Annotated in this window: 60 protein-coding genes and 1 pseudogene (2 of these 61 cut by a window edge); 22 read left to right on the top strand and 39 right to left on the bottom strand. The window is 59.1% G+C overall.

Annotated features, from left to right (window positions below):
* The 7 genes and pseudogenes from nuoG to lrhA form a co-directional block, all read right to left on the bottom strand.
* Positions 1–433, bottom strand: partial view of an NADH-quinone oxidoreductase subunit NuoG gene (gene nuoG / locus ASF13_RS18080; RefSeq protein ID WP_056239518.1) — the start only. It extends 2,294 nt beyond the left edge of the window; 433 of the gene's 2,727 nt are visible here — the first part of the coding sequence; it begins with the start codon at positions 431–433; its stop codon lies beyond the left edge, outside the window.
* A 49-nt stretch (positions 434–482) separates the two neighbouring features.
* Positions 483–1,823: an NADH-quinone oxidoreductase subunit NuoF gene (gene nuoF, locus ASF13_RS18075; RefSeq protein WP_056239514.1), complete on the bottom strand. Its 1,341-nt coding sequence runs from the start codon at positions 1,821–1,823 to the stop codon at positions 483–485.
* Positions 1,820–2,335 (bottom strand): NADH-quinone oxidoreductase subunit NuoE, encoded by a 516-nt coding sequence (gene nuoE / locus ASF13_RS18070; RefSeq protein ID WP_056239511.1) that lies wholly within the window; start codon positions 2,333–2,335, stop codon positions 1,820–1,822. The genes nuoF and nuoE overlap by 4 nt, the downstream gene beginning before the upstream one ends.
* A 2-nt stretch (positions 2,336–2,337) precedes the next feature.
* Positions 2,338–4,151 (bottom strand): annotated as a pseudogene (gene nuoC / locus ASF13_RS18065) (NADH-quinone oxidoreductase subunit C/D).
* 104 nt (positions 4,152–4,255) lie between these two features.
* Entirely contained in the window at positions 4,256–4,930 is a 675-nt protein-coding gene (locus tag ASF13_RS18060) for an NADH-quinone oxidoreductase subunit B family protein (RefSeq protein ID WP_056239505.1), read from the bottom strand.
* Between the two features lie 16 nt (positions 4,931–4,946).
* Positions 4,947–5,384 carry an NADH-quinone oxidoreductase subunit A gene (locus tag ASF13_RS18055; RefSeq protein ID WP_056239504.1) on the bottom strand — a complete coding sequence of 146 codons (438 nt, stop codon included), beginning with the start codon at positions 5,382–5,384 and terminating at the stop codon, positions 4,947–4,949.
* Between the two features lie 665 nt (positions 5,385–6,049).
* Positions 6,050–6,979: a transcriptional regulator LrhA gene (gene lrhA / locus ASF13_RS18050; RefSeq protein ID WP_056239501.1), complete on the bottom strand. Its 930-nt coding sequence runs from the start codon at positions 6,977–6,979 to the stop codon at positions 6,050–6,052.
* A 1,030-nt stretch (positions 6,980–8,009) separates the two neighbouring features.
* On the opposite strand from lrhA, the gene ASF13_RS18045 reads away from it, so the two are divergent.
* Positions 8,010–9,227: a pyridoxal phosphate-dependent aminotransferase gene (locus ASF13_RS18045; protein WP_056239498.1), complete on the top strand. Its 1,218-nt coding sequence runs from the start codon at positions 8,010–8,012 to the stop codon at positions 9,225–9,227.
* 80 nt (positions 9,228–9,307) lie between these two features.
* Positions 9,308–9,904, top strand: a complete 597-nt coding sequence (gene yfbR / locus ASF13_RS18040; protein ID WP_056239495.1) for a 5'-deoxynucleotidase — start codon at positions 9,308–9,310, stop codon at positions 9,902–9,904.
* A gap of 87 nt (positions 9,905–9,991) precedes the next feature.
* On the opposite strand, the gene ASF13_RS18035 is transcribed toward yfbR, so the two are convergent.
* Both ASF13_RS18035 and yfbV read right to left on the bottom strand, forming a co-directional pair.
* A complete protein-coding gene (locus ASF13_RS18035) occupies positions 9,992–10,651 on the bottom strand; it encodes a sugar phosphatase (protein WP_056239492.1) in 660 nt (219 codons plus the stop codon).
* A 21-nt stretch (positions 10,652–10,672) separates the two neighbouring features.
* The gene (gene yfbV / locus ASF13_RS18030) at positions 10,673–11,125 is read right to left on the bottom strand and encodes a terminus macrodomain insulation protein YfbV (protein WP_056239488.1); all 453 of its coding nucleotides are present in this window, start codon (positions 11,123–11,125) and stop codon (positions 10,673–10,675) included.
* 332 nt (positions 11,126–11,457) lie between these two features.
* On the opposite strand from yfbV, the gene ackA reads away from it, so the two are divergent.
* The 4 genes from ackA to ASF13_RS18010 all read left to right on the top strand — a co-directional run bounded on the left by ackA (position 11,458) and on the right by ASF13_RS18010 (position 16,327).
* Positions 11,458–12,660, top strand: a complete 1,203-nt coding sequence (gene ackA / locus ASF13_RS18025; protein ID WP_056239486.1) for an acetate kinase — start codon at positions 11,458–11,460, stop codon at positions 12,658–12,660.
* A gap of 108 nt (positions 12,661–12,768) precedes the next feature.
* The gene (gene pta / locus ASF13_RS18020; RefSeq protein ID WP_101505249.1) at positions 12,769–14,913 is read left to right on the top strand and encodes a phosphate acetyltransferase; all 2,145 of its coding nucleotides are present in this window, start codon (positions 12,769–12,771) and stop codon (positions 14,911–14,913) included.
* 687 nt (positions 14,914–15,600) lie between these two features.
* Entirely contained in the window at positions 15,601–15,873 is a 273-nt protein-coding gene (locus ASF13_RS18015) for a hypothetical protein (protein WP_156365618.1), read from the top strand.
* 61 nt (positions 15,874–15,934) lie between these two features.
* The gene (locus ASF13_RS18010) at positions 15,935–16,327 is read left to right on the top strand and encodes a cupin domain-containing protein (RefSeq protein ID WP_056239477.1); all 393 of its coding nucleotides are present in this window, start codon (positions 15,935–15,937) and stop codon (positions 16,325–16,327) included.
* 69 nt (positions 16,328–16,396) lie between these two features.
* Here the strand turns inward: ASF13_RS18010 and ASF13_RS18005 are convergent, their stop codons facing one another.
* Positions 16,397–17,092, bottom strand: coding sequence for a helix-turn-helix transcriptional regulator (locus ASF13_RS18005; protein ID WP_369814394.1), 696 nt, complete (start codon positions 17,090–17,092; stop codon positions 16,397–16,399).
* Between the two features lie 147 nt (positions 17,093–17,239).
* Positions 17,240–17,533, bottom strand: coding sequence for a helix-turn-helix transcriptional regulator (locus ASF13_RS18000; protein ID WP_056239475.1), 294 nt, complete (start codon positions 17,531–17,533; stop codon positions 17,240–17,242).
* Positions 17,534–17,766: 233 nt separating this feature from the next.
* Between ASF13_RS18000 and ASF13_RS17995 the strand changes: the two genes are divergently transcribed.
* Positions 17,767–19,029 (top strand): 4-aminobutyrate--2-oxoglutarate transaminase, encoded by a 1,263-nt coding sequence (locus tag ASF13_RS17995; protein ID WP_056239471.1) that lies wholly within the window; start codon positions 17,767–17,769, stop codon positions 19,027–19,029.
* 167 nt (positions 19,030–19,196) lie between these two features.
* On the opposite strand, the gene yfcD is transcribed toward ASF13_RS17995, so the two are convergent.
* Both yfcD and yfcF read right to left on the bottom strand, forming a co-directional pair.
* Entirely contained in the window at positions 19,197–19,730 is a 534-nt protein-coding gene (yfcD, locus tag ASF13_RS17990; protein ID WP_056239470.1) for an NUDIX hydrolase YfcD, read from the bottom strand.
* A 126-nt stretch (positions 19,731–19,856) separates the two neighbouring features.
* Positions 19,857–20,498: a glutathione transferase gene (gene yfcF / locus ASF13_RS17985; RefSeq protein ID WP_056239467.1), complete on the bottom strand. Its 642-nt coding sequence runs from the start codon at positions 20,496–20,498 to the stop codon at positions 19,857–19,859.
* 188 nt (positions 20,499–20,686) lie between these two features.
* Between yfcF and ASF13_RS17980 the strand changes: the two genes are divergently transcribed.
* Complete coding sequence (locus ASF13_RS17980; RefSeq protein ID WP_056239462.1) at positions 20,687–21,580, top strand: TIGR01777 family oxidoreductase; 894 nt, start codon at positions 20,687–20,689, stop codon at positions 21,578–21,580.
* A 194-nt stretch (positions 21,581–21,774) separates the two neighbouring features.
* Here the strand turns inward: ASF13_RS17980 and ASF13_RS17975 are convergent, their stop codons facing one another.
* The gene (locus ASF13_RS17975; protein ID WP_056239460.1) at positions 21,775–22,098 is read right to left on the bottom strand and encodes a hypothetical protein; all 324 of its coding nucleotides are present in this window, start codon (positions 22,096–22,098) and stop codon (positions 21,775–21,777) included.
* Positions 22,099–22,390: 292 nt separating this feature from the next.
* On the opposite strand from ASF13_RS17975, the gene ASF13_RS24495 reads away from it, so the two are divergent.
* Positions 22,391–22,585 (top strand): hypothetical protein, encoded by a 195-nt coding sequence (locus ASF13_RS24495; RefSeq protein ID WP_146005435.1) that lies wholly within the window; start codon positions 22,391–22,393, stop codon positions 22,583–22,585.
* A gap of 130 nt (positions 22,586–22,715) precedes the next feature.
* On the opposite strand, the gene ASF13_RS17970 is transcribed toward ASF13_RS24495, so the two are convergent.
* The 17 genes from ASF13_RS17970 to ASF13_RS17895 all read right to left on the bottom strand — a co-directional run bounded on the left by ASF13_RS17970 (position 22,716) and on the right by ASF13_RS17895 (position 37,493).
* Positions 22,716–23,048, bottom strand: coding sequence for a hypothetical protein (locus ASF13_RS17970; RefSeq protein ID WP_056239457.1), 333 nt, complete (start codon positions 23,046–23,048; stop codon positions 22,716–22,718).
* Positions 23,049–23,374: 326 nt separating this feature from the next.
* Entirely contained in the window at positions 23,375–24,148 is a 774-nt protein-coding gene (gene hisP / locus ASF13_RS17965; protein ID WP_056239454.1) for a histidine ABC transporter ATP-binding protein HisP, read from the bottom strand.
* Between the two features lie 8 nt (positions 24,149–24,156).
* A complete protein-coding gene (locus tag ASF13_RS17960) occupies positions 24,157–24,873 on the bottom strand; it encodes an ABC transporter permease (protein WP_056239451.1) in 717 nt (238 codons plus the stop codon).
* Positions 24,870–25,556, bottom strand: coding sequence for a histidine ABC transporter permease HisQ (locus ASF13_RS17955; protein ID WP_056239445.1), 687 nt, complete (start codon positions 25,554–25,556; stop codon positions 24,870–24,872). Before ASF13_RS17955 ends, ASF13_RS17960 begins: the two co-directional genes overlap by 4 nt.
* Before the next feature lie 74 nt (positions 25,557–25,630).
* Positions 25,631–26,413: a lysine/arginine/ornithine ABC transporter substrate-binding protein ArgT gene (argT, locus tag ASF13_RS17950; protein ID WP_056239442.1), complete on the bottom strand. Its 783-nt coding sequence runs from the start codon at positions 26,411–26,413 to the stop codon at positions 25,631–25,633.
* A gap of 253 nt (positions 26,414–26,666) precedes the next feature.
* Positions 26,667–27,236, bottom strand: a complete 570-nt coding sequence (locus ASF13_RS17945; RefSeq protein ID WP_056239440.1) for a UbiX family flavin prenyltransferase — start codon at positions 27,234–27,236, stop codon at positions 26,667–26,669.
* A 69-nt stretch (positions 27,237–27,305) separates the two neighbouring features.
* Positions 27,306–28,823, bottom strand: coding sequence for an amidophosphoribosyltransferase (purF, locus tag ASF13_RS17940; protein WP_056239437.1), 1,518 nt, complete (start codon positions 28,821–28,823; stop codon positions 27,306–27,308).
* Positions 28,824–28,857: 34 nt separating this feature from the next.
* On the bottom strand, positions 28,858–29,343 hold the full coding sequence (gene cvpA, locus ASF13_RS17935; protein WP_056239434.1) for a colicin V production protein: 486 nt from the start codon (positions 29,341–29,343) through the stop codon (positions 28,858–28,860).
* Positions 29,327–29,518 (bottom strand): hypothetical protein, encoded by a 192-nt coding sequence (locus tag ASF13_RS25050; protein WP_146005434.1) that lies wholly within the window; start codon positions 29,516–29,518, stop codon positions 29,327–29,329. The genes cvpA and ASF13_RS25050 overlap by 17 nt, the downstream gene beginning before the upstream one ends.
* Positions 29,519–29,622: 104 nt before the next feature.
* Entirely contained in the window at positions 29,623–30,402 is a 780-nt protein-coding gene (dedD, locus tag ASF13_RS17930; protein ID WP_056239430.1) for a cell division protein DedD, read from the bottom strand.
* Positions 30,392–31,654, bottom strand: a complete 1,263-nt coding sequence (folC, locus tag ASF13_RS17925) for a bifunctional tetrahydrofolate synthase/dihydrofolate synthase (protein WP_056239424.1) — start codon at positions 31,652–31,654, stop codon at positions 30,392–30,394. The genes dedD and folC overlap by 11 nt, the downstream gene beginning before the upstream one ends.
* A 69-nt stretch (positions 31,655–31,723) precedes the next feature.
* Entirely contained in the window at positions 31,724–32,632 is a 909-nt protein-coding gene (gene accD / locus ASF13_RS17920) for an acetyl-CoA carboxylase, carboxyltransferase subunit beta (protein WP_056239421.1), read from the bottom strand.
* Positions 32,633–32,804: 172 nt separating this feature from the next.
* Positions 32,805–33,467 carry a DedA family protein gene (locus ASF13_RS17915; RefSeq protein ID WP_056239418.1) on the bottom strand — a complete coding sequence of 221 codons (663 nt, stop codon included), beginning with the start codon at positions 33,465–33,467 and terminating at the stop codon, positions 32,805–32,807.
* Positions 33,468–33,497: 30 nt separating this feature from the next.
* The gene (gene truA / locus ASF13_RS17910; protein ID WP_056239415.1) at positions 33,498–34,313 is read right to left on the bottom strand and encodes a tRNA pseudouridine(38-40) synthase TruA; all 816 of its coding nucleotides are present in this window, start codon (positions 34,311–34,313) and stop codon (positions 33,498–33,500) included.
* Positions 34,313–35,323, bottom strand: a complete 1,011-nt coding sequence (locus ASF13_RS17905; RefSeq protein ID WP_056239413.1) for an aspartate-semialdehyde dehydrogenase — start codon at positions 35,321–35,323, stop codon at positions 34,313–34,315. Before ASF13_RS17905 ends, truA begins: the two co-directional genes overlap by 1 nt.
* Positions 35,324–35,469: 146 nt before the next feature.
* Complete coding sequence (gene pdxB / locus ASF13_RS17900) at positions 35,470–36,597, bottom strand: 4-phosphoerythronate dehydrogenase PdxB (protein ID WP_056239410.1); 1,128 nt, start codon at positions 36,595–36,597, stop codon at positions 35,470–35,472.
* A gap of 122 nt (positions 36,598–36,719) precedes the next feature.
* A complete protein-coding gene (locus ASF13_RS17895) occupies positions 36,720–37,493 on the bottom strand; it encodes an AraC family transcriptional regulator (RefSeq protein ID WP_056239407.1) in 774 nt (257 codons plus the stop codon).
* A 99-nt stretch (positions 37,494–37,592) separates the two neighbouring features.
* Between ASF13_RS17895 and ASF13_RS17890 the strand changes: the two genes are divergently transcribed.
* The 7 genes from ASF13_RS17890 to ASF13_RS25205 all read left to right on the top strand — a co-directional run bounded on the left by ASF13_RS17890 (position 37,593) and on the right by ASF13_RS25205 (position 45,296).
* Positions 37,593–38,504 (top strand): DMT family transporter, encoded by a 912-nt coding sequence (locus tag ASF13_RS17890; protein WP_056239404.1) that lies wholly within the window; start codon positions 37,593–37,595, stop codon positions 38,502–38,504.
* A 389-nt stretch (positions 38,505–38,893) separates the two neighbouring features.
* A complete protein-coding gene (locus ASF13_RS17885) occupies positions 38,894–39,421 on the top strand; it encodes a fimbrial protein (protein WP_056239401.1) in 528 nt (175 codons plus the stop codon).
* Positions 39,422–39,473: 52 nt separating this feature from the next.
* Positions 39,474–40,220 carry a molecular chaperone gene (locus tag ASF13_RS17880; RefSeq protein WP_056239398.1) on the top strand — a complete coding sequence of 249 codons (747 nt, stop codon included), beginning with the start codon at positions 39,474–39,476 and terminating at the stop codon, positions 40,218–40,220.
* A gap of 6 nt (positions 40,221–40,226) precedes the next feature.
* Positions 40,227–42,806, top strand: a complete 2,580-nt coding sequence (locus ASF13_RS17875) for a fimbria/pilus outer membrane usher protein (protein WP_056239395.1) — start codon at positions 40,227–40,229, stop codon at positions 42,804–42,806.
* Positions 42,806–43,819, top strand: coding sequence for a fimbrial protein (locus tag ASF13_RS17870; protein ID WP_056239392.1), 1,014 nt, complete (start codon positions 42,806–42,808; stop codon positions 43,817–43,819). Before ASF13_RS17875 ends, ASF13_RS17870 begins: the two co-directional genes overlap by 1 nt.
* A gap of 246 nt (positions 43,820–44,065) precedes the next feature.
* The gene (gene flk, locus ASF13_RS17865) at positions 44,066–45,097 is read left to right on the top strand and encodes a flagella biosynthesis regulator Flk (RefSeq protein WP_056239391.1); all 1,032 of its coding nucleotides are present in this window, start codon (positions 44,066–44,068) and stop codon (positions 45,095–45,097) included.
* 64 nt (positions 45,098–45,161) lie between these two features.
* Positions 45,162–45,296 carry a hypothetical protein gene (locus ASF13_RS25205; protein ID WP_255354464.1) on the top strand — a complete coding sequence of 45 codons (135 nt, stop codon included), beginning with the start codon at positions 45,162–45,164 and terminating at the stop codon, positions 45,294–45,296.
* On the opposite strand, the gene ASF13_RS17860 is transcribed toward ASF13_RS25205, so the two are convergent.
* Positions 45,293–45,724, bottom strand: coding sequence for a rhodanese-like domain-containing protein (locus ASF13_RS17860; RefSeq protein WP_056239747.1), 432 nt, complete (start codon positions 45,722–45,724; stop codon positions 45,293–45,295). The genes ASF13_RS25205 and ASF13_RS17860 overlap by 4 nt on opposite strands.
* Positions 45,725–45,738: 14 nt before the next feature.
* On the opposite strand from ASF13_RS17860, the gene ASF13_RS25045 reads away from it, so the two are divergent.
* Both ASF13_RS25045 and ASF13_RS24485 read left to right on the top strand, forming a co-directional pair.
* Positions 45,739–46,005 (top strand): hypothetical protein, encoded by a 267-nt coding sequence (locus ASF13_RS25045; protein WP_235515047.1) that lies wholly within the window; start codon positions 45,739–45,741, stop codon positions 46,003–46,005.
* An 8-nt stretch (positions 46,006–46,013) separates the two neighbouring features.
* A complete protein-coding gene (locus ASF13_RS24485; protein WP_156365617.1) occupies positions 46,014–46,175 on the top strand; it encodes a hypothetical protein in 162 nt (53 codons plus the stop codon).
* A gap of 139 nt (positions 46,176–46,314) precedes the next feature.
* Here ASF13_RS24485 and ASF13_RS17850 read toward each other — a convergent pair whose 3' ends face one another.
* From ASF13_RS17850 to yafN, 3 genes are all read right to left on the bottom strand, one after another.
* A complete protein-coding gene (locus ASF13_RS17850; RefSeq protein WP_056239385.1) occupies positions 46,315–47,493 on the bottom strand; it encodes an MFS transporter in 1,179 nt (392 codons plus the stop codon).
* Positions 47,494–47,803: 310 nt separating this feature from the next.
* Positions 47,804–48,202 (bottom strand): type II toxin-antitoxin system YafO family toxin, encoded by a 399-nt coding sequence (locus ASF13_RS17845; protein ID WP_199177613.1) that lies wholly within the window; start codon positions 48,200–48,202, stop codon positions 47,804–47,806.
* A gap of 2 nt (positions 48,203–48,204) precedes the next feature.
* Positions 48,205–48,498: a type I toxin-antitoxin system antitoxin YafN gene (gene yafN, locus ASF13_RS17840; RefSeq protein ID WP_056239744.1), complete on the bottom strand. Its 294-nt coding sequence runs from the start codon at positions 48,496–48,498 to the stop codon at positions 48,205–48,207.
* A gap of 25 nt (positions 48,499–48,523) precedes the next feature.
* On the opposite strand from yafN, the gene ASF13_RS24095 reads away from it, so the two are divergent.
* The gene (locus ASF13_RS24095) at positions 48,524–48,895 is read left to right on the top strand and encodes a YceK/YidQ family lipoprotein (protein ID WP_162237203.1); all 372 of its coding nucleotides are present in this window, start codon (positions 48,524–48,526) and stop codon (positions 48,893–48,895) included.
* Between the two features lie 237 nt (positions 48,896–49,132).
* Here ASF13_RS24095 and fabB read toward each other — a convergent pair whose 3' ends face one another.
* Positions 49,133–50,353, bottom strand: a complete 1,221-nt coding sequence (gene fabB / locus ASF13_RS17830; protein ID WP_056239376.1) for a beta-ketoacyl-ACP synthase I — start codon at positions 50,351–50,353, stop codon at positions 49,133–49,135.
* Between the two features lie 155 nt (positions 50,354–50,508).
* On the opposite strand from fabB, the gene mnmC reads away from it, so the two are divergent.
* Positions 50,509–52,518, top strand: coding sequence for a bifunctional tRNA (5-methylaminomethyl-2-thiouridine)(34)-methyltransferase MnmD/FAD-dependent 5-carboxymethylaminomethyl-2-thiouridine(34) oxidoreductase MnmC (mnmC, locus tag ASF13_RS17825; protein WP_056239373.1), 2,010 nt, complete (start codon positions 50,509–50,511; stop codon positions 52,516–52,518).
* 217 nt (positions 52,519–52,735) lie between these two features.
* Here mnmC and ASF13_RS17820 read toward each other — a convergent pair whose 3' ends face one another.
* The 3 genes from ASF13_RS17820 to ASF13_RS17810 all read right to left on the bottom strand — a co-directional run bounded on the left by ASF13_RS17820 (position 52,736) and on the right by ASF13_RS17810 (position 54,475).
* Positions 52,736–53,017, bottom strand: a complete 282-nt coding sequence (locus ASF13_RS17820) for a YfcL family protein (RefSeq protein ID WP_056239369.1) — start codon at positions 53,015–53,017, stop codon at positions 52,736–52,738.
* A gap of 33 nt (positions 53,018–53,050) precedes the next feature.
* Positions 53,051–53,596 (bottom strand): elongation factor P hydroxylase, encoded by a 546-nt coding sequence (locus ASF13_RS17815; protein ID WP_056239364.1) that lies wholly within the window; start codon positions 53,594–53,596, stop codon positions 53,051–53,053.
* Positions 53,597–53,665: 69 nt separating this feature from the next.
* On the bottom strand, positions 53,666–54,475 hold the full coding sequence (locus tag ASF13_RS17810) for a helix-turn-helix domain-containing protein (protein ID WP_056239361.1): 810 nt from the start codon (positions 54,473–54,475) through the stop codon (positions 53,666–53,668).
* Between the two features lie 154 nt (positions 54,476–54,629).
* Here ASF13_RS17810 and iolE point away from each other — a divergent pair, with 154 nt between their 5' ends.
* Complete coding sequence (gene iolE / locus ASF13_RS17805; protein ID WP_056239359.1) at positions 54,630–55,523, top strand: myo-inosose-2 dehydratase; 894 nt, start codon at positions 54,630–54,632, stop codon at positions 55,521–55,523.
* Between the two features lie 9 nt (positions 55,524–55,532).
* Positions 55,533–55,618, top strand: partial view of a Gfo/Idh/MocA family protein gene (locus ASF13_RS17800; protein ID WP_056239356.1) — the 5' end (the start) only. Its footprint extends 1,087 nt past the window's final position; the window shows 86 of its 1,173 coding nt (coding positions 1–86); its start codon is at positions 55,533–55,535; its stop codon lies off the right edge, out of view.

The raw sequence follows: 55,618 nt of genomic DNA, 5'->3' as shown, positions 1-55,618 counted from the left end.
AGATAAACGGACCGAGATCCTGATTGCGGTGGGTACGCTTGGTGAAGCGGTAACGGCGGAAGCTGTGGCCGGTCATCACCGTCATATCCTGCAGGTGACAGTTGCCGCCCTCTTCACACACCGGACAGTCGTGCGGGTGGTTGGTCATCAGCCACTCGACCACGCTTTCGCGAAACTCTTTCGCTTCACCATCGTCGATTGAAATAAAGGTGCCGTCAGACGCTGGCGTCATACAGGACATCACCAGACGACCGCGGGTATCTTCGGCGTTAGCGTACTGTTTTACCGCGCACTGGCGGCAGGCGCCAACGCTACCGAGCGCCGGGTGCCAGCAAAAATAGGGAATATCGAGGCCGAGGGAGAGACACGCCTGTAGCAGGTTGTCTCCGCCATCCACATCATATTCTTTACCGTCTACATGAATTGTAGCCATAGTGAACATGCTTCCGTAAGGCCCGTCATAAACGGGCGTTAAACTTTGCTTACCAGCGCGCCTTTAACAGGTTGGGCTGGATGCCGCTAATTGCGTGAGCGTTGCTGTAAACCTGAGGCGCCATCCCCGCTTCGAACTCTTCGCGGAAGTATTTAATGGCGCTCTGCAGCGGCTCTACCGCACCAGGCGCATGCGCACAGAAGGTTTTACCCGGGCCGAGCTGGCGGCAGAGTTGCAGCAGGGTTTCAATATCCCCAGGCTGCCCCTGCTTACGCTCCAGCGCGCGCAGAATTTTGACGCTCCACGGCAGGCCATCGCGGCAGGGCGTACACCAGCCGCAGGATTCGCGGGCGAAGAACTCTTCCAGGTTACGCACCAGCGACACCATATTGATCTCGTGGTCCACCGCCATCGCCAGCGCGGTACCCAGACGGCTGCCGGCTTTGCCAATGGTGGCAAACTCCATCGGCAGGTCGAGGTGCTGCTCGGTGAGGAAGTCGGTCCCGGCACCGCCCGGCTGCCAGGCTTTAAACTTCAGCCCGTCACGCATGCCGCCGGCGTACTCTTCGAGGATCTCGCGCGCGGTGGTGCCAAACGGCAGTTCCCAGACGCCCGGGTTTTTCACCCGGCCAGAGAAGCCCATCATTTTGGTACCGGCGTCGTCGCTGGTAGAGATGTTCTTGTACCACTCCACGCCGTTGGCAAGGATCGCCGGCACGTTGGAGAGGGTTTCCACGTTATTTACGCAGGTCGGCTTGCCCCAGGCACCGGCCGAGGCCGGGAACGGCGGCTTGGAGCGCGGGTTGGCGCGGCGGCCTTCCAGCGAGTTAATCAGCGCCGTCTCTTCACCGCAGATGTAGCGGCCGGCACCGGTGTGGACCATCAGCTCGAAGTCAAAGCCGGTGCCGAGGATATTTTTACCCAGCAGGCCCGCTTCGGTGGCTTCGGCAATCGCGCGGCGCAGGTTTTCCGCCGCCTCGATATACTCGCCGCGCAGGAAGATGTAGCCGCGGTAGGTTTTCAGCGCGAAGGCGCTGATCAGCATGCCTTCCACCAGCTGGTGTGGCATCTGCTCCATCAGCAGACGGTCTTTATAGGTGCCCGGTTCCATCTCATCGGCGTTACACAGCAGGTAACGGATGTTCATGGACTCGTCTTTCGGCATCAGGCTCCACTTCAGGCCGGTGGAGAAGCCGGCACCGCCGCGCCCTTTCAGGCCGGAGTCTTTAACCGCATTGACGATCTCTTCCGGTGACATGCTTTTCAGCGCTTTTTCCGCGCCGGCATAACCGTTTTTGCTGCGGTATTCGTCAAAAAATACCGGTGCCTTATCCTCACGCATCCGCCAGGTCAGCGGATGGGTTTCGGCAGTACGCACGATCTGTCTCATTGATACTGCTCCAGTAATTTGACGATACCTTCCGGGGTCAGATGCACGTGGGTATCATCACCCACCATCATTACCGGCCCTTTGTCGCAGTTACCGAGGCAGCAGGTTGGCAGCAGGGTAAAACGCCCGTCCGCGGTAGTCTGGCCTGGCTTGATATGCAGATTCTCTTCCAGCGCCGTCTGGATCCCCTGATAGCCGGTGATATGGCACACCACGCTGTCACAGTAACGGATCACATGGCGACCCACCGGCGTGCGGTAGATCTGGCTGTAAAAGGTGGCAACGCCTTCAACGTCGCTGGCCGGGATGCCCAGTACGTCGGCAATGGCACCGATCGCGCCGTCCGGCACCCAGCCGCGCTGCTTCTGTACGATTTTCAGCGCTTCAATAGAGGCGGCACGGGCATCTTCGTAGTGGTGCTTCTCATGCTCGATGGCGTCGCGCTCTGTCGCACTCAGCATGAAAGCTTCAGTAACTTCGATCGTTTCGATCGCAATTCGTTGATCGTGCATAATTAGCGGTCCACGTCTGACATAACAAAATCAATACTACCGAGGTATACGATCAGGTCGGATACCAGGCTGCCGTTGATCACCGAAGGGATCTGCTGCAGGTGCGGGAAGCTCGGCGTGCGCACGCGGGTGCGGTAGCTCATGGTGCTGCCGTCGCTGGTCAGGTAGTAACTGTTGATCCCTTTGGTCGCCTCAATCATCTGGAAGGATTCGTTGGCCGGCATTACCGGGCCCCAGGAAACCTGCAGGAAGTGAGTGATCAGGGTTTCGATATGCTGCAGCGTGCGCTCTTTCGGCGGCGGCGTGGTCAGCGGATGGTCGGCTTTGAACGGGCCTGCCGGCATGTTCTTCAGGCACTGCTCCAGAATGCGCATACTCTGGCGCATCTCTTCCATCTTCAGCATCACACGGGTGTAAGCACAGCTGACGCCATCACCGATCGGCACTTCAAAGTCGAAGTTCTCGTAACCGGAGTACGGACGCCATTTACGCACGTCAAAGTCGAGACCGGTGGCGCGCAGGCCAGCACCGGTAGTGCCCCACGCCAGGGCCTCTTCCATGTTGTAGGCGGAAACGCCTTTGGAACGGGCAATCAGCACCGAGTTCTTCAGCGCGGTCTGTTCGTAGGCTTTCAGACGCTTTGGCATCCAGTCGAGGAATTCGCGCAGCAGGCGTTCCCAGCCTTTCGGCAGGTCATGCGCCACACCGCCGATGCGGAACCAGGCCGGGTGCATACGGAAACCGGTGATGGCTTCCACTACGTCATAAATTTTCTGGCGGTCGGTAAAGGCAAAGAACACCGGTGACATGGCACCAACGTCCTGAATAAAGGTCGAGATATACAGCAGGTGGCTGTTGATACGGAACAGCTCTGATAGCATCACGCGGATCACGTCCACGCGCTCGGGCACTTTGATACCGGCCAGTTTTTCTACCGCCAGCACGTACGGCATTTCGTTCACGCAGCCGCCGAGATACTCGATGCGGTCAGTATACGGAATGTAGCTGTGCCAGGACTGGCGTTCGCCCATCTTTTCCGCACCGCGGTGGTGGTAACCGATGTCCGGCACGCAGTCGACGATCTCTTCGCCGTCCAGCTGCAGGATGATGCGGAACGCACCGTGCGCTGACGGGTGGTTCGGGCCAAGGTTGAGGAACATAAAGTCCTCATTGGCCGTGCTGCGCTTCATGCCCCACTCTTCCGGCTTGAAGGTCAGCGACTCCATCTCCAGATCTTCTTTCTGCTTCGTCAGCTCATACGGGTCAAACTCGGTGGCGCGCGCCGGGTAGTCTTTCCTCAGCGGGTGCCCTTCCCACGTCTGCGGCATCATGATGCGCGTCAGGTGCGGGTGACCAACCACGTCGATACCGAACATCTCCCAGGTTTCGCGCTCATACCAGTTGGCATTCGGGAAAATTTTGGTAATGGTCGGCACATGCAGGTCATTTTCAGACAACGCCACCTTGAGCATAATGTCGCGGTTGCGTTCAATGGAGATGAAATGGTAGAAAACGGAAAAATCCGCGGCCGGTAAACCGTCGCGGTGGGTACGCAGGCGCTCGTCCATGCCATGCAGGTCATACAGCATGACGTAGGGTTTTGGCAGCTTGCGCAGGAACTCAATAACTTCCAGTAACTGCTCACGACGCACCCAGACCACCGGCACACCGGTGCGGGTAGGCTGCACGGTAAAGGCATCCGGTCCAAAGCGGTTACGCAGCTCGCCGATCACCGGATCATCCTGGTGATCACGGGTTTGCCATAAAGGCTGAGCGAGATCTTGCGTGGTTAAATCTGTCATAGGTTATTCACCATGCTGGCCTGTCACACAGGCACTCAGTGTTGGCGTCAGGTGGGTCAGCGCAGATGACTTAGTGTTGTTTTGCGCGCTTGATTGACCACATCCATAAACTGCTGTCTTAAATTTCGTCAGGGGTTCGCAGGTTAGTCACCGCGATGCGCTCTGCCTGTTTGCGTTCGCGCTCAGACTGCATATTGGCGCGATAAACCCCCTGATCGCCCACCACCCACGACAGCGGACGGCGCTCTTTGCCGATCGACTCCTGCAGCAGCAGCAGCGCCTGCATGTAGGCTTCCGGGCGCGGCGGGCAGCCAGGGATGTACACATCCACAGGCAGGAACTTATCAACGCCCTGCACCACGGAGTAGATGTCATACATGCCGCCGGAGTTGGCACAGGCACCCATTGAAATCACCCACTTAGGTTCCAGCATCTGGTCATACAGGCGCTGCACTACCGGGGCCATCTTGGTGAAGCAGGTCCCCGCCACCACCATGAAATCGGCCTGACGCGGCGACGCACGAATCACTTCCGAGCCAAAACGCGCCACATCGTGCACCGCAGTGAACGAAGTGGTCATTTCGACGTAGCAACAGGAAAGACCGAAGTTAAACGGCCAGAGTGAGTTTTTGCGCCCCCAGTTCACCATGTCGTGCATGGCGTGTTCCAGCTTGCCCATGTAGACGCTTTGATGAACGTGCTTTTCCAGGGGATCGGTGACGATCTCCTGTTTCTGCAGGGGATAACGGTCGTTTTCGCCGTTGGGGTCTACGCGAGTGAGCGTATAGTCCATGTGTTGTGCCTCGCTGTTACTGCGTATGACGATTGGAATGCGAAATGGTGGTCTTCTTCACATCAAAGCGACGACGGGGCGGTGCCCAGTCCAGCGCGCCGATGCGAACCAGGTAAACCAGGCCAGCAAGCAGAACCAAAATGAAAATGGCGGCTTCTACAAAGCCGACCCAGCCGCTTTCGCGAATGGCAGTCGACCATGCATAGAGATAGAGGGCCTCAACGTCGAAGATGACGAAGAACATCGCGACCAGATAGAACTTGGCGGACAGGCGCAGTTTGGCGCTGCCAACGGAGGCGATCCCGGATTCAAAAGGGGTGTTTGTATGCCTTCCGCGGGCTTTTGAGCCGAGGAACCATGCTCCGGCTAACATCAGGCAACAGAGGCCGATGGAGACGACGAGAAAAACAGCAAATGCCCAATGATGGGCGACGACTTCTGTGGTTGTTGACATACCTTTGCTTACTCACCAAAAGTGGTGTCTCGCGTCCTGCTCTATGCTGGCAGTTAACAACACCACAACGATTCAAGGGAAGAATGAAAAAACCTTATAAATTTTGCTGTCACCAGAGTAGCCAGCAACTTTATGGGGTTTTTTACTCCTTTCACTAACCTTTTGTCAACTTAGACAAATGTATTCGCACATTAATTTACAGCCGCAACACCACATTAACAATTAGTGCCTAAAAAAAGCGCTAAATCGTGTCAGTGGCATCATGTGATCATAGTGCAGCGAGCAAATCCTTGCAGGAAACAGGTCTATGAATTTGTCTATTTTGGCAGGATTAGTCACGTTTTCCTGCCCCTTAATGGGGTTATTTTTTTGATCCAGGACACACTTTTATCTTTTTCGCATCAAAAACAGGCGACTCGGGGGGGCTAAATCAATTCAATAATTGAACCAATTGATTCATACCAGGAAGGAAGAATGTCGATTTGGCTTAACGTCTGCTTTTGCAGCAGGTGAATGGCGAAATGCGCTTTAACCGGGAGGTTCAGACAGAATTAATCACAATAAAAAGGCCTTTCGGTGAACATTTCACACGAAAGGCCTTTTTTAATCATTTAAACGGGCAGCAGCGACTGACTAATGAGAAAAATAATCGTTTACGTTAACAGTCACTCTTCTTCGTCAAGGAAGACGGCACCGTCAGTCGTCGGCGTCACCGCCAGGCTGTACGGATCGTTACCCGACTCCATTGCGTTGAAGATTGCCAGCGCCAGCTCGTTATCGCTCTGCGGATTACGGCACAGCAGGTACTCCGTATCCGGCAGCGGCGGCAGGCCTTCCGCCGCCCCCATCACGCGCAGTTCCGGGCTCATCATCTCGACCGGACGCGCCGTCACGCCGAGGCCGGCTTTCACCGCCGCGCGGACCGCCGCCAGGGTCGAGGCCACGTAGGAGATGCGCCACGGGATACCCGCTTCGTTCAGATGGTCGATGGCCATGTCACGGTACGGGCTTGGCTCATCCAGCAGCACCAGAGGAATCGCTTCGCCACGCTGGAAGATGTAATCCGCCGCGCAGTACCACAGCGTTGGCGAGGTACGCAGCACCTGCCAGGTAAAGTTACCCGGGCTGGAGGTGGTCACCACCAGGTCGACCTCGCCCTGATTGAGCATCTCCATCATAAACGGATTGCGCTTCACCCGAACGTCAATCGCCAGTTTCGGATAGACCGAGGTAACGCGGTTAAGCAGGAACGGCAGGATGGTATCGGAGGTGTCGTCAGACGCCCCGATAGTCAGTACACCCTGAATGTTGCTGTACATCAGCGAGGTGCAGGCTTCATCATTGAAGCGCAGGATTTTTCTGGCATAACCCAGTAGCTGAATCCCATGTTCAGTGAGCAGCTTATTACGCCCATGTCGGGCAAACAGCTCTTTGCCGACCAGTTGCTCCAGTCGTTGCATCTGCTGGCTGACTGCCGACTGCGTTCTGCAGACCGCCGCCGCCGCCGCCGCAAAGGTATTCAGATCGGCAACGGCAACAAAGGTTCTCAGCAGATCGAGGTCGAGATTGAGTATCGGACGATTTGCGTTAGTCATGTTTTTCTTCACTTTATAAGTTTTTTATACAAACAGCTACCCTGGTATTACCAGCCCTATCAATGGGATAAGGCGATAACTAGTGCGCAATGGCGATAGTGCTAAGCAATGAAACATTGCCCGATGCATTACTTTCATTCGCTGACGTGAAGGACCTGGTCTCCCGCCTGCACTGACACATCACGCGCCAGCCGCATCGCTAAAGTGGAAAAGGTTCTTCCGTCTGATACATCATTAATGCACGCAGTACTAACCCATAAGTTGCAGGAAGCCGCGTCGTTGTCGTTATTGCTCCCCCGAGATGACTCAATGACGTGTTGAGAGGGGGAATGATGGGTCTAAAACAACCCTGAAAATTAAATTACCAGAACGCTGTGGAAACAGCTAAAAAGTTAAGTGTCACTTAAGCTTCAGGGGTATAAAAAGCATTTTTTCATTCCCCGCGACACCGGCTCGCCCGCTACAAAGTCTCCTGAAAGGTATCCTGACATACTGCCGTCTACTTTTTAAGCCCCAGGATGATTATTCTCATCACTAAAGTATGATTTAGTCGGTCACCCGCCGAAAGCAGGCAAAAAATTGGGCAAATCCGATTTTTTTTGCCTTCGCTCTGGTGCCGGAGGCATAACGTCAAACCCGACCCGCCGGTCGTTCAACTTTTACACAATCGACGAATTGAGCAAAAAACAGACAGACAAATAAGGCTTGTTTGACTGTTTACTTTATCATTAATCCATCATTTTTTACCTAAACGGGAGAGTTACAGATACGTAGTCTGCCGTTGAGGGGGCAAGAGTCTATACCGGAACTGGCTCAGGCAGCTATTAGTATCGACGAACGCCGCTTTACAAGCACGAAATGTCACCTTAAACCCCTGTTCGTCACCACTCTGCCAGTTGCCGGAAAAAACGTCCTTTAACCTGTCAAAGCCTGCCGCCGCCCTTCAAAAGCACCGGGGAGAGGAGTACATTGTGTGATGTTTCAATTTTCCCGGCGGAAAATGGCTTTCTGCCAGTCAAGGTGACAGAAGATGACCCCAATTGATAAATCCAGCAAACTGGATAATGTGTGTTACGACATTCGCGGCCCGGTGTTGAAAGAAGCCAAACGCCTCGAAGAAGAAGGTAATAAAGTCCTAAAGCTGAACATCGGTAACCCTGCCCCCTTTGGTTTTGAAGCCCCGGACGAAATCCTGGTTGACGTGATCCGTAACCTGCCGAGCGCGCAAGGCTACTGCGACTCCAAGGGCCTCTACTCGGCGCGGAAAGCGATCATGCAGCACTACCAGGCACGCGGCATGCGTGACATGACCGTGGAAGATATCTATATCGGCAACGGCGTGTCAGAGTTGATTGTTCAGTCGATGCAGGCGCTGCTGAACAGCGGTGATGAGATGCTGGTCCCCGCCCCGGACTACCCGCTGTGGACCGCCGCCGTTTCGCTCTCCAGTGGCAAGGCCGTGCACTATCTGTGCGACGAATCTGCCGGCTGGTTCCCGGACCTCGACGATATCCGCAGCAAGATCACCCCGCGTACCCGCGGCATTGTGATCATTAACCCGAACAACCCGACCGGTGCGGTATACAGCAAAGAGCTGCTGCTGCAGGTGGTTGAGATCGCCCGCGAACATAACCTGATTATCTTCGCCGACGAAATCTACGACAAAATTCTGTATGACGCCGCCCAGCACCACTCGATTGCTGCGCTGGCGCCGGACCTGCTGACCATCACTTTTAACGGTTTATCAAAAACCTACCGCGTGGCGGGCTTCCGTCAGGGCTGGATGGTGCTGAACGGGCCGAAGAAACACGCCAAAGGCTATATTGAAGGGCTGGAGATGCTGGCCTCAATGCGCCTGTGCGCCAACGTCCCGGCGCAACACGCGATCCAGACCGCGCTCGGCGGCTATCAGAGCATTAGTGAATTTATTCAGCCCGGCGGCCGACTGTATGAACAACGCAACCGCGCATGGGAGCTGATTAATGAGATCCCCGGCGTCAGTTGCGTGAAGCCGCAGGGCGCGCTGTATATGTTCCCAAAAATTGACGCGAAAAAGTTCAACATCCACGACGACCAGAAGATGGTGCTGGACTTCCTGCTGCAGGAAAAAGTGCTGCTGGTGCAGGGCACCGCGTTTAACTGGCCGTGGCCGGATCACGTGCGCATCGTCACCCTGCCGCGCGTTGATGACCTTGAGATGGCGATTAACAAGTTTGGTCGCTTCCTCGGCGGATACCGCCAGCTGTAACCCCCGCGTTCCTTGTGTTTTCCGTACGTTAACAGAGAGCGGTAACCCCGCTCTCTGTCATTTCCAGCAGAGGCAACATCATGAACCAGAGTCATTTTTTCGCCCACCTCTCGCGCCTGAAGCTGATCAACCGCTGGCCGCTGATGCGCAACGTGCGCACCGAAAACGTCTCCGAGCACAGCCTGCAGGTGGCCATGGTCGCCCACGCGCTGGCGGTGATTAAAAATAAGAAATTCAACGGCAACCTCAACGCCGACCGTATCGCGATGATGGCCATTTATCATGATGCCAGCGAAGTGCTGACCGGCGACCTGCCGACGCCCGTTAAGTACTACAACGCGCAAATCGCCCACGAATACAAAAAGATTGAGAAGATTGCCCAGCAGAAGCTGATCGAAATGCTGCCGGAAGAGCTGCGTTCGGCCTGGGCACCGCTGATAGATGAGCAACAGCACAGCGAGGCGGAGACCGCCATCGTCAAACAGGCGGACGCGCTTTGCGCTTATCTGAAGTGCCTGGAGGAGCTGTCGGCGGGTAACAACGAGTTCCTGCTGGCCAAGGCGCGGCTGGAGAAAACCCTCGCCCAGCGCCACAGCCCGGAGATGGACTACTTTATGACCGTATTTGTGCCGAGCTTCAGCTTATCGCTGGATGAGATTAGTCAGGAGTCGCTGTAAGCCGCATCAGACACAGGGCAGGTCAGAAAAGAAAAAAAGCACTGAGAGGATAAATACTCAGTGCTCTGATGCTAGCTGAATCGGCGGTCAGTGGCGGCGGTGGACGTGCACGAAACCTTCTGCATCTTTATGGATAATCAGCTCTTCCAGCGAGCTCAGCGCCATATCCACGTCCTCAAGCCGCGGCGCGTCGGCCGGAGCGTTGACGGCGATCACGTGGCAGCCGGCGGCCAGCCCGGAAAGGATACCGGCGGCGGCGTCTTCCACCACCACGCACTGTTCCGGCTCCAGCTCCAGCAGCTGCGCGCCGAGCAGATAGGCGTCCGGCTCCGGCTTACCGCGCGTCACGCGCTCAGCGGTGACAAAGGCGTGCGGCTGCGGCAGCCCGGCCACGCGGTGACGGGCGCTGGCCACCGGCACCGATCCCGAGGTCACGATCGCCCAGGGAATAGCCAGCTCGTCGAGGGTCGCCAGCAGCGCCAGCGCCCCCGGCAGCGCCACGATCCCCTCCGTTTCGGTCGCTTCCAGCTGCTCCAGCCAGAGGAACTCGGCGCGGATCGCCTCTTCGGAGGCACCCGGCATAAAGTGGCGCAGCGAGGTAATCGCCTGCTTGCCGTGGATAAAGGCGAGGATCTCGTCCGCCGCAATACCGTGGCGTTCGCCCCAGATGATCCAGGACTGCTCAACCACCGCCAGCGAATCCACCAGCGTACCGTCTAAATCAAATAAAAAGCCTTTACTCTTCACTGCATGTTTCCTTATCGGGCGTCAGAGATCGTCGAGGAAGGTTTTATCCAGCTGCCTGAAGGCGCGCTTCAGCACGTCGGCCAGCGACTGATAGGTAGGTTTACCTTCAACCGGCGCAATCGCCTGCCCGGCGGCCTGCAGCTTATCGCGCACGTCGTTAAACCAGCTGAGCAGGGTCGGCGGCAGCGGCGTCACCGAACGCTTGCCCAGCCACCACAGCCCCTGCATCGGCAGACTGCAGGCGAACAGCGCGGTGGCAATCGCCGGGCCAAGCTGGCCGCCCAGTGCGATCTGCCAGCAGAGAGTGAAAATCGCCACCGGAGGCATAATCCGGATCGCGAAGCGCGTAACGCGCACGATACGATTTTCAGGAAACATTGGGGCCAGACGCTTGTCAGCAGGCCAGGTTTTCATATAGTGCTGGCCAAGCTGAAACAGCCTGAACCAACCCACGGAGCCGGACTCATTCGCCATGGCGGACCTCAACTTCTGTCATAAAAATTAAAAAAATTCTGCAACCTAACAACTTTACATAACATGATTCAAAACATTTTGTCTTTGTGAGCCACTGTGGTTATCCTGTGCGCGTTTTCGAACGCTGTGCGGATAGCCTGCGATCGACAATTTAACAGGTCATTAAAAAGCAGACAGCATTTAAAAAAATCCTGTAAAATATCCAAAAAATTTTGCGGATCGCGGGAGAAAGCTGAGCTCAGTATGACTTCAGTCATTAATGTACCAGCTTTCATGCGCTACGCTTCACTGTGTGAGTTTATTTTCGCCACTTTTAATCTATAGGACCTTCCATGTCGAGTAAGTTAGTACTGGTTCTGAACTGCGGTAGTTCTTCCCTGAAGTTTGCGATTATCGATCCGTCCAACGGTGACGAGTATCTGTCAGGTCTGGCTGAATGCTTCCACCTGCCGGAAGCGCGCATCAAGTGGAAACTGGATGGCGCCAAACAGGAAGCGGCATTAGGTGCCGGCGCAGCCCACAGCGAAGCGCTGAACTTCATGGTTAACAATATTCTGGCACAAAAACCAGAACTCTCTGCGCAGATTACCTCAATCGGCCACCGCATCGTCCACGGCGGCGAGAAGCTGACCCAGTCAGTGGTGATTGACGAGTCGGTGATTCAGGGCATTAAAGACGCCTCCTCTTTCGCACCGCTGCACAACCCGGCACACCTGATCGGGATTGAAGAAGCGCTGAAAAACTTCCCGCAGCTGGCCGATAAGAATGTGGCAGTTTTCGACACCGCTTTCCATCAGACCATGCCAGAAGAGTCTTATCTTTACGCCCTGCCGTACAAACTTTACAAAGAGCATGGCGTACGTCGCTACGGCGCGCACGGTACCAGCCACTTCTATGTCACACAGGAAGCGGCTAAGGTTCTGAACAAGCCGGTCAACGAAGTGAACATCATTACCTGCCACCTCGGTAACGGCGGCTCCGTTTCCGCCATCCGTAACGGCGAGTGCGTAGACACCTCAATGGGCCTGACCCCGCTGGAAGGCCTGGTGATGGGCACCCGCAGCGGCGACATCGACCCGGCGGTGGTGTTCTTCCTGCACGACACCCTCGGCATGAGCGTGGACGCGATCAACAAGTTGCTGACCAAAGAGTCCGGCCTGCTGGGCCTGACCGAAGTCACCAGCGACTGCCGTTACGTGGAAGATAACTACGACAGCAAAGCGGATGCGAAACGCGCGCTGGACGTTTACTGCCACCGTCTGGCCAAGTACATCGGCTCTTACAGTGCGCTGATGGATGGCCGCCTGGATGCGGTGATCTTCACCGGCGGTATCGGCGAGAACTCGGCGCTGGTGCGCGAGCTGTCGCTGAACAAACTGGGCCTGCTCGGCTTTGCCGTGGATCACGACCGCAACCTGGCCGCCCGCTTCGGCAAGTCCGGCTTTATCAATAAAGAAGGCACCCGCCCGGCCATCGTGATCCCAACCAACGAAGAGTTGGTCATCGCGCAGGACGCCAGCCGCCTGACCGCTTAAATCGTCTCTCTCCGTCAGCCCAGGCTGACGGAGTTGTTTTCAGCGCCAGAACAGTTTGATTGCCCGCCCGGCGCACCGCGCACCAGGGCGGCGGTAAGAGAGGTAAATGTGTCCCGTACTATTATGTTGATCCCTACCGGCACCAGCGTCGGCCTGACCAGCGTCAGCCTGGGTGTAATCCGTGCGATGGAACGTAAAGGCGTGCGCCTGAGCGTGTTCAAGCCGATTGCCCAGCCGCGCAGCGGCGGTGATAACCCGGATCAGACCACCACCATCATCCGTAAAAACTCCTCCATCCCGGCCGCCGAGCCGCTGGCGATGAGCCGCGTGGAATCACTGCTGGGCGCTAACCAGCAGGACGTGCTGATGGAAGAGATCATCGCCCGTTACCACGCCAATACCCAGGATGCGGAAGTGGTGCTGGTGGAAGGCCTGGTGCCGACGCGTAAGCACCAGTTCGCCCAGGCGCTGAACTATGAGATCGCGAAAACGCTGAACGCGGAGATCGTCTTTGTCACCGCGCTGGGTAACGACTCGCCGGCGCAGCTGAAAGAGCGCATCGAAGTTACCCAGAGCAGCTTTGGCGGCAACAAGAACAAAAGCATCACCGGCGTTATCATTAACAAGCTGAACGCCCCGGTCGATGAGCAGGGTCGTACCCGCCCTGACCTGTCTGAAATCTTTGACGACTCCACCAAGGCCAGCGTGGCCAATGTCGATCCAAAGCAGCTGTTTGCCAACAGCCCGCTACCGGTGCTGGGCTGCGTGCCGTGGAGCTTCGAGCTGATCGCCACCCGTGCAATTGATATGTGCCGCCATCTGAACGCGCGCGTGATCAACGAGGGCGATATCGCCACCCGCCGCGTGAAGTCGGTGACCTTCTGCGCGCGCAGCCTGCCGCATATGCTGGAACACTTCCGTCCGGGCTCGCTGCTGGTGACCTCGGCCGACCGCCCTGACGTGCTGGTGGCCGCCTGCCTGGCGGCGATGAACGGCGTCGAGATCGGTGCCATCCTGCTGACCGGCGGTTACGCCATCGACGCACCGATTCAGAAGCTGTGTGAACGTGCCTTCCAGACCGGCCTGCCGGTGTTTATGGTCGACACCAACACCTGGCAGACCTCACTGAGCCTGCAGAGCTTCAACCTGGAAGTGCCGAGCGACGATACCCTGCGCGTCGAGCGCGTACAGGAGTACGTGGCCAGCCATATCGACGCCGAGTGGATCGAGTCGCTGACCGCCACCTCCGAGCGCAGCCGCCGCCTGTCACCACCGGCGTTCCGCTACCAGCTGACCGAGCTGGCGCGTAAAGCCGGCAAACGCATCGTGCTGCCGGAAGGCGACGAGCCGCGTACCGTGAAGGCAGCTTCAATCTGTGCCGACCGTGGCATCGCCACCTGCGTACTGCTGGGTAACCCGGAAGAGATCCAGCGCGTCGCTGCGGCGCAGGGCGTCGAGCTGGGCAAAGGCATCGAAATCGTTGACCCGGTGGTGGTGCGTGATAACTACGTGCCGCGCCTGGTTGAGCTGCGTAAAAGCAAGGGCATGACCGAAGTGGTGGCGCAGGAGCAGCTGGAAGACAACGTGATGCTCGGCACCATGATGCTGGAAGCGGGCGAAGTAGACGGCCTGGTCTCCGGTGCGGTGCACACCACCGCTAACACCATTCGTCCGCCGCTGCAGCTGATCAAAACCGCGCCAAACAGCTCGCTGGTGTCGTCGGTGTTCTTTATGCTGCTGCCTGAGCAGGTGCTGGTGTACGGTGACTGTGCGATCAACCCGGACCCGAACCCGGAGCAGCTGGCCGAGATCGCCATTCAGTCCGCCGACTCGGCGCTGGCGTTTGGCATCGAGCCGCGCGTGGCGATGATCTCCTACTCTACCGGTAACTCCGGTGCCGGCAGCGACGTGGAAAAAGTCCGCGAAGCCACCCGCATCGCCAAAGAGAAACGCCCTGACCTGGTGATCGACGGCCCGCTGCAGTATGACGCTGCAATCATGGACGACGTTGCCAAATCCAAGGCGCCAAACTCGCCGGTGGCCGGCCGTGCCACGGTGTTTATCTTCCCGGACCTGAACACCGGTAACACCACCTACAAAGCGGTACAGCGTTCAGCCGACCTGATCTCCATCGGGCCGATGCTGCAGGGTATGCGCAAGCCGGTCAACGACCTGTCACGCGGCGCGCTGGTGGACGATATCGTCTACACCATCGCCCTGACGGCGATTCAGTCTAAACAGGCTGAAGGCTAAGTTCTCGCGGCGTTAAGCGCCGCTGCTGAAAAAGGGTTTGTGGCTTGCCACAGGCCCTTTTTTTATGGCTGCATCCCCTTCTGCGCAGGCTCCATCGCACGTTAAACGAAAATTAGTTTCTTATATTGTGAAGCTGCTTCAGGCGTAATTCAGACGTTTCAGTGATTTTCAGCAAGTTAAAACGTATTGTTCTTATATACCCCTTCGCATCATAACTGCATAACTAACAGGGAGGAATAAGAAGCGATATGACATACTTTGACGAGTTATCAGCGTTCGGCTTACCCAGGGAGCAAGTAGCGAGATTCAGCGTCTGCGATATTCACTATGAGGTATTTTTTACAGAGATAACTAAAGAAAATTCTTATGATTGCGCCGCACTTCTACCAGCAGAATTGCTATTACCCACGTATGCGCATCACTATGATGTAAATTTCGACACCAAGAGTAACAGGTTAAATCACACACCTTTCAAAAGAGTTGCACTGCTTCCACCCGGTAGCGGTACACGTGTAATGAAATGCGTTGAAAGAGTAATTTTTGATCACTATACTCAATTTAATGTCGGTCTTTACACTTTTTCCCCAGCCGACCATAAACTCATGAACCTGTATTGCCGGTTTATTTCCAGGAAAAGACTGACAGGATATACCATTGAAGTGGGACTTGACCCATCAGGGAGAGCAAATGTCTTACGAACACCCAGATTCTATGACCCATTATGAACAATACCGGGTTCGCCAGCAGGAACGCGCCGCCAGGCTAATCCGCGCTATTGAAGAAGGCAGAACCCGAACGGTTTCTTCCGACGATCCGGTTATTGAGGTTATTACGCCACGATCGGCTACGACAGAGCCAGAGCATGGCGAGGTATTTGCCTGGAATGCTGACACCGGTGAGATGATAAGGCTAAACAGGCGGGTGATATTACACAAGTCTGGTCAAAGCACTGAGCGCTAATTACTGGATCACGCAATCCGCCAGGATAAATTGGCACTGCACGTTCACAAGGAATAGTCTGATGATTGATATTGCCGAATTTACCACACTTAACGCCAAAACCGATCCCGCCGTTAATATCGCGATATCGCGGCTGATTTCTAAGCAGGGCATCAACGCCTGGGGCTCAGAGATCAAGCGCGGTCATCGTATCGGCTGCCACAGCCACACGGTGGGTGAAGAGTGGTACATCGTGCTGTCCGGTGAGGGAGAAATCTGGACAGCCGACGTGAAAGGTCAGCAGCTGCATAATAAACGTGTCAATCCGGTAAAAGCGGGATCAGTATTCTGTATTTATCCCGGTACCGCCCACCAGATGCGGGCGATCACCGATCTGAGCTTTCTGTTTCTCTGTCCGGAATCACACGTTTCCAGTGACAGGACGTTGTTCGATGACCTGATTGACCATACCTGAATTTAAGGTTTAACACGGTATTTCGCAAGAAAGTCAGAAAACTGGCCCGTAAAATCTGGCCAGTTTTTATTAATCAATCAGCGGTATTGACTCACAGCGTTTAAAGAAGCTTTGTGGGATATAGTTATTGATGTTGTTATCATGGCAGTACTCAATCAATCCGCGCTTGTTATTGACGCCGATTTTTTCGTACATGCTCTGCACATAGTTGCCGACGGTGCGCTGAGATAACCCGAGACAGACGGCGATCTCTTTGACCGAGTAGGTCTGCAGCAGGTAGAAGAGGATCTCCCATTCGCGGTCGCTGAATACCTTTGACGGAGGAGTGAATACCAGTGAAGTAGGGATTTTTATCTTATTCAGGCGAGTGAGAATTACATTTTCGACAGGTCTTCCATGCCAGACGGTCCCCCTGCACTCGCCTGTTACGTCATACAGTGGAAATTTATCGAAGAACCAGGGCTGAAGATAACTCTGGTTTTCAAAAGGATGGATCTCAAGAGCGGTTACTTTGTCACCAGAAATTTCCGTCTTACGATCGTGCTGGCGAAACTCATTGCCAAACTGAGACAGGCTGCAGGGAATGTCTTCATCAACCCGCCCTTCATAATTGAATTTCTCCGAAATCCCCAACAGTTGATTATGCCGTTTATTAACAAATATGAATTTGGATTCACGATCCCTGATCCCCCAGGGTTCATTACTCTGGCTAAAAAAATGAATTAGCGAACTGAGTATTTCCTTCATTCCATTGTCGTTCATCATCCTGTCTCCCGAACATCAGCGTGTAAAAGGGAGACTGTCAACATTCGCTCCCTGACAAATTCAACTTTGAATTTGTCAGTCAGGATACGCAACTTCCCTGTCGCGGAAAATTAAGAGGCTCACAGAAAAAAAATTATGGATTTATTTCTATTGTTCCCCTTTCTCCCTCACCCTTTCGGCGTGATTTTTTTTGAAAACCGGCCATTTCTTTACCTGGCCCTGTTCATCAAAATAGCGCTCCGGCCAGATTTCCTGCGGGGTTTTGCCCAGCGCGAGGGCAATGATCAGTTCGCCTTTCGGCCAGGGTTTGACCAGTGCGTTAGCCAGCGTGCCGGATGCCAGCCCGTGCTCTACGGACAGCGCTGCCAGCGATCCTTTGCATTTGCGAATGGCCGCCAGAATATCCTGCCGGTGCCAGTTTTTTCGCGTTTGATTATCCATTGTGTCTCTCCCTGAGTTCCGGTTGGGGCCGGAGCATGGCGCAGCCAACGCCGGCCTGGAACGGTTAATTCAAACCCAGGCAGCCGCTCAGGAACAGGGTAATATTAACTCCATTCCGCGCGTTAAAACGCATGTTCTTACCGGCAGGATCGCGCGCCATCCTGTACGCTGAAAATGTGCACATCACACGCCTGCCGCACTGCGTCGTCATTCACCAGGACAGGAGTAATAAAATGAGCAATCAGAGTATTCACCAGCGTCGTCTGGATGCCACACCGCGTGGCGTCGGCGTATTATGTGATTTCTTCGCCGTGAGAGCCGAAAATGCCACCCTGTGGGACCAGCAGGGGCGAGAGTACACCGACTTCGCCGCCGGAATTGCTGTACTGAATACCGGTCATCGTCATCCCAGAGTCGTGAGCGCTATCCGCGAGCAGCTGGAGTGCTTTACCCATACGGCTTTCCAGATCGTTCCCTATGAAAATTACATAATCCTGGCGGAAAAGCTGAATCAGTGCGTGCCAGTCGCTGGCCGCAGCAAAACCACCCTGTTCTCCACCGGGGCGGAAGCCGTTGAGAACGCGGTGAAGATCGCCCGTGCGGCAACCGGTCGCCCCGGGGTGATCGCCTTCAGCGGTGCCTTTCACGGCCGCACGCTGCTGACCATGGGCCTGACCGGTAAGGTCACGCCGTACAAAACCGGTTTTGGCCCCTTCCCGGGTTCGGTGTTCCACGCCCGCTATCCCAACGCGCTGCACGGCGTCAGCGTGGATGATGCGCTGGAGAACCTGGAAACCCTGTTCAAATGCGATATCAGCCCGCAACAGGTGGCCGCCATCATCTATGAACCGATTCAGGGCGAAGGCGGCTTCAATATCGCCCCGGCGGAATTTGTCAGCGCGCTGCGCAGGCTGTGCGACCAGCACGGCATCGTGATGATCGCCGATGAGGTACAGAGCGGTTTTGCCCGCACCGGCCGGCTGTTCGCCAGCGATTATTACCCTGAGGCCAGACCCGACCTGGTGACCATGGCCAAAAGCCTCGGTGGCGGCCTGCCGATCTCGGCGGTCAGCGGCCGTGCCGACCTGATGGACGCCCCGTTGCCGGGCGGGCTGGGCGGCACCTACGCCGGTAACCCGCTGGCGGTAGCGGCAGCGCTGGCGGTGCTGGAGGTGATAGAGGAGCAGCAGCTGTGCGAACGGGCGCTAAGGCTGGGAGAGGCGCTGGTGGCCACGCTGAGCGACTCTCGTCATCCGGCGCTGGCGGAGATCCGCGCGTTAGGTTCGATGGTCGCAGCCGAATTTATCGATCCAATCAGCGGCAAACCCGCAACAGATATCGCGCAGGCCATACAGCGCCGCGCGCTGGAGCAGGGGCTGATCCTGCTGACCTGTGGCGTGCACGGCAACGTGATCCGCTTCCTCTATCCGCTGACCATCCCGGATGCCCAGTTCAGCCGCGCGCTGACGTTACTGACGACCTTATTACGCGCATGAAATTCACCCCGGCGGGGAAAGGCAACATTGAGGCAGGAGAGTTTAACGGCGAGCTGGCGCGGGGAGAAGATGCGTCACTCCCTGGCCGGGTAAATCAGAGCGGAAGCAATAACGGGTTCATCGCAGAGGGACCGGCGCATACCGCAGCGGCGTGCGCCGGTTAGAGGTTACTCGCCGGAGCCGGAGCGCCCCGGTTCACCATTACGCGTCATCCACAGCGACAGCGCCTTCAGCGAGTCGTCGGTGAACTCATCGCAGCGCTGGGTGATCTCTTCCGGGGTCATCCAGATGATCTCATCCACCTCTTCTTCCTGCATGGCGAACGGCCCGTGGGAGACACAGCTGAACAGCCCGCCCCATACGCGACAGTGGGCGTTTTCGAAGTAGAACAGGCCGTGCTCGGCAAACGGCACTGCGGCGATGCCCAGCTCCTCTTCCGCCTCACGGCGGGCGGATTCAAGCATGCCTTCACCGCTCTGCACCACGCCACCGGCGGTGGCATCGAGCATGCCCGGCATAAAGTCTTTCGTTTCGGTGCGGCGCTGCACCAGAATTTTGCCCATGCCGTCGTGCACGACGATATACGTTGCGCGATGGCGCAAACACTGTGCCCGCATCTGCACACGGCTGGACTGTGCGATGACCTCGTTATGTTCATCAACGATGTCGACCCATTCCGTGCCCTGATCTTGCTCCACCATCCGAAACCCTTTTAGTTCTGGCGCCCGGCGCGCCGTTTGTGTGTTGTGCCGCGCGGTGCTGCGCGAGGCGCCTAAATTAATGTTTAACGCAGGCTGACGCAATCATCAATTTGTGCTCAATCCGCCTCAGGCCGGTTTTGATGATTCCGCCAGCCACAGCTGCACCGACGCACGCTGCCACTGGAAGTGCGCATAGTCGGCGATATGCGCCGGCAGCGGGTCGCCGTGCAGCGCCAGGCGGTTAAGCATCACCGCCAGATCGGTATCGGCAATTGACCATTCGCCAAACAGATTCTGCTGGCCTGCGGGGAGCAGACGCTCAACGGCGGCAATCAGTTTAGCGGCCGCCTGCTGCCCGGCGGCGTCCAGCGGGGCAAAGCGCTCGCCGGCAAACAGTACCTCGGTCGGGCGCTGCTGGCGGATCGGCATAAAGTCGCTGCGCAGCCAGGCCTGGATTTCTCGCGCTTTGGCACGTTTTTCCGCGTTGCGTGGATAGAGGCGCTCAAACTCCGGTGCCGGAAAACGCTCTTCGAGATATTCGCTGATGGCGGAAGATTCGGACAGCTGAAAGTCGTCCACCTGCAGCGTCGGCACCCGCTGCGTCAGAGAAAGCCGGCCATAGTCCGCCCCGTGATGTTCCTGCGCGGCCAGATCGACCCGCTTCAGCGCGAACGGAATGCCTTTTTCACTCAGGGAGACGTACACCGACATCACATACGGACTGAAAAAACTGGCGTCTGACCATAGGGTAATCGTTGGGTAACTCATCCGTGCATCCTCTGACGTTCAGCAATGGGAACCCTTTGTTTATCTGGTTTTTATGCCGAAGGCAACACCCTCGCCACGGCAGGTGAACAAATAATCTGCGCACGGCATTTGCCGTGCGCGCCATCACACGTCATCGGCAAATCCTGACCTATGCTAGAAGCAGACTGAAAGCAAAAAGGATCATCGCTATGCACATTCTTATTACCGGCGGCACCGGGCTGGTGGGCCGTCCACTGGTGTTACGCCTGCTGCAACGGGGTTATCAGGTCAGCGTGGTCACCCGTGACGTGGCGGCCGCGCGCGCGAAGCTGGGCGAACAGGTCAGCCTGTGGTCCGGCCTCGATCAGCAGCAGCATCTCAACGGCATTGACGCGGTGATCAACCTTGCGGGCGAGCCGATCGCCGCCAGACGCTGGAGCGAGGCGCAGAAAACCCGCCTGTGCCAGAGCCGCTGGCAGATAACCCAACGGCTGGCGGAGCTGATTGCCGCCAGCAGCGCGCCGCCGGCGGTGCTGATTTCCGGTTCGGCCAGCGGCTTTTACGGCAATACCGGCGAGCTGGTAGTCACCGAGGACGACCCGGGCCACAGCGAGTTTACCCATCAGCTGTGCGCTCGCTGGGAACAGCTGGCGCTGCAGGCGCAGAGCGATCGCACCCGCGTCTGTCTGCTGCGCACCGGCGTGGTCCTCAGCCCCGACGGTGGCGCGCTGGAAAAAATGCAGCTGCCGTTTAAGCTCGGCATCGGCGGGCCGCTGGGCAACGGCAAGCAGTATATGCCGTGGATCCATATTGAGGATATGCTGGCCGGCATTCTCTGGCTGCTCGATCACGCAACGCTACAGGGACCGTTTAACCTTGTGGCACCCTACGCGGTGCGCAATGAACAGTTCGCCGCGGCATTAGGCAAGGCGATGCACCGCCCGGCGTTTATGCGTACCCCGGCCACCGCGATCCGGCTGATGATGGGCGAATCCGCGGTGCTGGTGCTCGGCGGGCAGCATCTGCTGCCACAGCGGCTGGAAGCTTCCGGCTTCAGGTTCCGCTGGTACGATCTGGATAAGGCGCTGGAAAATGTGGTCTGACCACCGCTACAGTGCGTTATCCGTGCCCAAAAAACGGGGGTCTTATCGTTCGGCTTATCATCGCGGCGGCGGCGCAATCGGCAAGGCAGCCGGTAGATGCGGCGGCTGCCGCTCCGTTGCCTGAGATGCTGACCGCCGGTGATCGAGTTATCGCGCACGCTCAGCCATAGATCAGCCATAGAGTCGTCAGAGAGTCAGGCTTCAAGGAAAGCCATCCCCCCCAGCAGCAGACGTGCCTGAGCCCGCTCTTCCGGGCTGGCACCTTTATCGGTCACCTCCTGCATCAGGCAGGCATCCGGGTCCGGTAGCGCCAGCGGGCGCTGGCAGCCGGCGTGTTGATACCACTCAAATGACCAGCGCTGGCTTTTGCGCTGGTAGTAAATAGTCAGCCAGCTGCTGCAGTGCGCCGGATAGCCGCTGCAGACTTCAATCTTTGGGTCAAACAGTTCACTTGCGGCACGCAACAGCAGCAGAATGCTGCCGCCGTACCCATTGGCCAGTGTTAAAATGGTATGCATTCCGTCCCTCGAAGGCAGTGGGTAACGTATGGGGTGGTGCCCGCAGGCAGGCGTACTAAGGCTTAAAATAAATATAGCCTTAACCCTTAACTTTACATCGTCAAACGCTAAAAAAAATGCTGCGCCCGGAGGGGATAATTTCCGTATGAAGTTTTTGTTAAGCCGCATGCTACCCGGTTTAAATCCGCTACGCTTAGCTGTAGTGTGAAGTCGCCTGAGAGGCAACGCACGTGCAGCGTAGTAAGCAGACTTAACCAGCAGTATCTGACTCATGATAATGGATGGGGTACGCATGACGGAAAGTGAAAAGCGTTTACGTGAACAACGGATCCGGTTAACCGAAACTGAGCGTCGTTATCGCAGTGCCTGCAAATTACGCACCACCAGTTCGCGAGAGCTCGCCGATATGCTGTGCGAGCTTGAACGGCTGAAAGCAGAGTTTTTACCAGGGGTAGCAACCCAGTCAACTTCTACCGCTGCGCACTAAATTACCCTAACGCAGCCGGTATTTTCTGAAGCCTGGTAGAAGCTACCAGGCTTATTACGCAACGTTCAGATCCTGACGTCATATCTGCATAAGGTATGAATACATGATGCTTTAAAACGAGAACACCTTACTACGTTTTATCCTGCCGATCGCCGCGGGCGCGTTCATGCTGATCCGATGGCTGACGGGCTGGCACTGTGAAGCCAACGCTGTCCGCCTGCTGCATCTTCGCGAACCACACCGCGCCTTCACGGGATAGCGTTCCCGGCTGGTGAAACGCCTTCAGCCAGCTGCGCGCGGCGCTGATGGCAATCAGCCGCTCGTCGCTCGGCTCATTTTCCGCCATCACCTGTAACTCTGTCAGTAACGTCCCCAGCGTAATTTCCTCCCTGTTGAAGATAAGACTGACGGCCGCTTCACCAATAATAACGTGCCCTTTCTCTTCATCAGAAATAATCAACATCAACCTCCCGTAGTGAATAAATATATTTTTACTACGCCCTCATTATAGCATTTCAGAATTACCTCCCCTGATAACGGGATTATTCCTGGGCTATTTCAGAGAGAGGTAAAAACGATGGAACAAATTAAATCGACGATATTTATTAATATTAACCCGTTGAATCAACAACATGGGCTATTTACTCACGCGGGTTAAGGGTGCATTTTTCGGCCCGGTGCGGGCATCAGGACGAGAGGCTGGGGCGGTAAGGGCGTGCCGCGGGCGGCAGACCGGCATAAATCGGAGGGCTGACACGCCAGGGAGCTGCCCCCTGGCGTGTGACGTAATTACTTCAGCGCGCCGGAAAGGAACTGCTGCAGGCGCGGGCTTTTCGGACTGTTGAACAGCTCGTCGGGCGCCCCCTGCTCTTCAATTTTTCCCTGGTGCAGGAAGATCACGTGGCTGGAGACGTGACGGGCAAATTCCATCTCGTGGGTGACCACCACCATGGTTTTGCCCTCTTCCGCCAGCTTCTGCATGATGCGCAACACCTCACCGACCAGCTCCGGATCCAGCGCCGAGGTCGGTTCATCAAACAGCAGCACTTCAGGCTCCATCGCCAGCGCGCGGGCGATGGAGACGCGCTGCTGCTGGCCGCCGGAGAGGTGAACCGGATACTTGCCGCGCCCGCGTTCGTCGATGCCGACCTTATCAAGGTAGCGGATGGCGCGTTCGCGCGCTTCGGCTTTGCTCAGGCCCAGCACCTGAACCGGCGCTTCCATGACGTTTTCCAGCACCGTCATATGGCTCCACAGGTTGAAGTGCTGGAACACCATGGTCAGGCGGGTGCGCAGCGAACGCAGCTGCTCTTTATCCGCCACCTTTAGCTGGCCGTCGGTATCCCGCACCAGGTTGATGTTTTCATTATTGACCGCGATCGCCCCTTCGCTGGGTTTTTCCAGGAAGTTAATGCAGCGCAGGAAGGTACTTTTACCGGAACCGGACGAACCGATAATGCTGATTACGTCGCCGGCGTTGGCCTGCAGCGACACGCCCTTCAGCACTTCATGTTCACCGTAACGTTTGTGCAGCTCGGTGACGCTTAATTTATTTTCAGCCATCGTGTTTCTCAGTGGGACGAGGAAGGTTTAACGTGCGCCAGCCAGCGTTTTTCCGCTTTGCGGAACAGACTAATCAACACATATGAAATTACTAAATAGAGCAGGCCTGCCAGGCCGAAGGCGATAAACGGCTGGTAGGTGGCCGAGTTAATATCGCGGGCAATCTTTAGCAGGTCCGGCACCGTAGCGGTAAACGCCAGCGCCGTAGAGTGCAGCATCAGGATCACTTCATTGCTGTAAGCCGGCAGCGCGGTGCGCAGCGCCGAAGGCATAATAATGCAACGGTAGAGTTTAAAGGTCGAGAAACCGTAGGCGCGCGCCGCTTCAATTTCGCCGTGCGGGACGGAACGAATGGCACCGGCAAAGATTTCGGTGGTGTAAGCGCAGGTGTTCAGCGTCAGTGCCAGCAGCGTACAGTTAAGTCCGCTGCGGAAGAAGGCGTTCAACAACTCGCTGCCTTTCACCACTTCCAGCGTGTAAAAGCCGGAGTAAAACACCAGCAGCTGCACGTAGAGCGGCGTGCCGCGGAATACGTAGGTAAACAGCCACACAGGGAAGCGCACCGCTTTGAACGGCGAAACGCGGGCGACAGAGAGCAGCACCGCCAGGCAGCCGCCCAGCACCACCGAGACCACCAGCAACCACAGGGTAATCGCCACGCCGGTCAGGCGATAGCCGTCGGTCCACAGCAGGGCCTTCCAGTACTCCTGAATAATATCAATCATAAATCAGCCCTTTTGACGCCCACCGAATAACGGCGCTCCAGCCACCACAACACGCCGTTCGACAGCGTGGTGAAAATCAGATAAATAACCCCGGCGACGATGGCAAAGTAGAACGGCTGCCAGGTGGTTTTACCGGCCAGCTGCGTGGCTTTAACCACATCTTCCAGACCAAGCAGCGAAACCAGCGCGGTGGCTTTCAGGATCACCTGCCAGTTATTGCCGATCCCCGGCAGCGCGAAGCGCATCATGCCAGGAAACAGAATACGGCGGAAGGTTTGTGCAGAGGTAAAACCAAAGGCGGTAGCGGCTTCAATCTGCCCTCTCGGCACCGCCATGTACGCGCCGCGGAAGGTTTCGGTAAAGTACGCCCCGTAGATAAAGCCCAGTGTGATAATACCGGCCACCATCGGGTCGATATCGAACTGGTTCAGGCCCAGCAGGTCGGTCAGCTGATTGAGCGCAATCTGCAGGCCGTAAAAGATCAGCAGCATCAGTACCAGGTCCGGTACGCCGCGAATGAGCGTGGTGTAGCCTTCAAATATGCCCGCCAGCAGGCGGCTGTTGGAGAGTTTGGCCCCGGCGCCAATCAGTCCGAGTATAACGGCGAACAGTACCGAGCTGAGGGCCAGCTCCAGCGTCACCATCGCGCCTTTAAAAATGACTTCAGAGTAGCCATAAAGCATAAGCAATATCCTGTCGTAATCTTTTCATCGTGTAACTGCACCCCGGACGCGCCGGGGTGCCAGACAGGTTTTACTTAACCGCCATATACATCAAAATCAAAGTATTTTTTCGCAATCTTGTCGTAGGTACCATCTTTGCGCAGCTCATCGAACGCTTTGTCGATGGCGGCTTTCAGCGCGGTATCATCTTTACGCATACCGATACCGGTCCCGATGCCAAAGATCTTATCATCTTTTACCGCCGGGCCTGCAAAGGCGTAATCTTTACCGGCAGGCTGCTTGAGGAAGCCTTCGCTGGCCGCCACTTCATCCTGGAATGCGGCATCGATACGCCCGGCGGTCAGATCCTGATACACCAGGTCCTGGTTAGCATACGGCGTTACTGTCACGCCGTGCTGGCGCCAGTTGTCGTTGGCGTAGGTTTCCTGAGTGGTGCCCTGCAGCAGGCCGATGGTTTTGCCTTTCAGCGCCTCCAGCGTTGGCAGCACTTTGGAACCTTTTGGCGCAATCAGACGTGAATTGGCGGCATACAGTTTCTCAGAGAAGGCGATCTCCTGCAGGCGCTTTTCGGTGATCGACAGTGAAGAGATCACCGCATCCACTTTCTTCGCCTTCAGTGACGGGATCAGCGCATCAAAATCACTCTCAACGAAGGTACATTTGGTCTCCATCCGTTTACAGATTTCATTAGCCAGATCGATATCAAATCCGATCAGCTGCCCCTGTGCGTTCTTCATTTCAAACGGCGCGTAGGTCGGGTCGGTGCCGATACGCAACGTTTTCGGGCCGGCGGCAAATGCGCTACCCGCGGCGGTGATTGACAGTAACAGGGAGAGAGCCAGGACCTGCTTTTTCATAAAAACCCCTCAGTTTTTTTATTATGGTCGTGATGTTGTTGCGCAGGTTGATCTGCAGGTTCCATGCCAGTGTAACGGCAATGCCTGCTTTTTATTGCGCGGTGGGCAAGATAGCGTAATTGCCCGGTTTGCAGAAGGATTTATAGCAGGTTTATGATCCGTTCGCGGCAAGAATGTTGCACGATGGTGCATCCTTTGCACAAAATGCGATTCAGCATCAACATTTGCACTAAAAGCGCGCACTCAGGCAAACTTATGCACCCTGCCAGCGCGTAAACAGCTCCTGATCCAGCTCAATATTAAACTGATCGAGTACGCGATTGACGGTCTGATCGACGATGTCCATCACGCTGGCCGGTCGGTGATAAAACGCCGGTACCGGCGGCATAATAATCGCGCCCAGCTCGGCGGCGGCGGTCATCAGCCGCAGGTGGCCGAGGTGCAACGGGGTTTCCCGCACGCACAGCACCAGCGGGCGACGCTCTTTCAGCACCACGTCGGCGGCGCGGGTCAGCAGGCCGTCGCTGTAGCTGTTAACGATGCCGGAGAGGGTTTTGATAGAGCACGGCAGAATGGCCATGCCGTCGGTTTTAAATGAACCGGAGGAGATACTGGCGGCAATATCACGCACGTCGTGCACCACGTCGGCCAGCGCCTGCACCTCGCGCAGGCTGACGTCGCTTTCCAGCGCCAGCGTCTGCCGGGCGGCGTTGCTGACGATCAGGTGGGTTTCCACGTCACTGACCTGCTGCAGTATCTGCAGGGTACGGATGCCATAAATCACGCCGCTGGCACCTGAAAGTCCAATAATGATTCTTTTCATCATCTCTCCTGAAAAAAAATGGGCCGGAATTGCTCCCGGCCCATTTTACCTGCTTACACAGCGTGGCGCTTAGCCTTCGTTGTGAATTTCCAGGTTTTCCGCTTCGTTCTGCCGTGCCACGGCTTTGGCATCGTCATTGCGCAGCGACTGCAGGTACTCGAGGTACTGCTGGTCAACGTCTTTAGTGACGTAGATGCCGTTGAACACCGAGCATTCAAACTGGGTGATATCCGGGTTCTCTTCACGCACCGCTTCAATCAGGTCATCCAGATCCTGGAAAATCAGCGCGTCGGCACCGATCAGCTGGCGGATCTCTTCGACTTCACGACCGTGGGCGATCAGCTCGGTGGCGCTTGGCATATCAATGCCGTACACGTTCGGGAAACGAATTTCCGGTGCCGCAGAGGCGAGATAGACTTTTTTCGCCCCGGCTTCGCGTGCCATCTCAATGATCTGCTCGGAGGTGGTCCCGCGCACGATGGAGTCATCCACCAGCAGTACGTTCTTACCGCGGAACTCGGCACGGTTAGCGTTCAGCTTGCGGCGAACCGCGCTGCGGCGCAGGTGCTGGCCCGGCATGATAAAGGTACGGCCGACGTAGCGGTTTTTCACGAAGCCCTGACGGTAAGGCTTGTCCAGAATCCGTGCCATCTCCAGCGCGATATCGCAGGAGGTTTCCGGAATCGGGATCACCACGTCAATATCCAGATCTTCCCACTCGCGGGCGATTTTCGCACCCAGCTTGGTGCCCATGCGCACGCGGGCGCTGTAGACGGAAATTTTGTCGAGGAACGAGTCCGGGCGCGCAAAGTAGACGTACTCGAACAGGCACGGATGAACCTTCGGGTTCTCAGCGCACTGGCGGGTATACAGCTGGCCTTTTTCGGTGACGTAAACCCCTTCACCTGGCGCCACGTCACGCAGGAACTCAAAGCCCAGCGTATCCAGCGCCACGCTCTCAGAAGCCACCATGTATTCAATACGGCCATCGGCCAGCGGACGTTTGCCAATCACCAGCGGACGGATGCCGTTCGGGTCGCGGAACGCCACCAGGCCGTGGCCGATGATCATCGCCACGCAGGCATAGGCTCCGCGCACTTTCTTATGCACCGCGGCAATCGCGGCAAAGATGTTGTCCGCTTCCAGCGGATAGTGGCGGAACTGGTCCACTTCCTGCGCAAAGATATTGAGCAGAATTTCAGAATCTGACGTGGTGTTCACGTGACGGCGGCCGGTTTCGAACAGGCCTTTACGCAGTTCGTGAGCGTTGGTCAGGTTACCGTTGTGGGCAAGCGTGATCCCGTAAGGGGAGTTCACATAGAAGGGCTGGGCTTCGGAAGCGCTGGAGCTGCCTGCCGTTGGGTAACGCACGTGGCCGATACCCATATTGCCCTGCATACGCTGCATATGGCGGGCTTCAAAAACATCGCTGACCAGGCCGTTGGCCTTACGCAGACGGAAGCAATTTAACGCATCGATGGTGACGATGCCGGCGGCATCCTGCCCACGATGCTGCAGCACCGTTAACGCGTCATAAATCGACTGGTTGACCGGCGCAAAACCGGCGATCCCGACAATACCGCACATAATGACTTTTCCTCATGGCCGAACCCCGGTGCAATTACCGGGGCAAAAAACTCGACGAGCTTTTCAGGTAGTCAAAAAACCACCCGATGATGTAACTGAACTGAGGGATAAGCTTAGACTGTTGCCAGTCCGGGCTCTTAGCAAATCCGGTGAACGTATCGAGGAAAAACAGCATCGCGGCCACAATCAGCACGCCACGCAGCGCCCCAAAACAGACTCCCAGTACCCTGTCGGTACCCGACAGGCCGGTTTTTTCCACCAGCGAACCAATTACATAGTTAACGATCGCCCCGACAATCAGCGTGGCAACGAATAACACTGCAATGGCGATGCCGTTACGCACCAGTTCGTCTTCAAATCCGGTAAACCAGACGGCAAGAAAGGAGTAGTAATGACTGGCGACAAAGAATGCGCACCCCCAGGTGACGAGCGAAAGTGCTTCCCGTACAAACCCGCGGATCAGGCTGACCAGAGCCGAAAAACTGACGACCGCAATAATGACGTTATCTATCCAGACCATGAACGCTTCCAGTAATTACCCCTGGTATCCAGTTCGGGGCGAATTCTAACAGAAAAAGAAAACGTTTGCGTAGGCTTTTGCAGGGACGATTCAAATAATCATTGCCGTTGAAAAAACCAGCAAAAACCGCCCCGGTGCCGGCCTGAACACCCAAACGCAATCCGTTGATTTGCATTACATCCTAACGCCAGCGCCCGGAACAGCAGCGGGCTGTTCCGGGCGCAAGCAGGTTTTACCTGTTGATAGTATCGCTGCTGCCGTTCAGCGGCAGCCGTCGGATCACCGCGCGCTGTAGGGTTTAACCACCCCGCCCAGCCCGGAGATCCCCTGCAGTTCCCCCACCGCCGCCTGCATTTTGGCTTTCGAGGCATCCGGCCCGACAAAGATGCGGGTAATCTGCCCCTGCACCGGCGTGGCCGGGACGGTATAAGCGCGGTAGCCGGAGAGCCGCAGCTTAGCGACGATCTCGTCAACCTTCGCCGCGTTCTTCAGCGCGCCCAGCTGGACCACCCAGGCCTGGCCGGCTGGCGCGCTCTCGGCCGGTTTGCTTTCCGGCGCGGGCTGCGTTTGCGCCGGCGTTTCCACCGTCTTCGGCTGCTCAACCACTTTCGGCGCTTCAACCGGCTTTGGTTTTTCCACCGGCTTTGGCTTCTCAACCGGTTTCGGTTTCTCAACCGGCTTCGGCTGGGTCACCACCTTCGGTTTTTCGACAACTTTCGGCGTGTTCACCGGCTGCTGGACCGGCGGTGGGGAGACCAGCGTCGGCTGGTTGCCGGCCTGCGGCGTGGTTGAGCCGCTGTCCGCCTGTGAATTGTTACCGTTGTCACGTCCGACTACCGCCGACCCGGCGCCTTCCGGCGGCTGGGCGGGCAGCGACTGGGTGACCGGCGGCACCAGATCGGTCTCCTGCTGATCTTCCGGCTTCGGCACCAGCGGAATGGCAGCAAACTCCTCTTTATAGTGCTTCTTTTTACCGTCAAGCAGCCCGGGCAGAACGATCACCCCGACGGCGACGATAATGATGGTGCCGACTAAACGGTTTTGAAACTTACTCGCCACTGCCGTTCTCCGTTGCCATCCATTCCATAACCGGTGCCACGGTGTGGAAAGAACCACACACCAGCACCACGTCCCGTTCACCGGCATGAGCCAGCGCCTGCTGATACGCCGCCAGCACCGAACCAAACGCCTGCGCGCCCGACAGGTGCGCCATCAGCTGTTCTGCGCTGGCCCCGCGCGGGCCGTCCAGCGGCGCGCAGTACCAGTGGTCAACCTGCGGGCTGAGGCACGCCAGGGTTCCGGCAATATCTTTATCGTGCAGCATCCCGACCACCGCGTGTACCTTACCGTCACCCGGCAGTTCGGCCAGCCGGCCGGCCAGGTACGCGGCCGCATGCGGATTGTGCGCTACGTCGAGGATCACCCGCGGCGACTGCGCCACGGTCTGGAAGCGGCCGGGCAGCAGCGCCTGATGCAGGGAAGCGCGCACCACGGCATCCTCCACCGCCAGCCCGGAGGCTCGCAGCGCCGCCAGTGCGGTGGCCGCATTCGGCAACGGCACCTGCGGCAGCGGCAGCCCGCTCAGGCTGCCCTGCGCGTCGGTGAAGCTCCAGCTATCGCCGTCGGCGTGATACGACCAGTCGCGGCCCAGCTGATGCAGGTCCGCGCCCAGCTGCTGCGCCACCTCTGCAATGGTGTGCGGCATATCCGGTTCACCGACGATGGCCGGCTTACCGCCGCGAAATACCCCGGCTTTTTCCCGCCCGATGCTTTCGCGGTCCGGCCCCAGCCAGTCTACGTGATCGAGGGCGATGCTGGTAATGGCCGCCACGTCAGCGTCGACGATATTGGTAGCGTCCAGCCGCCCGCCCAGCCCGACTTCGAGGATCGCCACGTCAACCTGCGCCTGCTTAAACAGCCACAGCGCCGACAGCGTGCCGTACTCAAAATAGGTCAGAGAGGTGTCGCCGCGCCCGGCTTCAATCGCCGCAAAGGAGGCCGTATGGGCCGATTCAGCCAGCTCAGCGCCCTGGATGCGTACCCGTTCGGTGTAGCGGATCAGGTGCGGGGAACTGTAGACGCCGACGCGATAGCCGGCGGCCATCAGCACGGTTTCCAGGGTGCGGCAGGTGGTGCCCTTGCCGTTAGTACCGGCAACGGTAAACACCACCGGGGCGGGTTTCAGCAGATCGAGGGAGGTGGCAACGCGACGCACACGCTCCAGACCCATCTCGATTGCCTGAGAGTGTAAATGCTCAAGATAATAAAGCCACGTGGCAAGAGGCGACGTGGCTTGAGGAAGAGTGTCCATGTATCCCGTTCACCGCGTTTCGGTTCATTGGTAAAAGGGATCGCCAGGCGATCCCTTTCTCATCATCGGTCAGGCCTCGGGGCTCTGTGGGGCAGCGGGGGCTTCAGCAACGATATCTTCCTGCGGCGCAGGCAGGTTCATCATCTTCGCCAGCACGCTGGCCAGCTTAAAGCGCATCACCGGACGGCGGACGATCATATCGATCGCTCCCTTCTCGATCAGGAACTCACTGCGCTGGAAGCCCGGCGGCAGCTTTTCACGCACCGTCTGCTCGATTACGCGCGGGCCGGCAAAGCCGATCAGCGCTTTCGGTTCAGCGATGTTCAGGTCGCCGAGCATCGCGAAGCTGGCGGAGACGCCGCCCATGGTCGGGTCGGTCAGCACCGAGATATACGGCAGGCCACGCGCCTGCATCTTGGCCAGCGCGGCGCTGGTTTTCGCCATCTGCATCAGCGACATCAGCGCTTCCTGCATACGCGCACCGCCGGAGGCAGAGAAGCAGATCATCGGGCAGCCGTCTTCCAGCGCCTGCTCAACCGCACGTACGAAACGTGCGCCAACCACCGAGCCCATTGAGCCACCCATAAAGGAGAACTCAAACGCGGCAGCCACTACCGGCATGCCGTGCAGGGTGCCTTTCATCACGATCAGCGCGTCGGTTTCGTCGGTCTCTTTCTGCGCCGCGGTCAGACGATCTTTGTATTTTTTGGAATCCCGGAATTTCAGCAGATCTTTCGGTTCCAGCTCGCTGCCCAGTTCAACCAGTGAACCTTCATCCAGCACGCTGTGTAAGCGGGCGCGACCATGCATACGCATGTGGTGGTCGCATTTCGGGCAGACTTCCAGATTGCGCTCCAGCTCGGCGCGGTACAGGACCTGTCCGCAGCTGTCACACTTGGTCCACACCCCTTCAGGAATGCTCGCTTTACGCGATGGGGTAGCGGTGCTTTTACTGAGAATTCGCTCAATCCAGCTCATTGATGACCTTTCTGTTTGAACCTGGTGCCCCGTTGGGGTTAGCCAGTTTTTTCTTTTTTTGTGCTGTCACTCATGCGCGCAGCACAAACCATAAATTGTCGCTCATTAAACCATAACCGCCGGAGACTGTGGATAAAAATCTGGTCACCGACGTCTGGCCTGAGACGTCCGCTTAGCGCTGTGGCTGTTTTCTTGCCGCGCGGCGGTGACGCCACACTTCAATTACGCCTGGCAGAATCGACAGCAGGATAATTGCCACAATCAACAGCTTAAGGTTTTCCTGTACCGCGGGCATATTGCCAAACCAGTAGCCCGCATAGGTAAAGAGCAGCACCCACAGCAACCCGCCCGAGACGTTGTACAGGGAAAAATGACGCCAGGACATTTTGCCCATTCCGGCCACAAAGGGCGCGAAGGTACGCACGATCGGCACGAAGCGCGCAAGAATAATCGTTTTCCCGCCGTGGCGCTCGTAAAAAGCGTGGGTTTTATCAAGATAGCTGCGGCGGAAGATCTTCGAGTTGGGGTTACTGAACAGTTTGTCACCGAACAGCCGCCCGATAGTGTAGTTCACCGCGTCGCCGAGGATCGCCGCCGCCACCATCAGCGCCACCATGGTATGCACGTCCAGATCGTTGGTCGGCAGCGCCGCCAGCGCACCAGCGACAAACAGCAGAGAATCCCCCGGCAGGAACGGCGTAACCACCAGCCCGGTTTCACAGAACAGGATCAGGAACAGAATGGCGTAGATCCAGAGACCATACTGCGCCACCAGCTCGGCGAGATGCACGTCGATATGCAAAATGAAGTCGATAACAAAACGAATCAGATCCATTCGGGCGTCCTTTATTACATCAGTCGAAGGTTAGTCGGCAAGGAACAGCGGCCCCATCGGCGGGCGCGGTAAGTCAAAGTGCTCGGGGTAATCCACCGCAACCAGATACAGCCCCTCGGCGCGGGCGGTAGCGGCGGCCAGCGTGCGGTCTTTGGCCGCCAGCAAATCCGCCATCCAGGTTTCCGGCTGGTTACCGCAGCCGACCTGCATCAGGCTACCGACGATATTGCGCACCATATGGTGTACAAAGGCGTTAGCCTTGATGTCGACCACCACGTAGGAGCCGTGACGGCTGACGTTCAGATGCATCACGTAGCGCATCGGCGTGCGCGACTGGCACTGCACCGCGCGAAACGAGGTGAAATCCTGTTCGCCGAGCAGGCACTGCCCGGCGCGCTGCATCTTCTCCACGTCCAGCGGATGGTAAAAGTGGGTGATGCCGCCGCCGAGGATCGCCGGGCGCAGCCGCTCGTTGTAAATCACGTAGCGGTAGCGCCGCGCCGTGGCGCTGAAGCGGGCGTGGAAGGTCTCCGGCACCGCCTTGACCCAGCGCACGGCCACGTCCGCCGGCAGGTGGGTGTTGGCACCCAGCGTCCAGGCGGCATCCTTACGCCGTGCGGTGGTCTCAAAATGCACCACCTGGCCGGTGCCGTGGACGCCGGCGTCGGTGCGTCCGGCGCAGAACACCACGATCGGCTGATCGGCTACCTGCGACAGCGCCTTCTCCAGGTGCTCCTGCACGCTGCCCACCTCATTCTGACGCTGCCAGCCGTAGTAACGGCTGCCGTCATACTCGATCCCCAACGCCATTCTTAACACCGGCTGTGGCGCACTGCTGTCAGACATCAGTAAAAATACTCCTGCACCAGCCGTTCAGCGGTTTTCACCGCCATCAGCGCGCCGCCGAAGCGCACGTTGTCGGCCACCGACCAGAACTGCAGCAGCTCGGGGATGCCGTAGTCGTTGCGCAGCGCACCGATGCTCAGATGCGCGCTGCCGGAGGCGTCGCCCACCGGGGTCGGGAAGTCATCTTCGTCGGTCAGGTTGATATCTTCCCACTGCGCCAGCGCGTCGCGGGCTTCGTCAGCCGACATCGGGCGCAGGTTTTCCACCTGCACCAGCTGCGCGTTTCCGTAGAACACCGGCGCCTGCACGCTGCTGACCGAAATCGGCAGGCCTTCATCCTGCAGCACCTTACGCACCTGCTCCACCAGACTGCGCTCCTGCGCCACGCTGCCTTCGGCGTCCGCCAGCAGCGGCAGCAGGTTGAACGCCAGCTGGCGGCCAAAGTAGCCCGCTTCCGCCGGCAGGCCGTTCAGCAGCCGGGCGCTCTCGCCGGCCAGCGAATCGACCGCCGCTTTGCCCCGTGCCGACACCGCCAGCAGGTTAGTCACCTGCAGACGGCCCAGCCCGGCGCTCTCGATCAACGGCTTGATGGCGCACAGCAGCTGGCTGGTCAGCGCATCCGCCACGGTAACGATATTGCGGTTGCGGTAGTCGGCCAGCACCTGCGGGTTAACGTCCGGCACCACCAGCGGCACGTCCGGCTCCAGCGCAAACAGGTCGCTGCTGTCGATCACCAGGCAGCCGGCGCTGGCCGCGTCTTCCGCGTAGCGCGCCGAGGCGTCACGCCCGGCGGCGAAAAACGCCAGCTGCACCTGCGACCAGTCAAACTCTGCCGCATCGGTCACCCGCAGCGATTTCCCCTCAAAACGCAGCACTTCACCGGCGCTGCGTTCGCTGGCCAGTGCATACAGCTCACCAACCGGGAACTGGCGTTCCGCCAGTATTTCCAGTACAGCTCCCCCTACTGCGCCTGTTGCGCCCAGTAGCGCGATATTCCAGCCGTCAGACATGTTGGTTTACTCCCGACCTTGACATAAAAAAGAGAGGCGGTGTAATCACCGCCCAAAGATTCAGATTTTTCCCGTACCGCGCCCGGCTTAACGCTGTACGGCAGAGACGCCCGTCCGCCGGGGGCCTCGCCGTCGCCGGTTACGGATTACTGCAGGATGGCGTTAAAGCCCAGTTTCACCAGCAGTGCGGCGGTGGCCGCGTTATCGCACACCACCTGCAGCGACGACCACTCGCGCCGCTCCTGATAATTCTTGCGCAGGCGGTCAAACTCGCCCGGGATCGCCGCCACCCGGCGCAGCGGCGCATCGTCGCGGCGCACATCATACACCAGATGCACCAGACGTTTCAGCGTTGGCTGATCCAGCTCACCACGCAGAGTAATGCTGCCGAACTCGGCCGGCGGCAGCAGGGTGTCCATCGGCACCTGCTGCGGCTGGCCGATAAACTGGCTCCACGCCTCGAACACCTGGGTGGTGCCGCGCGCCTTGCCTTCCAGGGTGTAGCCGGCGATGTGCGCGGTGCCGATATCCACCTTCTCCAGCAGCGGCACCGACAGGTCCGGCTCCGGCTCCCAGACGTCCAGCACCACGCTCAGATCGTCACGATCGTCCAGCACCTGCAGCAGCGCGGCGTTATCCACCACCTCACCGCGGCAGGCGTTAATCAGAATGGTGCCCGGCTTCAGCGCCCGCAGCAGCGCCTCGTCGGCCAGGTGCAGGGTCTGATACGGCCCCTCTCTGAACAGCGGCGTGTGGAAGGTCAGCACGTCGGCTTCGGCCACCAGGTCGGCCAGCGGCAGGAAGTCGCCGGCGTCACCGCGATCGGCACGCGGCGGATCGCACAGCAGCGTACGAATGCCCAGCGCCTCCAGCCGCGCCTGCAGGCGGCTGCCGACGTTACCGACGCCGACGATGCCCACGGTACGATCGGTTAAGCGGAAGCCGTCGCGCTCGGCCAGCAGCAGCAGCGCGGAGAAGACGTACTCCACTACCGCAATGGCGTTACAGCCCGGCGCCGCCGAGAAGGCGATCCCCTGCTCGCCAAGATACGCCTCGTCGATATGGTCGGTGCCCGCGGTGGCGGTGCCGACGAACCTGACCGGTTTGCCGGCCAGCAGCGCGGCGTTAACCTGGGTCACCGAGCGCACCATCAGGCCATCGGCATCTTCCAGTTCAGCCTGCGGCACCGGGCGGCCGGGCACGGCGACGACGTTACCGGTGCGGCTGAAGAGTTCGCGCGCGTATGGCATATTTTCATCAACGAGGATTTTCACAATCGGTTTCCAGTTCGGGGAGCGTGAGGGGCGTTATTCTGCCATAAAGCGCCGCCGCGGACACCTGCGACCGCAGCGGGCGACAAAACATTACATGCAGTGCACGGTAGTGCTCCGGCACATTACATGCGCGCGCGGTAGCGCTCCGGCGTGGTGCCGGACTGCTGCTGGAACATGACGATCAGCGCCGACGCGGAGCTGTAGCCCAGCGCCAGCGCCACCTCCTGCACGCTGAGGTTCTGTTCCAGCAGCGACACCGCGTGCAGAAAGCGCAGCCGCTGACGCCACTCGCTGAAGCTGAGCCCCAGCAGCGCCTGGCAGCGGCGCGACAGCGTGCGTTCGGTGGTGTAGACCCGCGCCGCCCACTGCGCCAGGGTAGTGTTATCGGCCGGGTTGCGCTCCAGCGCCTGCAGGATCGGTGCCAGCTGCCGGTCCTGGCAGCTGGGCAGATAGCTGGCTTCAATTTCCGCCTGGCGCAGCCGATCCAGTAGCACCTCGCACAGGCGCTGGTCCTCAGCCGTGTGCGGCACCTCCAGCTGGCGGGCGGCCACGTCATCCATAATCGCCTGAACCACCGGGCAGACCCGCAGCAGGCAGGCGTAGGTCGGGAAGCCGTAACAGCGCTCTGCGGCGATATTCAGGGTGCGGAAATGGGCCTGCTTATGATTGTAGCTGGCGTGCAGGGTGCCCGGCGGGATCCAGATCGGGATGTTTGCCGGGGTGAGCAACCGTTCGCCATCCACCTGCATCTCCAGTACGTTGCATTTAACGAAGATCGCCTGCCCCCAGACGTGACTGTGGGGCAGATATTCGGTCTGCGCGTTGGCCTGTTCAAAGCGGAAAAACAGCGGCTCACCGGCGGCCTGTGGGGGAATATAGGTCAGTTGCTGGACCACGTTGTCTGCTCCGAATGAAAACTTGTCTGATTATCGTTATCCATTTCAAATGAGACAGCATTACACTGCACAGCACCGTTTGCAACACTGAGTCCCATGATGAATTTCCTCTATCCCCTGCTGGCCGTTTTTATCTGGTCGGTTAACGCCGTGGTCAGCAAAATGTCGGCCAGCGCCATCGATCCCGCCGCCATCTCCTTCTACCGCTGGCTGATCGCCCTGCTGGTGCTGACCCCGTTCGCCCTGCCCGGCGTCTGGCGTAACCGCCGGCAGATTGCGCAGGTGTGGTGGAAACTGCTGGTGCTCGGCCTGCTGGGCATGGTGCTCTATCAGAGCCTCGCCTACTACGCCGCGCACAGCGTCAGCGCGCTGTTTATGGGCATTCTGAACGCGCTGATCCCACTGCTCACCGTGTTGCTCAGCGTGGTCCTGCTGCGGCTGGCCCCAACGCTGGGGATCCTGCTCGGCAGCCTGGTCTCCTTTGCCGGCCTGGTGTGGCTGGTTAGCCAGGGCAATCCCGCTCAGCTGCTAAGCCACGGCCTCGGCCACGGCGAGCTGATGATGTTTGCCGCCTCCGCCTCCTATGCGCTGTACGGCGTGCTGACCAAACGCTGGGCGCTGGACCTGCCGAACTGGCAGAGCCTGTGGGTGCAGATACTGTTCGGCGTACTGCTGCTGACCCCCGGCTTCATGCTGGCACCTGACGTCAGCCTCAACGCGCACAATCTGCCGCTGGTGCTGTTTGCCGCCATTCCGGCCTCGGTGCTGGCACCGTTCCTGTGGATCCAGGGCGTGATGCGCCTGGGTGCCAGCACCGCCAGCATCTTTATGAACCTGGTGCCGATCTTCACCGCGGTGATTGCCATCCTGTTCCTGCACGAATCGCTGCACCTGTATCACTTTATCGGCGGCGGCCTGACGCTGGCCGGGGTGGTGATGGCCCAGCGCCTGCGCACTACGCTGCGCAGGCGGAAACATCAGCCCGCCGCGGCAGCACCCGAGGTCGAGTAATCTCTGGCCGCCGCTAACCTTAGCAGCGGCCGGCAGCAAACCCACCCGATCGGCACCGCTGCTACCCGCCTCTGTCTGGCCGGGACGGCCCGCCTCTCAGCGCCAGAGAGGGCTGGTCATCCTTTCGCCCGTTTGCATCACGGCAAAGGCCATTCAATAACTCATCCTGCCAGTAAATCACCCCCACCTTACCCTTTTTCACGATATTTCCTCCTGCATGACAGCCAGGTAAAAATCGATAACATCGCATTAATCGATTATTTGGCTGTTTTGCTATTTACCATTTTTCACGCTGATTTAAGATTGATCTCATAGGACCTGAAATAAATACTCAGGTTCTATTCACATCGACAATCAATAATTCAGGCAAGATTAAAAGGAACTTACCTATGAGAACTTCGCTTTTCCGCGCGTCGTTAGTCGCCGCATCGCTGCTGTCCATTTTTTCTGCCAGCGCCTATGATGGCGTTCTGACCTTCAAAGGTGAAATTACCAATACCACCTGCAAAATAAGTGTCAATGGTAACGGCAGTACCACCGAGATCACCTTCCCGCCAATCTCCGTCACCGCGCTGCCTGCGGCTGGCTCAGTAGCGAATGTCCAGCCGATTGTGATGCAGCTCAGCGAGTGCCAGAACGCAACCGAAAATACCCGTGCGCTGTTTGAGAGCCTCAGTTCCGACCCGATCACCGGCAACCTGGTTAATATCGGCACGGCCAGAAACGTTCAGGTGCAGCTTCTTGACCAGGATCGGCAAAAAATCACCGTCAATGATCCGTCACAGAATCAGGGGCCTTCGTTCAAAATTAAAGATAATGCAGCAACGCTAAAATATTTCGCACAATACTTCGCGGTGGATAAAGTCGTGGGCGGGAACGTCTATTCCCAGGTTAATTACTCAATCAGTTATTTCTGACGCTTACGTCATTTACTGCAGTATAAAGTAAATAACTCCAGGGACAGTGGCTATGTTAAGGCTGAAAAGGATTTCATGGCGTACGTTCGGGCTGCTGCTGCTGCTGCCGGTGGCAGCTGCAGCCAACGTACTGGTCAACGGCACGCGGGTGATTTACCCGCAGAACCAGCGTGAGGTCGGCGTACAGCTGAATAACGACAGCAATCTGCCGTCGCTGGTACAGGCGTGGATCGATAAAGGCGATCCGGAACAGGACCTGAGTAAAATCAACGCGCCTTTTGTTCTGCTGCCGCCGATTTTCCGCATGGAGCCGCACACCGGTCAGACGCTACGTTTGACCTGGACCGGGGAAGCTCTGCCGACCGATCGCGAGTCGGTGTTCTGGCTGAACGTGCTGGATATCCCGCCCAAAAATGCCGCGCTGGCGGGGAGCAACACATTGCAAATGGCGATCCGCACGCGCATTAAAATTTTCTTTCGCCCGACCGGCTTAACGGCAGAGGGCGCCGTCTCGGCGGCCAGGCAACTGCACTGGCAAACGGTCACGACTGACCCCCGCGCCTTACGCCTGGACAATCCCTCCCCTTACTTTATCAACCTGTCGCGCATGGTTATCAACATGCCGGGTAAAACGCTGACCAGCCTGAGCGGGGAGATGATCCCGCCGCTGAGCAGCGCGACGGTGCGCATGGACCAGCCCGTCGGCAGGCTAATGAACCCGACGATTAGCTACCACATTATTAACGACTACGGCAGCGAAACAACGGTGGATATCAAACCGACCGCAGACCGGAAATGATGGCGGATGGATCGGTACCCTTACCGCCGGCGCCCGGTGCAGCATAACGATCGGCGTCAGCAGCGCGAGGTCGGGCAGCCACGCCTGCCGCTCGCCCTGCTGCTGCTAATCCTGCTGCCTGGCGCTGCCCGGCCCGCCACCGGCGGCGGCGAGGCGCACTTTGACCCCGGATTTCTGCACAAGCTCTCCCAGCCGGTAGATCTCACGCTGTTCGAGCGCCCCTCCCCGCTGCCACCGGGCCACTACCATCTCGACCTGCGTGTTAACGGCCGCCCGTACGGGCAGGGAGAGATCACCGTTAAACGCACGGCGGCAGCGTCGACGATCTGCGTCGAAAAAGCGCTGCTGGGAATGCTGCCGGTGAAGCCGCAGGGGATCAACAGCGCCGCACTGCGGCAGCTTGACGATGAGGAGCAGTGCGTGACGCTGCCGCAGCTGATCCCGCAGTCGCGGATCCGCGCCGACCTCAGCCGTCTGCAGCTGCACATCAGCCTGCCGCAGGCGCTGCTGCAACACAGCGCCCGCGACAGCATCAGCCCGCTGCTGTGGGATGACGGCGTTAACGCGCTGCTGGCAGGCTACGACAGCAATTACTACGACTCACGCCAGGGCGGCACCCACTACCGTTCCTTTTACAGCGGCAACGAACTGGCGCTTAACCTCGGCGGCTTTCACTTTGCCCACCGCGGCACGCTCAGCTGGCAGCCGGAGCGCGGCAGCGACTACAACAGCCTGTTTAACGCTCTACAGCACGATGTCACCGCGCTGAACGCCCGGCTGACGCTGGGCGATGCCGATACCAGCGGCTACCTGTTTGACAGCTTCTCCTGGCGCGGCGTTTCACTGGCCAGCGACGAGTCGATGCTGCCGGACTCGCGCCGCGGCTACGCGCCGGTGATTCAGGGGATGGCGCAGAGCAACGCGCACGTCAGCATCCGCCAGGGCAATACGCTACTGCTGGAGACCAGCGTGCCGCCCGGCCCGTTTCAGATCGACGATCTCTATCCCACCGGCTACGGCGGCGACATTGAGGTGACGGTCAGAGAGGCCGACGGACGTGAAAGCCGCTTCAGCGTGCCTTACGCTTCGCTGCCGCAACTGGTCAGGCCCGGTAACGGCCTGTTCAGCGTTACCGCAGGTACGCTGCGCAACCTGAACCAGCCGGGAAGCCCGAAGGTCATTCAGGGCACGCTGCAGTACGGCGTCAGTAATCTGCTCACCGGCTATGGCGGCCTGCTGACCAGCGAAGGCTACCGTTCGCTGCTGGCCGGCGGCGCACTGGGCACGTCATTCGGTTCGATTTCGCTGGATACCACCACCGCACAGACCCGTACCGGCGGGCGGCTTCGTCAGGGGCAGCGCTACCGGCTCGCCTACAGCAAAGTCTTTATCAACAGCCAGACCACCCTCTCCGCCAGCGTTTCACAGCTCTCATCGCCGGATTACCTCGACCTTAGCGACGCCGTCCAGTGGATATATCAGCAGAAGCACCCTGAGTATCCCGGTTTCGGCCAGCTGCGCCAGCCGCGCAGCCGCATGTCGCTCACCCTTTCCCAGCGTTTACCGCAGACATGGGGGCAACTGAATGTGGCGCTGCTAACCCAGCGCCACTGGAGTAATGACGGCCAGGATCACCAGCTACAGGCCGGATACAGCAACGCGTTTGGCTCTCTCGCCTGGTCGCTCTCCGCCAGCCGGGTGCGCAGCCGCGGCGGCGAAGAGATGCTGTTCGCCCTGCGCATTGCGCTGCCGCTCGGTAACACGGCTCACTCGCCGTCGCTGAATATGAACCTCAGCCGCAGCAATCAGGGTTCCGGCAGCCAACTGGGGCTGAGCGGCTCACTGGACGAGCAGTTGCTCGACTACGATCTTGGGCTGAACCGCGATGAACAGCAGAACAGCAGCGCCAGCCTGGCCACCAGCTGGCACCTGCCGGCCACTACGCTGGATAGCAGCATCAGCCTTGGCGGTCACAGCCGCGCCTGGTCAGCCGGGCTGGGTGGCGGCGTGGCGCTGGTGCGCGACGGCCTGATCTTCAGCCCCTGGTACAGCGACACCATGGCGCTGGTTAGCGCGCCCGGTGCTGCGGGGGCTGGCATCAGCGGCTACCCCGGAATAAAGCTGGACGGCAGCGGGCGGGCGCTGGTGCCCTGGCTGATGCCTTACCGGCGCAATGAGATCGCTATCGATCCACTGGGCCTGCCGCAGGACGTGGCGCTGCGCATCACCAGCCAAAAAACCGTGCCGCGTGCCGGTGCGCTGGTGCGGATGAACTTTGCCACCCGGCTCGGCCAGCCGGTACTGATCCACGTAACCCGGCCTGACGGACAGGGTCTGCCATTCGGCGCACAGGTGAGTAATACGCACGGCGATCCGCTTGGCAGAGTGACCCAGGGCAACACCATCTACGTACAACTTCCTCCCGGCCTCACCCACATGCGGGTGACCAGCGGGGAACAGCCTTTGTGCCAGATTGCTCTGCAACTCCCCGTAGCTATCGCCAAACCTGGCGGGATCCGCCAGCTCAACGCCGTCTGTCTTCCGATGACGGCTCGTTCCCTTCCCAACCCCAACGAGAAACCGTGATGAGCCTGCGTACGCTGTTGCCGCCCACCCTGTTCACCGCACTGCTGTGCGCCAGCCTGCCGCCCTGTGCCGCGGCGCTCAACTGCGTCTCTGAGCAGGGGCAGAACCTGCCCCTCAACGCCCGCAGCGCCGGGCCGTTAAAAATCTCCGCTTCGCTGCCGGTCGGGCGGGAGGTGTTCCGTCAGCGCTATCCGTTGAGCGTCTGGTGCAGCATCAGCTCGCCGCAGCCGCAGGCAGAGAACCTGTGGCTGCATCGCCGTACCAGCAGCACCGCGCTTGGCAACGGCCTGACGCTGTTCACCACCCTTAACGGTGAACGCAGCAGCGAACCGGGCAGCGTCGACAGCGGGCTACGGGTCGACAACCACGCCGCCGCGGACGGGCAACCGTCGCAGCACTGGCAGCGGCTGACCTTCAGCGTCGAGGTCAGCATTGTGAAGACCGCGGAGACGCCGCCCGCCGCCGGGCGGGCGGCGCTGGTCAGCCCGCAGATCCCGCTGCTGGAGATGGGATCGCAACAGGGTGGGCAGCGGGTGACGCTGCTGCTGCAGGGGGCCGACCGCTGGCTGACCTTTGTGGCGCAAAGCTGCCGGGTGCGCGGTAACGCCTCCATGACCGTCTCACTCGGCGGGGTCAGCCTGCGCGGCACCCGCGGCGTCGGTGCCACCAGCAGCGATAAACTCTTCCAGCTCAATCTGCTGTGCGACCGCGAGGTGGCGGGCAGCGTTGACGTGATGCTACAGCTGGACGGGGAGTCACCGGCGGGCGTCAGCGGCGCAGGGCTGGTAGCGCTGAGCGCGCAGCCGCTGGCCGCGCAGGGCGTGGCCTTGCAGATTCTGCACGGCGATGGCCGTACCCCGCTGACGCTGGGGCAAGCCTGGCAGATTGCCCGCTATCCGCTGACCGGGGACGGCATCAGCGTACCGCTGATTGCCCGATACTATCAGTACGCCACCCACGTTAAGGCCGGAAAAGCGGATGCCACCCTCACATGGACCCTCAGCTATCGCTGATCGCCGGCGCAGGATGCAGGATGCAGGATGCAGGATGCAGGATGCAGGATGCAGGATGCAGGATGCAGGATGATAAGGAACAGAGGAACAGGGCGTGATGACGGTGAAGCAGAAAAAAGTCGTGGAAAGCGGTACGAACGGGCCGCGCCGGTCTGTTTATCAGCCAGCGGGATTGTTATCATAGCCGATTACCATTCTGTGTTTTCCGGCGGCCCCGGATCTCGACCCTGACTGAAGGATTTCGCTATGCAACCGTTAAGTGGCCCCGGTGCACCTCTCCCTGCCGATCGTCCGGCTATTGACGCCCCCGGCGGCACGCCGCGCGCCCTGGCCGGCGACCAGCCGCTCACGCCGGCGCAGCGCACCACGCTGGAACGCCTGATCGTCAAAATTATGGCGCTGAGCACGCTGAAAGCGCCGGAGCTGTGGGCCGGTTTACGCCATGAGGTGGGGGTAAAAAACGATGCCGGCCTGCTGGCGCGCCACTTTCCACAGGCTGAGCAGTTTCTGAATACCCGGCTGAGCCAGGTACAGGACGGCCACGCCACGCGCCAGCTGCTGCAGCAGCTCACCGATCGGCTGCCGACCGGCAACAACCGCCAGGCAGTGAGCGACTTTATCCGCCAGCAGTTTGGCCACACCGTACTCAGCTCGCTGAATCCCGACCAGCTGCGCCAGGTGCTGACCATGCTGCAGAACGGCCAGATGGCTATTCCACAGCCGCAGCAGACGCCGCCGACCGGCCGCACGCTGCTGCCCGCCGAGCAGCAAACGCTTAACCAGCAGGTTACCCGACTGGCGGCCACCACCGGCGAACAGCCGGTGAAGCTGTGGGCGCTGGTGCTTAAGGTAGTGAACCTGCACAGCGGCGATCCGATCCCCGCGCGGGTGTTCCCGCTGCTGACCCAGTACCTGCACGCCAGCCAGACGCTGAACCAGCAGCCAGCCCCCACCCTGCATCAGCTGACCGCCGTGCTGAAGCAGCCGCCGGACAGCGGCGAACAGCGCATGCTGGAAGAGTACAGCCAGCAGCGCTTCGGCACGCCGCCGCAGTCCGTACTGACCCCGGCACAGGTGCAGGATCTGTTAAACCTGCTGTTCAGCCGCCGCGCCAGCGCCCTGCAGGAGCTGCCGCTGGCCGCCAGCCAGATCCGCCCGCAGCCGCTGACCGGCAACGCGCCGCCGCCGCTCCCTCCTGCCCCGCGCAGCAGCAGAACCTGGTTTACCGCCTTTGCGGCGGCCATCGTGGTGATGCTGATCCTGTGGATCCTGCTGTAAAGCTGACGTCTCCTGCGGTCTGCGGTCTGCGGTCTGCGGTCTGCGCCGTCAGGATACCTTTGCTATGACAGCGATTACAGACATGTGCTGTTTTGCCGCACCGGCGGTGCGCATCCGGTGCCGGTCTGCTGAAAGCCAGCGCTACCGGCTGGCGGGTAACTGCCAGCCGGTAGCGCTGAAGCGGGAAGTTTCAGTTTAACAACCACACTCCGGCTGGCTGCTCTGCTGCGGCCAGCTGCCCGGCTCAGTGCCCGCCGCCAGCGGATGCTGGTCCCGCTGCCAGAAATCCAGCCCGCCGATCAGCTCCTTCACCCGCAGCCCGGCGGACGCCAGCTTCCACGCCCCTTTGGTCGAGCCATTGCAGCCGATGCCGTCGCAATAGGTAATATAGACTTTACTGCGATCCAGCGCGGCGAGGCTCTCTGCCGTCATCAGGCGATGGGGAAAGCTGACCGCGCCGGGAATATGCCCGTGCTGATAGTGCTGCTCAGAGCGGGTGTCGATCACCACAATCGCGTCAACGCCCTGTGCCAGGTCCGTTGCCAGATCCCAGGCGTCGGCATAATGCGCCAGTTTTTCGGCCAGCCGCTGCGCGCTTTGCTGGGGTTCAGCGGGTGGAAAGGCCAGTACGGCGGATGCGGATGCTGTTGATGCTGTTGATAACTGCGAAGGCGACGCTAACGCTGATGCTGATGGTGACTGCGATGGCGACGCTAACGCTGATGCTGATAGTGACTGCGATGGCGACGCTAACGCTGATGGTGATGCTGATGCTGATGCTGATGCTGATGCTGATGCTGATGCTGATGCTGATGCTGATGACATTGACATGCTCCCCGATAAATTCAGATTGCCATCATAAGGGCAGATCGGCCTTAATAGTAATACCCATTTTTCAGGCCGGATAAGACCAATTATGTCGCCAACCGCCGTCCCCTGGCTGGTGCTGCCACCGCTGTCGCCGCTCTGCCGCCACACTACGCCTCAGCAGGGCTGGATCCTCGGTTATTCAGCGCTGCAGCCCGGCGAAATTATGCAGGCGGTCGATAAACTGGCGCGACTCAGTTACCGCGCCTGATGCAGAAAACAGAAAGTCATTGCCAGCCCAGGGCGGCGCAGGCGGCCGACAAGCTGGCACGGCTCAGCTATCGCACCTGACGCAGAAAACCGGAAATAATTATCAGCCCGATGGCGGTCAGTAAGCCGGTGCAGGTCAGCTACTTCGCCTGACGCAGAAAGCCCAGGGTGATCATCAGCCCGACGGCGGCACAGGCGGCGGCGGCGAGGTACACCGAACCATAACCCAGCGCGCCGGCGAGCAGGCCGGTTAGTGGGCCGCTGGCACCATAGGCAATATCCTGGAACGCCGAGAAGCCGCCTAATGCGGTGCCGCGCACCTGCGGCTCAACGCGTTTCAGCACTTCCAGACCCAGCGACGGAAATACCAGCGAGCAGCCGCAGCCGGTCAGCGCCGCGCCGGCCAGCGCCATCCAGCCGTTGCTCGCAATCCCCAGCAGCAGCAGGCCCACCAGTTCCACCGCCAGCGACACCAGCGCTACCCGTGCTCCGCCGAACTTGTCCGGCAGCCCGCCAAACAGGATGCGCATCAGCACAAACGACAGGCCAAAGGCGGTCAGCGCAAAGCCGGCGTTGCCCCACTGCTGGGCGGCGAAGTATAACGAGGTAAAGGTGCCGATCACCGCAAAGCCGGTGCCCTGCATCGCCAGCGCCCAGCCCGGACGCAGGATCAGCCCCACCACCTTCCACAGCGACGGCCGTTCGCCGCCGTGCACCGGCACCGCCCGCACCCAGCCGTTCAGCGCCAGCGCCAGCAGCGGCAGCAGCACGGTGGCCGCGCCCAGCGCCATAAAGCCCCACTGCCCGTGCAGCCACAGGCCAACTGGCGCACCGGCGGCCAGCGAACCGTAGATCGCCATACCGTTCCACGACATCACCTGGCCGGAGCGCTTCGGCCCGACCAGCCCCATCCCCCAGGTCAGGTTACCGGTCAGCAGCAGGCTCTCGCCAAAGCCCAGCAGCAGCCGCCCGGCCACCAGCAGCGCAAATTTTCCCGCCACCGGCAGCGGCAGTACCGCCGCCAGCAGATAAGCCACACCAACCAGCGCCAGCGCCAGCATCCCCTGCCGGGCGGTGCGCTTCGCGCCGCGCTGGTCGGCCAGCCTGCCGGCATAACCTCGGGTCAGCAGCGTGGCAAAAAACTGAATGCCCACCGCCAGCCCGACCATAACGTTGTTCAGGCCGAGCTCCTGGTGCACATACAGCGGGATCACCGGCAGCGCCAGTCCGGCGGTCAGATAGGCTAAAAAGACGGCGAACGAAATGGTCGCCAGCGGCACGGTGGTCTGCGCCGGACGGGTTTCTGTATGGCTGGACATGACGGTGGCTCCCTGGACAATCGCGGCTTCCCTGCCGGCGGCACGCCGCCTGCGCTGAGCGCAATTAGAATTTTTTTTTCAAGAAAACAAATACTGGCTTATAAGTTTCATTTCGTCAATCGTTGTCAGCCAGCGTGCCGGCAGGTGCGGTAAAAATGATAGCTGAATCGTATAACTTGCCTCTCCCCCGCTACGCTGTTACATGACAGGCAAAGGCACAACGACAGGTGCAGGGCGCAATTTCCCCAGGTGACCAGGTGAATAGAGGTGGAACGACCGATAACAAAGAGGGCGTAGAGTAAAAAAGAGTTTAAAACTTCATCCTGAATGCTTCGGCCATCAAGCCAATTTTATGCATATTATTGTTATCTCGGGCCAGTTTATGTGCATCAGGTTTCAGAATAATAATCAGCAGGTAAGCGTCTGATTCCATCGCCCCCTGGCAGTAAACCAGATGCGCACTATCACTGGTTCTTCTGAACTGGCGGAGAAATTTCGGGAAAGGCGCACTGGCATCGGCCAGATGCAAATGCGCCACCTCTTCCCGTTTGACCAGAGGATATGTGGCGGCATCATCGTAAGGTGCGTCGCGGCCAAACGTATCTGGTAGTACGCCATCCTGTTTATAACCGCGAAAATCCGCAACCAGGTCTTCAAGTTCCTGAGGTGCCAGCTGTTGGCTAATCAACGTCGACTTGAAAACCCTGATGCTCATTCCGTGAACTCCCTGAGGTCGTTATCTGAAGCGCGGTCGAGCAGCTCCTGACCGCTGGCGGTAATCTCGTTCAAACGCGCTGCATTGGGTCTGAAACGGGCAAGACCATGAACGGTCTCCTGCTTGTCCTGCAGCATGTCGATGAGCTCTTCGAACACTCTGGCGCTGACCATATAGCCCGCCGGACGATTGTTCGAGAGTACGGCAACGGGTTCATCAATAAAATACTTCGCCGGATTTTTTCTCAGCTCAGTGATATTTATTGTTTTCTCAGCAAGAATGCGCTCCATAATGTACTCCTCAGTAATCACAATAATGCACATCAAAGTCTACACCAATCCGTACTCACCTGCTACCGCACGAATCATCGCCCATGCAGAACCCACGCGTCATATGCTGCGCAAACCCGTTTTTTCTATGGAGGACAGAATGACAAGGAAGAGCGTGCTAATCGCAGTGATAATTGGCCTGACAGGCTGTGCCACCGTGCAAACCCGCACGCCGGAAACCTATCAGAAAAACTCGTTTTACTCCGGTACGCAGCAGGACGGTCGCTGCTTTTTAGACGCATGGATGTGTGCGCTGGATCTGCCGCTGTCGCTGGTTGGCGATACGCTGATGCTGCCGTTTGACGGCTGGTATTATCTGCAGACGCCGGCCGTAAAGCCTGAAAAGGAAAAGCAATAAGCGATCGCCATAGCCTGACAGGCAGGCAAACAGACCGACAGAGACAGAGACAGAGACAGAGACAGAGACAGAGACAGAGACAGAGACAGAATACCTGACAGGCATAAGCAGCGCTGATTACTGAAGGTGTATTAGTCGCAACGCGACAAAGGTGCATTAGTCGCAACGCGGCAGAAGCAGAAAAAACGGAGTGTAAGTATCGAAGCAACGGGGGCGGAGAGCCCGCCCCCGAAAGGATTACAGCTTACGCATGACCAGGGTGGCGTTGGTGCCACCGAAGCCGAAGCTGTTGGACATCACGGTTTTCAGCGGACGTTCGGTCGGCGTCGTCACGATATCCAGGCCTTCTGCAGCCGGGTCCAGCTCGTCGATGTTGATGCTTGGCGCAACAAAGCCGTGCTCCAGCATCAGCAGCGAGTAGATGGCTTCCTGCACGCCGGCGGCACCCAGCGAGTGGCCGGTCATCGCTTTGGTAGCGGACATCGCCGGGGTTTTGTCCGGGAAGACCGCGCGGATCGCACCCAGCTCTTTCACGTCACCGACCGGGGTCGAGGTGCCGTGGGTGTTCAGATAGTCGATTGGGGTATCCACGCCTTCCATCGCCAGACGCATGCAGCGCATCGCACCTTCGCCTGACGGGGCAACCATGTCGGCACCGTCAGAGGTCGCGCCGTAACCGACCACTTCCGCATAGATGTGCGCGCCGCGCGCCAGCGCGTGCTCCAGCTCTTCCACCACCACCATGCCGCCGCCGCCGGCGATGACGAAGCCGTCACGGCCTGCATCGTAGGTACGCGAGGCTTTTTCCGGGGTTTCGTTGTATTTGGTCGAGAGTGCGCCCATCGCGTCGAACTCGCAGGACATCTCCCAGCACAGCTCTTCGCCGCCGCCGGCAAACACGATATCCTGCTTGCCCAGTTGGATCTGCTCTACCGCGTTACCGATGCAGTGCGCAGAGGTGGCACAGGCGGAGCTGATCGAGTAGTTAACGCCGTGGATTTTGAACGGGGTTGCCAGGCAGGCAGAAACGCCGGACGCCATGGCTTTGGTCACCATATACGGGCCAACGCCGCGCAGGCCTTTGGCACGCATGCCGTCAACGCTGGCCGCCTGATAGAACGGCGAACCGCCGCCGGAGCCGGCCACCAGGCCCACGCGTGGGTTGTTCTGGTACTGCTCATCGGTCAGGCCGGAATCCTTTACCGCTTCCTGCATGGAGAGGAAGGCATATACAGAGGCATCGCTCATAAAGCGCAGCATCTTACGGTCGATACGTGCGGTGATTTCGTCTTTAGACAGCTTGACGTTACCCCAGACGTGACTACGCATACCGGAATCTTTCAGCTCCTGCGAGAAAGTAATACCAGAGCGTCCTTCACGCAGCGACGCCAGAACTTCTTCCTGGTTATTACCAATACTGGAAATGATCCCCAAGCCAGTAATCACAGCACGTTTCATTCAATACCTCTTAACTTCTTCTATTAGGATTCGACACGCACTCTAGCGTACAGATGTACGCCGAACAAGTCCGATCAGCGTATCCTTGTGTAAATTTGCGTAGGCCAGCTCACATAGTTAGAATCGCGCCACCGCCTGATAACGAGCCTTTGCCCTTGAAAACCGCCCCTATAGAACACGCTGAGCTGAGCTGGAACGATCAGGGTACACCTGTATCCCGAGCGTTTGATGACGTCTATTTTTCTAACCAGAACGGACTGGAAGAAACGCGTTACGTCTTCCTCGACGGTAACGGGCTGCCGGCGCGCTTCGCCAGCCATCCGCGTGATCTGTTGATCGTGGCAGAGACCGGGTTTGGCACCGGACTCAACTTCCTCACCCTGTGGCAGGCCTTCGACCGTTTCCGTCTGCAGCAGCCGGACGCTGCACTGCAGCGGCTGCACTTTATCAGCTGTGAAAAATATCCGCTGCAGCCCGCTGACCTCGCCGCCGCCCACGCCAGCTGGCCCGAGCTGGCCGGCTATGCCGCCGCGCTGCGCGCACAGTGGCCGCTGGCGCTGCCGGGCTGCCACCGCCTGCTGCTGGACGGCGGCCGGGTGACGCTGGATCTGTGGTTTGGCGATATTAACCAGCTTATTCACACTTTTGATGACACCCTGAATCAGCAGGTGGATGCCTGGTTCCTGGACGGCTTTGCACCGTCGAAAAACCCGGATATGTGGACGCCGGAACTGTTTCAGTGCATGGCGCGGCTGGCCCGCCCCGGTGCCACGCTCGCCACCTTCACCTGCGCCGGCTTTGTGCGCCGTGGCCTGATTGAAGCGGGCTTTGCGGTACGCAAACGCAAAGGCTACGGCCAGAAGCGCGAGATGCTGGTCGGCGAACTGCCTGCCGCCGTCACCCGCGCCCCGCGTGCCCCGTGGTATGCCCGCCCCGCCGCCGGCGACGGCGATATCGCGCTAATCGGCGGCGGCATCAGCAGCGCGCTGCTGGCGCTGGCGCTGCTGCGGCGCGGCAAACGGGTGACGCTGTACTGCGCCGATGCCGCGGCCGCGGCCGGGGCCTCCGGCAACCGCCAGGGCGCACTTTATCCACTGCTTAACCAGCACGATCCGGCGCTGGAGCGGCTGTTCCCCGCCGCGTTTGTCTTCGCCCGCCACTACTATGACCAGCAGGGCGTAACCTTTGAACACGACTGGTGCGGCGTCACCCAGCTGGGGTGGAATGAGAAAAGCCAGGCGAAAATCGACAGGATGCTGCTGATGGGGCTGCCCGCCGAACTGGCCCGCGCGGTCGATACGACGGAGGCCGAAGCGCTGTGCGGCGTGGTCACCGGCTGTGGTGGTATTACCTACCCGCTTGGCGGCTGGCTCTCGCCAGCTGAACTGACCCGTGAACTGCTGCTGAAGGCTGAACGGGGCGGGCTGCAGCTGCGCTGGCAGCATGAGCTTATTGACATGCAGCGGGAGCAGGATGAGTGGCTGTTGAACTTCCGTGAACAACCCGCCGCCCGCCATCAGAACCTGGTGCTGTGCACCGGCCACCGGCTGACCGGCTTCAGCCAGAGCGAGCAGCTGCCCGCGAATCCGGTGGCCGGGCAGGTAAGCCATGTGCCGACCAGCCCGTCACTCGGTGCGCTGCGGCAGGTACTGTGCTACGACGGCTACCTGACGCCGGTCAGCCCGCAGTATCAGCAGCACTGCATCGGCGCCAGCTACCGCCGTGGCGAAACCGACACCGGCTACCGGGAAAGCGATCAGCAGGAGAACCGCGCGCGTCTGATGCGCTGCCTGCCGGAGGCTGGCTGGCCGGGGGATATTGATGTCAGCGAAGGATCGTCGCGCGGCGGGGTACGCTGCGCCAGCCGCGATCACCTGCCGCTGATCGGCGCATTGCCCGACTATCCGCAGCTGCTGGAACAGTACGCCGGGCTGGCGCAGCAGCAGGAAAATGCCGCCAGCGCACCGGTGCACGCAGGGGCCTTTGTGCTCGGTGCGCTGGGGTCACGCGGGCTGTGCAGCGGGCCGCTGGCCGCCGAGGTGCTGGCCGCGCAGATGTGCGGTGAGCCGATCCCGCTGGACGGCGCCACGCTGGCCGCCACCAGCCCGAACCGCTACTGGGTGCGTAAGTTGCTGAAAGGCAGGCCGGTGACGACGGAAAGCTAAGGGTGGAGAACGGAATGCTCTGCCTGCCTGGCAGGGCACGTTTTACCGCGTGACAGACTAGTGCCGCCGATCGGCGCTGATGACAAGACTATTGAGGTTCACACAGTGATGGCCTGCGGCCGGATGGCGCTGGCCCGCAGAAACGCAACAGGGCACAATCATCGTGACTGCGCCCTGTTTATTGCCAGCGGCTGAATCAGCGCTTCGGCCGCTGCGATCAGGCCTCCTGCGTCGCCTGCTCAAACAGCTTCTGCCACATGCCGCGCACCAGCACCTGGTCACGCGGTGACAGTTCACCGGCCTGGATAGCTTTTTCCAGGCTCTGCTGTACCTGAGCGGTCAGCGCCTCGCGGCTGTGGTCGCCGCTCAGCTCCACTTCGGCGACCGCCAGCGTCAGGTGCCCGCGCAGGTAGCCGCCGGCAAACAGCTCGTCGTCGCTGGCGTGTTCGACCATATCGTCAATCAGGCCAAGAATACGCGACTCAAATTCGTCGATCATAACGTTCCTTAGTTAAGCAGTGCGCCCCGCCGGTTACAGATCTTCCGGCCAGGGAAACTGTGCCGCCGTCAGCGGGGGGGTAGAGTAAAAATCGCGCAGCGCGGCAATCAGCCGCGCCGGACGGGCAGGAATGCCGTTATCCAGATACGCCATCACCTGAGCGTGAACCTTGCGCTGAAACGCAATGCGATCCGGCTCACAATCCCCTTCGAGATTGTCACAGCTTACGTTGAACGGAAAGCCTGCCGCAACTGAAAACAGCCACTCCAGCGCCTGCGGCTTGATTTCGGCCGATTCAAACTTATTCTGCGTTTCGGCATCGCGGCCGTCCGGGCAGTACCAGTAGCCAAAATCCACCAGCTTGCGGCGTTCGGCACCGGCGATGCACCAGTGGGAGATCTCATGCAGGCCGCTGGCGTAATAGCCGTGAGCAAATACCACCCGGTTGCAGGGTGATGTCTCGTCAGCCGGCAGATAAATCGGCTCGTCATCGCCCTTAATCAGGCGGGTATTGAAGTCGTCGAGGAAGCAGCCGTCAAACAGCTCAATCAGCTGCGAATAGTGATGTTGCGTACTCATTGCATCGTTCGCCAAAGTAAAAAAACGCGCAATTGTCGCATTATGCGTGCTGAGTTTCGAGAACTATTCTCATCCCCGCCGAAGCGGCTGCGACTGCTGGCGAAACGCCAGCGGAGGCAGGCCAAACTGCGCCTTAAACGCCCGCGAGAAGTGGAAAGGTGAAACAAATCCGCACTGTTCGGCCACCAGCGCCACCGGCAGGCTGCTGCGGGTCAGCAGCCGTTCCGCATGGCGCAGGCGCACGTCACGCAGGTAGCGCGCCGGGGTCAGCTGCAGATGCTGGCGGAACAGCGCGATCAGGTGGTTAACCGAGCAGTGGGCGCGGGCGGCAATATCTTCCAGCGCCAGCGGGTGCTGATAGCGCATGGCGATATATTTACAGGCTTCACGCACGCTTTTGGGCATGGTTTGTGCGGCTTCCTCCTGCGGACGTTCAGCGCAGGAGGCGTAGTACCACAGCAGCGTTTCGGCCAGCGACAGCAGCACCCTGGGCGAGCCGCTGCGCCGCGCGGTCAGGCTCATGCCCAGCTCCATCAACTGTTCCACCTGGTTATCCACGGCGATGGTCTGCGGCAGCGCGGCCAGCTGGGCGGCAATTCCCTCCGGGGGCACGGTAAAATCCAGCTGGCACCAGATATGCTCGCTCGCCACCACCGCATCAAAACGAAAGAACTCGCGTTCCCCCGGCAGCAGCAGCGCCAGCGTGCCGGGCACCAGGTGCAGGACCCGGCTGCCGGCCTCAATGGTGACGCTGCCGCTAAGCAGCGCAATAAACTGCACGCCGCGCTGAGTACGCGGCCCGAGCGTCTCTCCGCTGGCATAACGCGACAGGCCGAACCATCCCTCGCCGGGTTGCGGATTAAGTGTGATTTCAGACATTTTCTTCCTGACTACAGGCATGTACCCGTGAAGGGCTGGCAGGCTATCTTTTCTCCCATCTTCAGCCGGATAGCGGCGGACACCAACGGATTTTGCAGGCAGTAATCGAATCTGCGATGCAGATCAAACTTTGATTTCAGACAGGAGTAAAAAGATGGCAAATGCCAGTATCCGCCTCGGCGTCAGCCCGCTGGCCTGGACCAACGACGTGCTGGAGGACCTGGGTGATAACGTCACCGCCCTGCAGTGCATGCAGGAGGCCGCCGCCGTCGGCTATCAGGGCATCGAGCTGGGGCGAAAATTCCCGCGCGAGATCGAAAACCTGCGACCGCTGCTGGCGCAGAGCGGGCTGTCACTGGCTTCCGGCTGGTTCTCCGGCACGCTGGCCGATATCAGCGTGGAGCAGGAGCTGCACAACGTGGACGCCCACGCCCGGCTGCTCAGCGGGCTGGGTTGCCAGGTGATGGTCTACGGCGAGTGCGGCGGTATGCCGGGCGACACGCCGCTGGACATCGGTATCTCGCATTCACCGAAGCTCAGCGCCATCGACTTCGACGGCTACGCGCAGCGCATGAGCCGCTTCTCCTCGGCGCTGTATCAGGAGTACGGCCTGCGGCTGGCCTATCACCACCATCTGATGATGCTGGTTGAGCGCCAGGATGAGATCGAGCGTTTCTTCTCGGCCACCACCGCCGACGTCGGCATGCTGCTGGATACCGGCCACGCCGTCGCCGCGGGCAGCGATCTGTCGGCGCTGATCGACCAGTTCGGCAGCCGCATCTGCCATATTCACCTGAAGGATATCCGCCGCGAGCGGCTGGCGCAGGTCTACGCCAGTGATGAAAGCTTTAACCAGGGGGTACGCGGCGGCATGTTTACCGTGCCGGGTGATGGCTGGATCGACTATCAGCCGGTAGTGGATTTCGTTCAGCACAGTGGCTATCAGGGCTGGCTGATCGTCGAAGCCGAACAGGACCCGCAGGTCGCCCCGCCGGTGCCCACCGTCACCCGCGCCTTTAATCACGTTACCTCACTGTTTTCTCTGTAAGGAGTCACCATGTCTGACACTCTGAATATCGGCCTGATCGGCTCCGGCTTTATGGGCCAGGCCCACGCTGACGCCATCCGCCGCGCCGCCCTGCT

It is taken from the genome of Erwinia sp. Leaf53 (genome assembly GCF_001422605.1).
Lineage (GTDB): Bacteria > Pseudomonadota > Gammaproteobacteria > Enterobacterales > Enterobacteriaceae > Erwinia.
Note: the sequence above shows the minus strand (reverse complement) of the source record. Positions and strands in the feature narration are given on the sequence as shown.

Bases quoted from the DNA above. Each gene is read 5' to 3' on its own strand.
- nuoF (WP_056239514.1), bottom strand. From the start codon at position 1,823: ATGAGACAGATCGTGCGTACTGCCGAAACCCATCCGCTGACCTGGCGG.
- nuoE (WP_056239511.1), bottom strand. From the start codon at position 2,335: ATGCACGATCAACGAATTGCGATCGAAACGATCGAAGTTACTGAAGCT.
- ASF13_RS18060 (WP_056239505.1), bottom strand. From the start codon at position 4,930: ATGGACTATACGCTCACTCGCGTAGACCCCAACGGCGAAAACGACCGT.
- ASF13_RS18055 (WP_056239504.1), bottom strand. From the start codon at position 5,384: ATGTCAACAACCACAGAAGTCGTCGCCCATCATTGGGCATTTGCTGTT.
- lrhA (WP_056239501.1), bottom strand. From the start codon at position 6,979: ATGACTAACGCAAATCGTCCGATACTCAATCTCGACCTCGATCTGCTG.
- ASF13_RS18045 (WP_056239498.1), top strand. From the start codon at position 8,010: ATGACCCCAATTGATAAATCCAGCAAACTGGATAATGTGTGTTACGAC.
- yfbR (WP_056239495.1), top strand. From the start codon at position 9,308: ATGAACCAGAGTCATTTTTTCGCCCACCTCTCGCGCCTGAAGCTGATC.
- yfbV (WP_056239488.1), bottom strand. From the start codon at position 11,125: ATGGCGAATGAGTCCGGCTCCGTGGGTTGGTTCAGGCTGTTTCAGCTT.
- ackA (WP_056239486.1), top strand. From the start codon at position 11,458: ATGTCGAGTAAGTTAGTACTGGTTCTGAACTGCGGTAGTTCTTCCCTG.
- ASF13_RS18015 (WP_156365618.1), top strand. From the start codon at position 15,601: ATGTCTTACGAACACCCAGATTCTATGACCCATTATGAACAATACCGG.
- ASF13_RS18010 (WP_056239477.1), top strand. From the start codon at position 15,935: ATGATTGATATTGCCGAATTTACCACACTTAACGCCAAAACCGATCCC.
- ASF13_RS18005 (WP_369814394.1), bottom strand. From the start codon at position 17,092: ATGATGAACGACAATGGAATGAAGGAAATACTCAGTTCGCTAATTCAT.
- ASF13_RS18000 (WP_056239475.1), bottom strand. From the start codon at position 17,533: ATGGATAATCAAACGCGAAAAAACTGGCACCGGCAGGATATTCTGGCG.
- ASF13_RS17995 (WP_056239471.1), top strand. From the start codon at position 17,767: ATGAGCAATCAGAGTATTCACCAGCGTCGTCTGGATGCCACACCGCGT.
- yfcD (WP_056239470.1), bottom strand. From the start codon at position 19,730: ATGGTGGAGCAAGATCAGGGCACGGAATGGGTCGACATCGTTGATGAA.
- yfcF (WP_056239467.1), bottom strand. From the start codon at position 20,498: ATGAGTTACCCAACGATTACCCTATGGTCAGACGCCAGTTTTTTCAGT.
- ASF13_RS17980 (WP_056239462.1), top strand. From the start codon at position 20,687: ATGCACATTCTTATTACCGGCGGCACCGGGCTGGTGGGCCGTCCACTG.
- ASF13_RS17975 (WP_056239460.1), bottom strand. From the start codon at position 22,098: ATGCATACCATTTTAACACTGGCCAATGGGTACGGCGGCAGCATTCTG.
- ASF13_RS24495 (WP_146005435.1), top strand. From the start codon at position 22,391: ATGACGGAAAGTGAAAAGCGTTTACGTGAACAACGGATCCGGTTAACC.
- ASF13_RS17970 (WP_056239457.1), bottom strand. From the start codon at position 23,048: ATGTTGATTATTTCTGATGAAGAGAAAGGGCACGTTATTATTGGTGAA.
- hisP (WP_056239454.1), bottom strand. From the start codon at position 24,148: ATGGCTGAAAATAAATTAAGCGTCACCGAGCTGCACAAACGTTACGGT.
- ASF13_RS17960 (WP_056239451.1), bottom strand. From the start codon at position 24,873: ATGATTGATATTATTCAGGAGTACTGGAAGGCCCTGCTGTGGACCGAC.
- ASF13_RS17955 (WP_056239445.1), bottom strand. From the start codon at position 25,556: ATGCTTTATGGCTACTCTGAAGTCATTTTTAAAGGCGCGATGGTGACG.
- argT (WP_056239442.1), bottom strand. From the start codon at position 26,413: ATGAAAAAGCAGGTCCTGGCTCTCTCCCTGTTACTGTCAATCACCGCC.
- ASF13_RS17945 (WP_056239440.1), bottom strand. From the start codon at position 27,236: ATGAAAAGAATCATTATTGGACTTTCAGGTGCCAGCGGCGTGATTTAT.
- purF (WP_056239437.1), bottom strand. From the start codon at position 28,823: ATGTGCGGTATTGTCGGGATCGCCGGTTTTGCGCCGGTCAACCAGTCG.
- cvpA (WP_056239434.1), bottom strand. From the start codon at position 29,343: ATGGTCTGGATAGATAACGTCATTATTGCGGTCGTCAGTTTTTCGGCT.
- ASF13_RS25050 (WP_146005434.1), bottom strand. From the start codon at position 29,518: ATGCAAATCAACGGATTGCGTTTGGGTGTTCAGGCCGGCACCGGGGCG.
- folC (WP_056239424.1), bottom strand. From the start codon at position 31,654: ATGGACACTCTTCCTCAAGCCACGTCGCCTCTTGCCACGTGGCTTTAT.
- accD (WP_056239421.1), bottom strand. From the start codon at position 32,632: ATGAGCTGGATTGAGCGAATTCTCAGTAAAAGCACCGCTACCCCATCG.
- ASF13_RS17915 (WP_056239418.1), bottom strand. From the start codon at position 33,467: ATGGATCTGATTCGTTTTGTTATCGACTTCATTTTGCATATCGACGTG.
- truA (WP_056239415.1), bottom strand. From the start codon at position 34,313: ATGTCTGACAGCAGTGCGCCACAGCCGGTGTTAAGAATGGCGTTGGGG.
- ASF13_RS17905 (WP_056239413.1), bottom strand. From the start codon at position 35,323: ATGTCTGACGGCTGGAATATCGCGCTACTGGGCGCAACAGGCGCAGTA.
- ASF13_RS17890 (WP_056239404.1), top strand. From the start codon at position 37,593: ATGAATTTCCTCTATCCCCTGCTGGCCGTTTTTATCTGGTCGGTTAAC.
- ASF13_RS17885 (WP_056239401.1), top strand. From the start codon at position 38,894: ATGAGAACTTCGCTTTTCCGCGCGTCGTTAGTCGCCGCATCGCTGCTG.
- ASF13_RS17880 (WP_056239398.1), top strand. From the start codon at position 39,474: ATGTTAAGGCTGAAAAGGATTTCATGGCGTACGTTCGGGCTGCTGCTG.
- ASF13_RS17875 (WP_056239395.1), top strand. From the start codon at position 40,227: ATGGATCGGTACCCTTACCGCCGGCGCCCGGTGCAGCATAACGATCGG.
- ASF13_RS17870 (WP_056239392.1), top strand. From the start codon at position 42,806: ATGAGCCTGCGTACGCTGTTGCCGCCCACCCTGTTCACCGCACTGCTG.
- flk (WP_056239391.1), top strand. From the start codon at position 44,066: ATGCAACCGTTAAGTGGCCCCGGTGCACCTCTCCCTGCCGATCGTCCG.
- ASF13_RS25205 (WP_255354464.1), top strand. From the start codon at position 45,162: ATGACAGCGATTACAGACATGTGCTGTTTTGCCGCACCGGCGGTGCGC.
- ASF13_RS25045 (WP_235515047.1), top strand. From the start codon at position 45,739: ATGCTGTTGATGCTGTTGATAACTGCGAAGGCGACGCTAACGCTGATG.
- ASF13_RS24485 (WP_156365617.1), top strand. From the start codon at position 46,014: ATGTCGCCAACCGCCGTCCCCTGGCTGGTGCTGCCACCGCTGTCGCCG.
- ASF13_RS17850 (WP_056239385.1), bottom strand. From the start codon at position 47,493: ATGTCCAGCCATACAGAAACCCGTCCGGCGCAGACCACCGTGCCGCTG.
- yafN (WP_056239744.1), bottom strand. From the start codon at position 48,498: ATGGAGCGCATTCTTGCTGAGAAAACAATAAATATCACTGAGCTGAGA.
- ASF13_RS24095 (WP_162237203.1), top strand. From the start codon at position 48,524: ATGCACATCAAAGTCTACACCAATCCGTACTCACCTGCTACCGCACGA.
- fabB (WP_056239376.1), bottom strand. From the start codon at position 50,353: ATGAAACGTGCTGTGATTACTGGCTTGGGGATCATTTCCAGTATTGGT.
- ASF13_RS17820 (WP_056239369.1), bottom strand. From the start codon at position 53,017: ATGATCGACGAATTTGAGTCGCGTATTCTTGGCCTGATTGACGATATG.
- ASF13_RS17815 (WP_056239364.1), bottom strand. From the start codon at position 53,596: ATGAGTACGCAACATCACTATTCGCAGCTGATTGAGCTGTTTGACGGC.
- ASF13_RS17810 (WP_056239361.1), bottom strand. From the start codon at position 54,475: ATGTCTGAAATCACACTTAATCCGCAACCCGGCGAGGGATGGTTCGGC.
- iolE (WP_056239359.1), top strand. From the start codon at position 54,630: ATGGCAAATGCCAGTATCCGCCTCGGCGTCAGCCCGCTGGCCTGGACC.